54 protein-coding genes and 1 pseudogene (2 of these 55 only partly in view) are annotated in these 57671 nt (G+C 65.1%); 43 read left to right on the top strand and 12 right to left on the bottom strand.

What is annotated here, in order from left to right; genetic code table 11:
• Together ING15_RS05445 and arfB are read left to right on the top strand one after the other, a co-directional pair.
• Positions 1-1496, top strand: partial view of a phosphoenolpyruvate carboxykinase gene (locus ING15_RS05445; RefSeq protein WP_206453764.1) — the 3' portion only. The gene continues 115 nt to the left of window position 1, outside the view; only the last 1496 of its 1611 coding nucleotides appear in the window; the start codon falls outside the window, past its left edge; its stop codon occupies positions 1494-1496.
• A 181-nt stretch (positions 1497-1677) separates the two neighbouring features.
• Positions 1678-2112, top strand: coding sequence for an alternative ribosome rescue aminoacyl-tRNA hydrolase ArfB (arfB, locus tag ING15_RS05440; RefSeq protein ID WP_206453763.1), 435 nt, complete (start codon positions 1678-1680; stop codon positions 2110-2112).
• Between the two features lie 82 nt (positions 2113-2194).
• On the opposite strand, the gene ING15_RS05435 is transcribed toward arfB, so the two are convergent.
• Positions 2195-2689, bottom strand: a complete 495-nt coding sequence (locus ING15_RS05435; protein WP_206453762.1) for an SRPBCC family protein — start codon at positions 2687-2689, stop codon at positions 2195-2197.
• Positions 2686-3090, bottom strand: coding sequence for an ArsR/SmtB family transcription factor (locus ING15_RS05430; protein ID WP_408628673.1), 405 nt, complete (start codon positions 3088-3090; stop codon positions 2686-2688). Before ING15_RS05430 ends, ING15_RS05435 begins: the two co-directional genes overlap by 4 nt.
• A gap of 280 nt (positions 3091-3370) precedes the next feature.
• Between ING15_RS05430 and ING15_RS19700 the strand changes: the two genes are divergently transcribed.
• The 4 genes from ING15_RS19700 (at position 3371) to ING15_RS05415 (ending at position 5148) form a co-directional block, all read left to right on the top strand.
• The gene (locus tag ING15_RS19700) at positions 3371-3499 is read left to right on the top strand and encodes a hypothetical protein (protein ID WP_269812730.1); all 129 of its coding nucleotides are present in this window, start codon (positions 3371-3373) and stop codon (positions 3497-3499) included.
• A gap of 199 nt (positions 3500-3698) precedes the next feature.
• The gene (msrB, locus tag ING15_RS05425; protein ID WP_206453761.1) at positions 3699-4205 is read left to right on the top strand and encodes a peptide-methionine (R)-S-oxide reductase MsrB; all 507 of its coding nucleotides are present in this window, start codon (positions 3699-3701) and stop codon (positions 4203-4205) included.
• Between the two features lie 219 nt (positions 4206-4424).
• A complete protein-coding gene (locus ING15_RS05420; RefSeq protein WP_206453760.1) occupies positions 4425-4859 on the top strand; it encodes an Hsp20 family protein in 435 nt (144 codons plus the stop codon).
• A gap of 34 nt (positions 4860-4893) precedes the next feature.
• Entirely contained in the window at positions 4894-5148 is a 255-nt protein-coding gene (locus tag ING15_RS05415; RefSeq protein WP_206453759.1) for a BQ00720 family protein, read from the top strand.
• A gap of 78 nt (positions 5149-5226) precedes the next feature.
• Here the strand turns inward: ING15_RS05415 and ptsN are convergent, their stop codons facing one another.
• From ptsN to lptC, 6 genes are all read right to left on the bottom strand, one after another.
• On the bottom strand, positions 5227-5691 hold the full coding sequence (gene ptsN / locus ING15_RS05410) for a PTS IIA-like nitrogen regulatory protein PtsN (RefSeq protein ID WP_206453758.1): 465 nt from the start codon (positions 5689-5691) through the stop codon (positions 5227-5229).
• Positions 5692-5750: 59 nt separating this feature from the next.
• Positions 5751-6323, bottom strand: a complete 573-nt coding sequence (hpf, locus tag ING15_RS05405) for a ribosome hibernation-promoting factor, HPF/YfiA family (protein WP_206453757.1) — start codon at positions 6321-6323, stop codon at positions 5751-5753.
• Between the two features lie 255 nt (positions 6324-6578).
• Positions 6579-8132: an RNA polymerase factor sigma-54 gene (rpoN, locus tag ING15_RS05400; protein WP_456298348.1), complete on the bottom strand. Its 1554-nt coding sequence runs from the start codon at positions 8130-8132 to the stop codon at positions 6579-6581.
• Positions 8133-8259: 127 nt separating this feature from the next.
• Positions 8260-9102, bottom strand: coding sequence for an LPS export ABC transporter ATP-binding protein (lptB, locus tag ING15_RS05395; protein WP_332873773.1), 843 nt, complete (start codon positions 9100-9102; stop codon positions 8260-8262).
• A gap of 34 nt (positions 9103-9136) precedes the next feature.
• Entirely contained in the window at positions 9137-9739 is a 603-nt protein-coding gene (locus ING15_RS05390) for an LptA/OstA family protein (RefSeq protein ID WP_206453756.1), read from the bottom strand.
• A gap of 3 nt (positions 9740-9742) precedes the next feature.
• Positions 9743-10420 carry an LPS export ABC transporter periplasmic protein LptC gene (lptC, locus tag ING15_RS05385; RefSeq protein WP_232845577.1) on the bottom strand — a complete coding sequence of 226 codons (678 nt, stop codon included), beginning with the start codon at positions 10418-10420 and terminating at the stop codon, positions 9743-9745.
• 259 nt (positions 10421-10679) lie between these two features.
• On the opposite strand from lptC, the gene sppA reads away from it, so the two are divergent.
• The 3 genes from sppA (at position 10680) to ING15_RS05370 (ending at position 12557) form a co-directional block, all read left to right on the top strand.
• On the top strand, positions 10680-11663 hold the full coding sequence (sppA, locus tag ING15_RS05380) for a signal peptide peptidase SppA (protein WP_206453754.1): 984 nt from the start codon (positions 10680-10682) through the stop codon (positions 11661-11663).
• A gap of 103 nt (positions 11664-11766) precedes the next feature.
• Entirely contained in the window at positions 11767-12048 is a 282-nt protein-coding gene (locus ING15_RS05375) for an integration host factor subunit beta (RefSeq protein ID WP_206453753.1), read from the top strand.
• Positions 12049-12179: 131 nt separating this feature from the next.
• Entirely contained in the window at positions 12180-12557 is a 378-nt protein-coding gene (locus tag ING15_RS05370) for a lipopolysaccharide assembly protein LapA domain-containing protein (protein WP_206453752.1), read from the top strand.
• Between the two features lie 152 nt (positions 12558-12709).
• Here ING15_RS05370 and ING15_RS05365 read toward each other — a convergent pair whose 3' ends face one another.
• Complete coding sequence (locus tag ING15_RS05365; protein ID WP_206453751.1) at positions 12710-13186, bottom strand: SRPBCC family protein; 477 nt, start codon at positions 13184-13186, stop codon at positions 12710-12712.
• Between the two features lie 143 nt (positions 13187-13329).
• Between ING15_RS05365 and ING15_RS05360 the strand changes: the two genes are divergently transcribed.
• The 5 genes from ING15_RS05360 to ING15_RS05340 all read left to right on the top strand — a co-directional run bounded on the left by ING15_RS05360 (position 13330) and on the right by ING15_RS05340 (position 17887).
• The gene (locus ING15_RS05360; protein ID WP_232845576.1) at positions 13330-14424 is read left to right on the top strand and encodes a class I SAM-dependent methyltransferase; all 1095 of its coding nucleotides are present in this window, start codon (positions 13330-13332) and stop codon (positions 14422-14424) included.
• Complete coding sequence (locus tag ING15_RS05355; protein WP_206453750.1) at positions 14417-15295, top strand: TrmH family RNA methyltransferase; 879 nt, start codon at positions 14417-14419, stop codon at positions 15293-15295. Before ING15_RS05360 ends, ING15_RS05355 begins: the two co-directional genes overlap by 8 nt.
• Positions 15295-15795 carry a signal peptidase II gene (gene lspA, locus ING15_RS05350; protein ID WP_206453749.1) on the top strand — a complete coding sequence of 167 codons (501 nt, stop codon included), beginning with the start codon at positions 15295-15297 and terminating at the stop codon, positions 15793-15795. Before ING15_RS05355 ends, lspA begins: the two co-directional genes overlap by 1 nt.
• Positions 15796-15843: 48 nt before the next feature.
• Positions 15844-16836 carry an acrylyl-CoA reductase (NADPH) gene (acuI, locus tag ING15_RS05345; protein WP_206453748.1) on the top strand — a complete coding sequence of 331 codons (993 nt, stop codon included), beginning with the start codon at positions 15844-15846 and terminating at the stop codon, positions 16834-16836.
• 127 nt (positions 16837-16963) lie between these two features.
• Positions 16964-17887, top strand: coding sequence for a GNAT family N-acetyltransferase (locus tag ING15_RS05340; protein WP_206453747.1), 924 nt, complete (start codon positions 16964-16966; stop codon positions 17885-17887).
• A 72-nt stretch (positions 17888-17959) separates the two neighbouring features.
• On the opposite strand, the gene ING15_RS05335 is transcribed toward ING15_RS05340, so the two are convergent.
• Together ING15_RS05335 and ING15_RS05330 are read right to left on the bottom strand one after the other, a co-directional pair.
• Complete coding sequence (locus ING15_RS05335) at positions 17960-18241, bottom strand: DUF1236 domain-containing protein (protein WP_206453746.1); 282 nt, start codon at positions 18239-18241, stop codon at positions 17960-17962.
• Positions 18242-18390: 149 nt separating this feature from the next.
• Positions 18391-20673, bottom strand: coding sequence for an NADP-dependent malic enzyme (locus ING15_RS05330; protein ID WP_206453745.1), 2283 nt, complete (start codon positions 20671-20673; stop codon positions 18391-18393).
• A gap of 147 nt (positions 20674-20820) precedes the next feature.
• Here ING15_RS05330 and mutS point away from each other — a divergent pair, with 147 nt between their 5' ends.
• The 27 genes and pseudogenes from mutS to corA all read left to right on the top strand — a co-directional run bounded on the left by mutS (position 20821) and on the right by corA (position 54063).
• A complete protein-coding gene (gene mutS / locus ING15_RS05325; protein WP_232845575.1) occupies positions 20821-23508 on the top strand; it encodes a DNA mismatch repair protein MutS in 2688 nt (895 codons plus the stop codon).
• Positions 23509-23842: 334 nt separating this feature from the next.
• Entirely contained in the window at positions 23843-26704 is a 2862-nt protein-coding gene (locus ING15_RS05320) for a [protein-PII] uridylyltransferase (protein ID WP_206453850.1), read from the top strand.
• Complete coding sequence (gene murJ / locus ING15_RS05315) at positions 26701-28311, top strand: murein biosynthesis integral membrane protein MurJ (RefSeq protein WP_206453744.1); 1611 nt, start codon at positions 26701-26703, stop codon at positions 28309-28311. The genes ING15_RS05320 and murJ overlap by 4 nt, the downstream gene beginning before the upstream one ends.
• A gap of 109 nt (positions 28312-28420) precedes the next feature.
• The gene (trpS, locus tag ING15_RS05310) at positions 28421-29488 is read left to right on the top strand and encodes a tryptophan--tRNA ligase (protein ID WP_206453743.1); all 1068 of its coding nucleotides are present in this window, start codon (positions 28421-28423) and stop codon (positions 29486-29488) included.
• A 77-nt stretch (positions 29489-29565) separates the two neighbouring features.
• The gene (locus ING15_RS05305; RefSeq protein WP_206453742.1) at positions 29566-29826 is read left to right on the top strand and encodes a hypothetical protein; all 261 of its coding nucleotides are present in this window, start codon (positions 29566-29568) and stop codon (positions 29824-29826) included.
• On the top strand, positions 29823-30116 hold the full coding sequence (locus ING15_RS19925; protein ID WP_206453741.1) for a type II toxin-antitoxin system RelE/ParE family toxin: 294 nt from the start codon (positions 29823-29825) through the stop codon (positions 30114-30116). The genes ING15_RS05305 and ING15_RS19925 overlap by 4 nt, the downstream gene beginning before the upstream one ends.
• 98 nt (positions 30117-30214) lie before the next feature.
• Positions 30215-30706 (top strand): universal stress protein, encoded by a 492-nt coding sequence (locus tag ING15_RS05295; RefSeq protein ID WP_206453740.1) that lies wholly within the window; start codon positions 30215-30217, stop codon positions 30704-30706.
• A gap of 118 nt (positions 30707-30824) precedes the next feature.
• Positions 30825-31397, top strand: a complete 573-nt coding sequence (locus ING15_RS05290; protein WP_206453739.1) for a NifU family protein — start codon at positions 30825-30827, stop codon at positions 31395-31397.
• Between the two features lie 70 nt (positions 31398-31467).
• A complete protein-coding gene (gene tsaB / locus ING15_RS05285; protein WP_206453738.1) occupies positions 31468-32184 on the top strand; it encodes a tRNA (adenosine(37)-N6)-threonylcarbamoyltransferase complex dimerization subunit type 1 TsaB in 717 nt (238 codons plus the stop codon).
• Positions 32185-32283: 99 nt separating this feature from the next.
• Positions 32284-32808, top strand: coding sequence for a GNAT family N-acetyltransferase (locus ING15_RS05280; RefSeq protein WP_206453737.1), 525 nt, complete (start codon positions 32284-32286; stop codon positions 32806-32808).
• A 55-nt stretch (positions 32809-32863) separates the two neighbouring features.
• The gene (locus tag ING15_RS05275) at positions 32864-33736 is read left to right on the top strand and encodes a lysophospholipid acyltransferase family protein (protein ID WP_206453736.1); all 873 of its coding nucleotides are present in this window, start codon (positions 32864-32866) and stop codon (positions 33734-33736) included.
• A 51-nt stretch (positions 33737-33787) separates the two neighbouring features.
• Positions 33788-35209 (top strand): tRNA (N6-isopentenyl adenosine(37)-C2)-methylthiotransferase MiaB, encoded by a 1422-nt coding sequence (gene miaB / locus ING15_RS05270; protein ID WP_206453735.1) that lies wholly within the window; start codon positions 33788-33790, stop codon positions 35207-35209.
• 41 nt (positions 35210-35250) lie between these two features.
• Complete coding sequence (locus tag ING15_RS05265; RefSeq protein ID WP_210348801.1) at positions 35251-36249, top strand: PhoH family protein; 999 nt, start codon at positions 35251-35253, stop codon at positions 36247-36249.
• On the top strand, positions 36249-36803 hold the full coding sequence (gene ybeY, locus ING15_RS05260; protein WP_332873770.1) for an rRNA maturation RNase YbeY: 555 nt from the start codon (positions 36249-36251) through the stop codon (positions 36801-36803). Before ING15_RS05265 ends, ybeY begins: the two co-directional genes overlap by 1 nt.
• A 15-nt stretch (positions 36804-36818) precedes the next feature.
• A complete protein-coding gene (locus ING15_RS05255; RefSeq protein ID WP_408628672.1) occupies positions 36819-37898 on the top strand; it encodes a hemolysin family protein in 1080 nt (359 codons plus the stop codon).
• A 165-nt stretch (positions 37899-38063) separates the two neighbouring features.
• Complete coding sequence (lnt, locus tag ING15_RS05250) at positions 38064-39716, top strand: apolipoprotein N-acyltransferase (protein ID WP_206453847.1); 1653 nt, start codon at positions 38064-38066, stop codon at positions 39714-39716.
• A gap of 155 nt (positions 39717-39871) precedes the next feature.
• Positions 39872-40306, top strand: a complete 435-nt coding sequence (locus ING15_RS05245; RefSeq protein ID WP_206453733.1) for a helix-turn-helix domain-containing protein — start codon at positions 39872-39874, stop codon at positions 40304-40306.
• Positions 40307-40488: 182 nt separating this feature from the next.
• Positions 40489-41754, top strand: coding sequence for a methionine adenosyltransferase (metK, locus tag ING15_RS05240; protein ID WP_206453732.1), 1266 nt, complete (start codon positions 40489-40491; stop codon positions 41752-41754).
• Between the two features lie 7 nt (positions 41755-41761).
• A complete protein-coding gene (trmB, locus tag ING15_RS05235; RefSeq protein ID WP_206453731.1) occupies positions 41762-42463 on the top strand; it encodes a tRNA (guanine(46)-N(7))-methyltransferase TrmB in 702 nt (233 codons plus the stop codon).
• A 219-nt stretch (positions 42464-42682) separates the two neighbouring features.
• Positions 42683-43330 carry a ribosome maturation factor RimP gene (rimP, locus tag ING15_RS05230; RefSeq protein WP_206453730.1) on the top strand — a complete coding sequence of 216 codons (648 nt, stop codon included), beginning with the start codon at positions 42683-42685 and terminating at the stop codon, positions 43328-43330.
• Between the two features lie 125 nt (positions 43331-43455).
• Positions 43456-45078, top strand: coding sequence for a transcription termination factor NusA (gene nusA / locus ING15_RS05225; protein WP_206453729.1), 1623 nt, complete (start codon positions 43456-43458; stop codon positions 45076-45078).
• Between the two features lie 20 nt (positions 45079-45098).
• A pseudogene (locus tag ING15_RS05220) lies at positions 45099-45746 on the top strand (RNA-binding protein); the annotation flags it as partial.
• Positions 45747-45878: 132 nt separating this feature from the next.
• The gene (infB, locus tag ING15_RS05215; protein ID WP_206453727.1) at positions 45879-48926 is read left to right on the top strand and encodes a translation initiation factor IF-2; all 3048 of its coding nucleotides are present in this window, start codon (positions 45879-45881) and stop codon (positions 48924-48926) included.
• 99 nt (positions 48927-49025) lie between these two features.
• Positions 49026-49436: a 30S ribosome-binding factor RbfA gene (rbfA, locus tag ING15_RS05210; RefSeq protein WP_206453726.1), complete on the top strand. Its 411-nt coding sequence runs from the start codon at positions 49026-49028 to the stop codon at positions 49434-49436.
• Complete coding sequence (gene truB / locus ING15_RS05205) at positions 49436-50422, top strand: tRNA pseudouridine(55) synthase TruB (RefSeq protein ID WP_206453725.1); 987 nt, start codon at positions 49436-49438, stop codon at positions 50420-50422. The genes rbfA and truB overlap by 1 nt, the downstream gene beginning before the upstream one ends.
• A 225-nt stretch (positions 50423-50647) precedes the next feature.
• A complete protein-coding gene (locus ING15_RS05200) occupies positions 50648-52843 on the top strand; it encodes a methyl-accepting chemotaxis protein (protein ID WP_206453724.1) in 2196 nt (731 codons plus the stop codon).
• 125 nt (positions 52844-52968) lie between these two features.
• On the top strand, positions 52969-54063 hold the full coding sequence (gene corA, locus ING15_RS05195; RefSeq protein WP_206453723.1) for a magnesium/cobalt transporter CorA: 1095 nt from the start codon (positions 52969-52971) through the stop codon (positions 54061-54063).
• 82 nt (positions 54064-54145) lie between these two features.
• Here the strand turns inward: corA and ING15_RS05190 are convergent, their stop codons facing one another.
• On the bottom strand, positions 54146-54649 hold the full coding sequence (locus ING15_RS05190; protein ID WP_206453722.1) for a YciE/YciF ferroxidase family protein: 504 nt from the start codon (positions 54647-54649) through the stop codon (positions 54146-54148).
• Positions 54650-54955: 306 nt separating this feature from the next.
• On the opposite strand from ING15_RS05190, the gene rpsO reads away from it, so the two are divergent.
• Positions 54956-55333: a 30S ribosomal protein S15 gene (gene rpsO, locus ING15_RS05185; RefSeq protein WP_332873779.1), complete on the top strand. Its 378-nt coding sequence runs from the start codon at positions 54956-54958 to the stop codon at positions 55331-55333.
• 305 nt (positions 55334-55638) lie between these two features.
• Positions 55639-57671, top strand: the 5' portion of a protein-coding gene (gene pnp, locus ING15_RS05180; RefSeq protein WP_206453720.1) for a polyribonucleotide nucleotidyltransferase. The gene runs 91 nt beyond the window's last position; the window shows 2033 of its 2124 coding nt (coding positions 1-2033); the start codon lies at positions 55639-55641; the stop codon falls past the right edge of the window.

Here is a 57671-nt window from a genome sequence, read left to right as displayed (position 1 = left end):
GGCGGGGCGAGGGACAGTTGACGGCGCACGGCGCTTTTGCGGCCGTCACCGGCAAGCACACGGGGCGATCGCCGAAGGACAAATTCCTCGTCCGCGACGACACCACCGGGCCTGTGGTCTGGTGGGACAACAACGCGGCGATGGAACCCGAGGTTTTCGAGCGGCTCTATGACGACTTCAAGGCCGCGGCGAAAGGCCGTGATCTGTTCGTGCAGGATCTGATCGGCGGCGCCGACCCGGCCAATGCGATCCAGGTGCGCGTCGTCACCGAATATGCCTGGCACTCCTTGTTCATCCGCACGCTGTTGATCCGTCCGACTGCGGATCAGCTGAAGGATTTCGTGCCGGAGATGACGATCATCGACCTGCCGTCGTTCAAGGCCGATCCGGAGCGTCACGGCTGCCGTTCCGAGACGGTGATCGCCGTCGACATGACGCGCAAGATCGTTCTTGTCGGTGGCAGTTCCTATGCCGGCGAGATGAAGAAGTCGGTGTTCTCGACGCTCAATTTTCTCCTGCCAGAGCGCGGCGTCATGCCGATGCATTGCTCGGCCAATGTCGGCCCGGACGGCGATGCGGCGGTCTTCTTCGGCTTGTCCGGCACTGGCAAGACGACCCTGTCGGCCGATCCGCACCGCACCCTCCTCGGCGACGACGAGCACGGCTGGGGCGAGGATGGCATTTTCAATTTCGAGGGTGGCTGCTACGCCAAGACGATCCGCCTGTCGGCCGAGGCCGAACCCGAGATCTTCGCCACCACACGCCGCTTCGGCACGGTGCTGGAGAATGTCGTGCTCGATGCCGACCGGGTGCCCGACTTCGACGACGGCTCGCTCACCGAGAACGCCCGCGCCGCCTACCCGCTGCACTTCATCCCCAATGCGAGCGAAACCGGCCGCGACGGCCATCCGAAGAACATCATCATGCTGACCGCCGACGCGTTCGGCGTGATGCCGCCGATCGCCCGGCTGACGCCGGCCGAGGCCATGTACCACTTCCTGTCCGGCTACACCGCGAAGGTCGCCGGCACGGAAAAGGGCGTGACCGAGCCCGAGGCGACCTTCTCGACCTGCTTCGGCGCCCCCTTCATGCCGCGTCACCCCTCGGAATACGGCAATCTCCTGCGCGATCTGATCCGGCGCCACGATGTCGATTGCTGGCTGGTCAACACCGGCTGGACCGGCGGCGCCTACGGCACTGGCCACCGCATGCCGATCAAGGCGACTCGCAAGCTTCTCGCCGCCGCGCTCGACGGCTCGCTGAAGGACGCCGAGTTCCGCACCGATCCGAATTTCGGCTTTCAGGTGCCGGTCGCGGTGGAGGGTGTCGACAGTGCCATCCTCGACCCGCGCTCGACCTGGGCCGATACGGCGGCCTACGACGCCCAGGCGAGAAAGCTGGTCGAAATGTTCCGCAACAACTTCGCCAAGTTCGAGAGCCACGTCGACGCCGACGTGCTTGAGGCCGCGCCGGCCCAGGCGATGGCGGCCGAATAGCCCCGCCACGCAAAGACCGTTCGTTCGAGCAAAGGCTCGCGGCTCCAGCCGCGGGCCTTTTCGTTTGCGGAGGGGCGCGGTGTGGGGTCGGCGCGTTGCGATCGCCGAAGACCCTCTATAGTGCGATCAGGCCGAACCGGAATCGCAAGGGAAGCCGGGCGGCAAGCGAAGGGCGAGGCAAATGGCGGGGGAGAACGATCTCAAGATCAACGATCGGGTGACGATTCCCGACGCCGATCTCGAGGAGCAATTCATCCGCGCCGGCGGCCCGGGCGGCCAGAACGTCAACAAGGTCTCGACGGCGGTTCAGCTCCGGTTCCTCGGGAGTCAGTCCACCGCGCTGCATTCCGATGCGCATCGCCGGCTGTTGCGGTTGGCCGGTCAGCGGGCGACCAAGGATGGGGACGTCCTCATCGAGGCCTCGCGCTTTCGCAGCCAGGACCGCAACCGCGAGGACGCCAGGGAGCGGCTGGCCGAGCTCGTCCGCGAGGCGCTGAAGCCGCCGCCGCCGCCGCGCCGCAAGACCAGGCCGACCAAAGGCTCGATCGAACGCCGGCTGAAAGCCAAGAAGGGCCGTTCGCAGACCAAGCGGATGCGCGGGAGCGTGGATGATTGAGGGGGGGGGGGGCCGGCGGCCAGTGCCACGACATCAGCCATATCGACGGCTTTACGTCTGCCGCGAAAGTCCGGCAATCAAATCATGCCTGCAACTCCGCCAGCAGCTCTGTGAGCAGCGTCATGCCAGCGCCCCAGCCTTTGTCCATACCGCCCATCGCGGCTGCAAAGCAGGCTATTTCAGCCTCGCTCGCCTCATGCGGTACCCAGGTCAGGCGCACCCTGGTCCGCCCGGCATCGTCCTCGAACGTGACCGTCGTCAGCAGCACCTGCGGCCAGTCCGCCATCATGGGAGAGGGAATGACATTCCACTCCGCGTCCGACGAAGAGTGCAACCAAACCAGCCGTTCTGGCGATATGACTTCGGTGTATTCCACACGCTGATAGTTGGAATTATCGCCCCATTTCATTTCGACCAGCCAAAGGCCCCCGGGCTTCAGCTCAAGGCGATGGATAATGGTTTCCACCCTAGGTCCGTACCAGCGGGGCAATAGCTCCGGATCGGTCCACGCCTTCCATACCAGTTCACGCGGCGCATCAAATACGCGCTCCAGTACATACGTCGGCAAATCAGTCATTCTCGGGCCTCTTTCGTCTCGGACTTTTTCAGATCATCGAGCAGGCCATCGAGTTCGCCGAAACTTGAGGACCAGAACTGTTTGAACTCGTCGAGCCAGTTTACCGCCGCCGCCATCGGCTGAGCCTTTAGTCGGGCCGGCCTGCGCTGTTTGTCGACATCCCGCTCGATCAACCCCGCCCGTTCCAGCACCCTCAGATGCTTCGAAACGGCAGGCTGGCTCATTGAGAACGGCGCGGCGATCTCATTTACCGAGGCTTCACCAGCCGCCAGCCGGGCGAGGATCGAGCGCCGGGTGGGGTCGGCGAGCGCGGCAAAGATCGCGTCAAGGTTCACAGCGTCATGCGCATAACCAGATAGTTTCATAACTAGATAGTTATCTTTAAGCTCGATCCTCGTCAACCTCAGCGTGAGTTCATGTGATCAGTCGATCTCGCGAGCTTCTGATTCCGACGGCAAATGTGGCTGCCAGATCGAAGGGACAACAGCGTTGATGGTCCCATCGAACGCTGCTGCTCTGCACTCCCGCCTCGGGCGCCCTTTCCCCGGATGCCCAGCCTCCTTCCCTCCTGACGATTACGTGATCGCCAAAAATGAAGCCGGGCGCGGCCGGCTTCGTATCTCCCGCATCCTCCCAAGTCGGGACGGAACGTGTCACCAACGAAACAGGGAGACTGTCCCCATGATCAAGACTCTGATCCGCACCACCGCCATTGCCTCGCTGATTGCCGTCGGAACCGTCGGCGTCACCTCGGCGAGCTTCGCCCAGGACATGCCGGTGGTCGGCGGCGCGTCGATGGACCCGTGCTGATGCCGAAATAAGGCTCGGTCCTGACCACGGCGGGCTGATGTCGCTCCTGCCGATGTGATCGCCCCCGCGCCCTTCGTGAATGGCGCGGGGGCTTTGGCGCCACTATTGTGACGATGAGCGGCTCCGGCACCGCGGCTACGCGCCCGTGCTGCCGGGAAGGTGACGGTGAATCCCGCCGCGTCGAACCAGGGAGATTATCATGATGAGACGCAATTTTCTGCTGAGCACCGCGGCCATGGCCGTGACGGCGATCGGCGGCGGTCTGTTTTTCGGCTCGCGCGCGAAAAGCCGCGAAGCGGCATTTCCGGTCTCGCTGACCCCGGACGAGTGGCGCGCCAGGCTGACGCCGGAGCAGTTTGCCGTCTTGCGTGAGGAATCGACCGAGCGCCCCTTCACCAGCCCTCTCAACGACAACAAGCAGGCGGGCCTTTATGCCTGCGCCGGCTGCGATACGCCGGCTTACTCGTCGGCGGCGAAATACGACTCCGGAACCGGTTGGCCGAGCTTTTGGGAACCGCTGTCGGCGTTGGCGATTGGTACCAGGACGGACTACGCGCTGATCTATCCGCGAACCGAGGTCCATTGCGCCACCTGCGGCGGACATTTCGGCCATATCTTCGACGATGGTCCCGCTCCGACCGGCAAGCGGCACTGCCTGAACGGTGTAGCGCTGACTTTCAAGCCGGGCGCGATCACGGCCTCCTGACCCGGTGGGCAGGTTCGACGAGACAAGGCAAGGGCGGCCCTGAACGGGTCGCCGTTTTTTGTTTGGCAACGAAATGGTGCCAGCATCGTGAAATCCACGGCATGACGCGATGGATTGAATGGCCGGACAGGCGACGCCATATGGAGAAGTGAAGCCGGAAGTGGTGCCGCTAAAGGGCCATTTCCGGGAAAGTCGCTTCTTGAAGGACTTGGCAGACCGATGAGCCGTATGACGCCGTTTTCCAGCCCGCTTCTGCTTGGCTTCGACAGTGTCGAAAAGACCCTGGAGCGGATCGTCAAGGCTGGCGACGGCTACCCGCCCTATAATATCGAACGTGTCCGCCCTGGCAAGGACGGTGCGATATGCCACGACCTGATCCGGATTACCCTTGCGGTCGCCGGTTTCAGGCCGGAGGAGTTGGAGGTCACGACGGAGGAAAACCAGCTTCTGATCCGCGGTCGCCAGACCGACGATACCGAGCGGGAGTATCTGCATCGCGGCATCGCCGCGCGGCAGTTCCAGAAGTGCTTCCTGCTCGCCGACGGCATGCGGATCATGGGCGCGCAGCTGAAGAACGGCCTCTTGTTCATCGATCTGGCAAAGCCGGAACCAGAACGGATCGTCAAGAAGATCGAGATCGCGGTCGCCGACTGACCGAGTATCGCGTACCCTGAAAGGAGACGGTGCCATGACCGAACACCAGATTTCGACTGTCAGCGAGACCGACCTCGCCGCCATCGGCGAGGGCCACGTCGCGTATCTGCGTCAGATGACGTCGGATGAAATGCGGGCGCGGTTTCCCGCCGCGCAATCGATCCGCCCCGGGCTCAATCTCTGGGCCCTGTTCTCGGCCGACGGAACGCCGCTGGCGGTGTCCGACGACCGCGGCAGCATCCTGGCGAGCGCCAACGAAAACGAGTTGGAGACGGTCAGCATCCACTGACGGGGGCCGACCACGACGACAGATCAGGGCGACCATGCCGGACCGGCGTGGTCGCTTTTTCGTGAGGGGTGGAGAAAATCAGGCGGCGTTCTGTGCCGAGGCGCTGGTCATCAGCGCGTAGAGCGAACTGGCGTCGCGCGCGTCGCGGATATTGGCGACGGTATCATGGTTGCGCAACAGCCGCGCGACCTTGGACAGCGCCTTGAGATGATCGGCCCCGGAGCCTTCCGGCGCCAGCAGCAGGAACACGAGATCGACCGGCTGGTCGTCGAGCGCATCGAAATCAACCGGGCGCGCCAGCCTTGCGAAGACGCCGACGATGTGATCGAGCGCCGGCAGCTTGCCATGCGGGATGGCGATGCCGTTGCCGACGCCCGTCGAGCCGAGCTTTTCGCGCTGCAGGATCGTCTCGAATACCTCGCGCTCCGGCAGTCCCGTCAGCATCGCTGCTTTCTCGGCGAGTTCCTGAAGCACCTGCTTCTTCGAGGTTACCCGCAGGCTAGGCAGGATTGCCGCTGGCTCGATGAGCGTCTCGAAATCCATCGCTGAGGTGCCTCTTGCTGGGGAGCGCGTCAACCTGAGCCTCGAACCTTGCGCGGCGCTCAAGCGTCGCCAGCGTAGGTCGATGGATCCACCCAGCCGTAATTGCCGTCGGGCCGCCGGAAGACGATGTTGAGATCCCCGGACTTGGCATTGCGGAAGACCACGACCGGGCCATCCTGCCGGTCGAGCTCCATCACCGCGCCGGCGACCGAGTGGGTGCCGACCTTCAGCGTTGTTTCGGCGATGATGGCCGGCGAAAAGTCCTCCGGAATTTCATCGTCTTCATCCGGAATCGCCGCCATGACGGAATAGGCCATGTCGCGGCCGTTGACATGCGGGCGGTGATCCTTGAGCCGGCGCTTGTAGCGCCTGAGACGCTTCTCGATCCGCTCGGCGGCGTCGGCAAAGCTGGACTCGGGGTCGTGTGCCTCACCGGCTGCCTGGAAAACCACGCCGGTGTCGAGATGCAAGGTGCAATCGGATGAATAGCGGGCGGCGTTTTTCGAGATCACGACGGTGCCGGAGAAATTGCCGTCGAAATATTTGTCGACGGCTTCGCTCAGCCGTTCCTCGATCCGCGTGCGGAACGCCTCGCCGACGTCCATGTGCTTTCCCGATACACGAAGGCTCATGCTTGAAAGCTCCTGTGAGATGACCATTGCGGCCTCTGGTGCCGGTCGAGTGAAACGCGCCGGACGGGTGTTGGATGCCGTTTGGTCCGCAATTTTCACGGGACGGCGGCGCCGGATCGCACAGACCCGACCGCATTCACGAAGTGGCGCCTTCTAGGGATGAACGCCGAGACTGTCAACGCGGGGATCATGGCCCATCCCCCTTTCCGTAACGCCCGAGCGTTGTTCTGGTCTGCGCCGCGCTGTGGTCCTTCGTCAAGAGGCCAGCCGCCGTGCGTTCATCTCCCGCCGCCGCTGAATCGACGATGGAATGCCGAGCGCCTCGCGATATTTCGCGACGGTCCGCCTTGCCAGATCGACCCCTTCCTTATTCAGAGCCGCGGCGATGTCGTCGTCGGACATCACCTTGCCTTGGCTTTCCGTGTCGATCAGCGCCTTGATTCGGTGCTTCACGGTTTCCGCCGAATGCGCGTCGCCGCCATTTGCGGAGGCGATCGCCACGGTGAAGAAAAAGCGCATCTCGAACGTGCCGCGCGGCGTCGCGAGGAATTTCGACGCGGTGACCCGGCTGATGGTGGATTCATGCATTCCGATCGCTTCGGCGACCGCCATCAGCGTCATCGGCTTCAGGCCTTTGATTCCATGGGTCAGAAATCCGTCCTGGCGACGCACGATTTCGCTCGCGACCTTGACGATCGTCTTGGCCCGATGATCGAGCGAGCGCACCAGCCAGTTGGCCGATTGCTGGCATTCGCCGATGAAGGCGCGATCGTCGTCTGACAGGCAGCCACCACGCACGGTGCGCAGATAGGCATTGTCGACGAGCACGCGCGGCAACGCGTCCGGGTTGAGTTCGACTCGCCAGCCGCCATCCGGCGCTTCAGTGACGATGACGTCGGGAATGAGGGTCTCGAAACCCTCGTGATCGAAGGCGTGTCCAGGCTTAGGGTCGAGGCAACGAATCTCGGCGAGGATATCCATCAGACCGGCCTCGTCCTCGCCGGTGAGGCGTCTGAGCGCGGCGAAGTCGCGCCGGGCAAGCAGGTCGAGATGGGCGAGTACGGCCCGCATGACCGGGTCGAACCGGCCCTGGCGTTGAAGCTGCAGCGTCAGGCATTCGGCGAGATCGCGTGCGAACAGCCCGGGCGGCGTCGCTTCACGCTGCAGGATCGCGAGCGCCGCTTCGACGTCGGTCGCCGCAACGCCCAGATCCGCGGCGAAACTATCCGGGGTGATCCGCAAATAGCCGCACTCGTCGAGAAGCTCGACCATCGCCTCGCCGATCTTGCGCTCCAGGCCGGGCGCAAGCGCGTCGGCGACTTCACCGCGCGCATGAGCATGAAGGGACGGTCGGCTGTCCGCCAGATCCTCGATGCCGAAATCGGACCCGGCCCCGACAGGTCGCGCCTCGCCGCGCCGGCTCGGTCCGGATTGCGCTGGCCTGTCGTCGCCGCCATCCTCGCGGCCGGCAAAGCCGCTCTCGAAGGCCGCGCCATCGCTCGCCGCGCCGGTCAAGCCGCCATCCTCCAGATCCTCGCCCGGATTTTTCTCCGCACCGGCCGCAGCAAGGCCGTCCAGGCCCTCGGGCGCGATCTCGGCCGCGGCCGTATCGGCTTCCGCGATCAACGGATTGCGCTCCATCTCGGTCTCGACGAACGCTTTCAGTTCGAAATGGCTGTATTGGAGCAGGCGAATCGATTGCAGCAGCTGGGGCGTCATCACCAGCGACTGCGTCTGCCGCATGTGCAGTTTGGCGGTTAGAGCCATGAGACGCCGAACACTCACCTTGGTCTGGATTGCCGCCGCCACGGGAATTCCCGGCACCGACGGCGTCGCGTTTTCGCGACAGTGACAGGATGGATGATAACCCCTGCCGCCTCATCAAAGCGAGTCGTCGCGTTCTTTGTCAATCGTGGCGCGGCGGCGGTATTGCAGTTCAGAAGCTGAATGCGTCGCCCAGATAGAAGCGGCGCACTTCGGCGTTGTCGACGATCTCCTGGGGTCGGCCATGGGTGAGAACGGCGCCGGCGTGCATGATATAGGCGCGGTCGATCAGCCCCAGCGTCTCGCGGACGTTATGATCGGTGATGAGCACGCCGATACCGCGCTTGGTCAGGTGCCGAACCAGGCCCTGAATGTCCGCGACGGCGATGGGATCGACACCGGCGAAGGGCTCGTCGAGCAGCATGAAGGTCGGCTTGGAGGCAAGCGCACGCGCGATCTCGCAGCGCCGGCGCTCGCCGCCGGAGAGCGAGGTCGAGGCCTGTTTGCGCAGGTGATCGATGTGGAATTCCTCGAGCAGCGCAGTGAGCTCGCGCTCGCGGACCGCGCGATCGGGCTCGACCACTTCCAGAACGGCGCGAATATTGTCCTCGACCGACAGGCCGCGGAAGATCGAGGCCTCCTGCGGAAGGTAGCCGATCCCCAGCCGTGAGCGCCGGTACATCGGGACGCCGGTGATGTCGTGACCGTCGAGCACGATACGGCCGGCGTCGACGGGCACGAGCCCCGTGATCATATAGAAGCACGTCGTCTTGCCGGCGCCGTTCGGGCCGAGCAGGCCAACGGCTTCGCCGCGGCGCACGCCGAGCCGCACATCGTCGACGACGCGCCGGCCACGGTAGGTCTTGGTCAGCCCCGTGGCATAAAGCGTCCCGGCCGCGTCGTCGGGACGCTCCTGACCAACGCCCTCTGGACCGGAGACGGCGTCGCCCTCGGCGGGCGAGCGGCGTCGAATCTGCGCCGACGTTCCGGATTCGGCGATCGTTTGAAACTTCACGCGTTCGACCTCAATGGCTCTACCAACCGCTGCACTACTGGTCCGGCGTCAGCATCATTCGCACTCGACCGCCACTGCCACCACTGTCGCCATTGCCGCAGTCGGTGCTTTCCAAGCGTGCAAGACCGGTCTGCATGTGGATGGTCAGGCGGCACCCTTCGGCGACGTTCTGACCCTGGGAAAGAACGACGTTTCCGGTCATCACCACCACTTCGCTTTTCATATCGAAGGACGCATTCTCGGCGGTCGCGACCTGGTCGGCGGATTTCACATAGACCTTCTCGCTCGCCTCCAGTCGCTCGATCTGGCTGGAACCGCCCGGAAGCGCGCTGGTGCCCGATTTTGTGCCGGCCGCGCCCTCCTGCGCCTTGCGATAGGAAACCACAAGCTTGCCGGTCCTCAGTTCCGTCTCGCCCTGCGACACCTGGACATTGCCGGTGAAGGTGGCGACCGCCTTGTTGTCGTCGACGTCGAGCTGGTTCGACTCGATCGAGATCGGTTGGTCGCCGTTAAGCTGGAGGCCGGTGAAGCTGTCACCAAGCCCCTGCTGCTGCGCCGACGCGGGCGCGGCGAGGATAAAGCTCGCGAAGAGGGCGGCACAGAAAGGAACCGCCCGGCCGATGATTGACGATCGCATATTTTACTCGTTTCTCGAGGCTTGTTCTTGAATATCGGAGGACTGGCTTGGGTTGAGAACCATTTTGACGCGTCCGCCGAAGGAGAGGACCTTGCCTCCCTCCAACACCGTAAGCGTATCCGAGCGAACGGTCTGGGCCGGGGTCTCGATCGCGACCGGCCCCTCGCCGTCCAGGGTTCCTTTGGCAAGATCGATATCGGCCGCCGCCAGATTGATTGAGATGCCACTCGTCGTCTTAACGGTAATTCCGCCGCGAAGACGCAATTTCTGAGTGGCTTGATCATAGTTGCCCGATTCCGCCGTGATGTCGGCAGTGGTGTCGTCATCGACGGAGATGGTGGCCTTCACCTTTTCCAGATCGACACCGCCGCCGTTCAGCGACTGGATGGCGCGCTCGGCGACCAAATCGTAGGGCCGGTTGCTGCTGTCGAGCCCCGACATGCGTGGCGCCTCCATCACCACCCGGCCGTCGGCGATCGACGTGTTGGCGACGGAAACATTGTCCGGCAGGCTGCGGGACAGCCACGTCACCGCAACTCCGAAGGCGACGATCAGCGCGGCGACTGCCGGCAGGCCGATCTTCAGCACCCGCACGAGGCGCGAGTGCCGCCGCGCCCGTGCGAACTCCCGCTCGGTCCGCGTGCTCGCACCTTGTCCGGTCGGCCTCACTGGCGAGGCCATCAGCCTGGCTCTGCGCCTTCCGGTTGCGTTCGTCTCCACCGTCAATCGGGTCCTCTCCGTTCTGGTTCGGTCCATCGATGCCGACGATGCGCCTTTTCCCAGACCTGCGGCGATCCGACAGCAATACGGGCTTTTTGCGTCAAAGCCAAAAACATGCCGCAAATTCTTAACCTGAGGGCATGAACGTTTCGTGTGGCTTCACAGGACGCGCGGTTCCGGCTAACGCTCCGGGGTACCCTGCAACACCTGGGAGCCGTCCATGTCCGGAACCGCCGAGGACCTGATCGATCGCCGTCGGCTGCGCCGCAAACTGAGCTTCTGGCGTGTGGCGGCAGTCGTCGTCGTGGCGCTCGCTGTCCTGGGCGCTGCCCTTTTCTCCGGCTTCGGCGGCCGACCCGCGTTTTCGGCGCGCGATCAGATCGCCCGTGTCGCGATCGAGGGCCTCATCACCGAAGACCAGGATCTTCTCGACCTTCTCGAAAAGGTCAAGGACGAAGCCGCGGTGAAGGCCGTGGTGCTGCGGATCGATTCGCCGGGCGGGACGACCGTCGGCGGCGAGGCACTCTACGAAGCGGTGCGCGCTATCGCCGCGGTCAAACCGGTGGCCGCGGAGGTCGGAACGCTCGCCGCCTCCGCCGGCTACATGATCGCCTCCGGCGCCGATCACATCGTCGCCCGGCGAACCTCCATCGTCGGCTCCATCGGGGTGATCTTCCAATATGTCGACGCGTCCAAGCTGCTCGACACCATTGGCGTCGACGTCAACGCGATCAAATCCTCCCCGCTCAAGGCCGAGCCCTCGCCCTTCGCGCCCGCGCCGGAGGAGGCGAAGGCGATGATCCGGCGCCTGATCATGGACACCTACGAATGGTTCGTCGCGCTGGTCGCCGAACGGCGCGACATGAGTCTGGCCGAGGCGCGCGCCCTCGCCGACGGCTCGATCTTCACCGGCAGCCAGGGGCTCGAACGCAAGCTGGTCGATGCGCTGGGTGGCGAAGCCGAGGTGCGGCGCTGGCTGGAGGATGATCGCGGTGTGACGAAGGGGCTCAAAATCATCGACCGTGAGCCCGAGGACGAAGGCTATGCGTCGCTTTTCGCCGCCGCCAGGGCGATGCTCTTCGGCGCCTTCGGCCTCGATCCTCGCGCGACATCGATCGAAACCGCCCTGTTGCGCAAGGTCGGCCACCTTGACGGCATGGTGTCGCTCTGGCAGCCTTTGGAAGGGCGCGCGCCGCTACGGTGAAGTCGTGGAAATATTTGAGGTTTCTCATTGCCAATCGGGTGGCGGTGAGAGTTCGACGGTCGCAAGCCGCCGAGCGAGCCGTACACCAAGAGGGGAATATCGCTTGATCAAGTCGGAACTCGTGCAGGCGATCGCCAGCCGCAACCCGCATCTCTATCAGCGCGACGTCGAGACGATCGTCAAGGCGATCTTCGACGAGATCACCGAGGCGCTGTGCGAATCGAATCGTGTGGAATTGCGTGGTTTCGGCGCGTTTTCGGTGAAGAATCGCCCGCCCCGTTCGGGCCGCAATCCTCGCACCGGCGAGGCGGTCGAGGTCGAGGAGAAGTGGGTTCCGTTTTTCAAGGCAGGCAAGGAACTGCGCGAGCGCCTCAACGACAGTTGAGGCGGGTATTGACCGCGACGCCCGCTCGTATGATTGACGCATCGGGTACGGTGCCCATTTTCACAGGATGACAGGTCCGCGGGTTCCGGCGCAGGGGTGCCGCAGCCGACAGAGGTCCGAGGCGTAGGCGCATGATTTCGAAAATACTCTCTTTGATCGTTCTGGTTCCCCTGGCCATCGTGCTGGTCGTCTTCAGCGTGGCCAACCGTGAGTCGATCCCGGTTTCGCTCGATCCGATCGGCTCAATGCCGCAACTCGCCTTCGAGGCGCCGCTGTTCATTCTCTTGATGGGGTCGGTGATCATTGGCGTCGTGCTCGGCGGGATCGGCACCTGGCTGACCCAGTCGCATTACCGGCGCAAGTCCTGGAAGCGCAAATACGAAGTGGAAAAGCTGCGGCGCGAAACCGAGGAGAACAAGGCGAAACTTCGCCAGCTCCAGGAAGAACGTGACCGCGCCTCCTACGGGCAGGGCACTTCGACGGCACTGACCACCTCGCGGGCCGCATAGGCCGGTTCGCTGCACGCTCCGGGCGGCGTCGCAACCCGCGGAAGAATCGCGGCCGTGGCTGGCGTGATACGATCAAAGGCCCGCCATGTAGCGGGCCTTGGCCTTTTCGTTACTGACATTCCGCGCCCCATCGCGAAGGCGCTGCCTGCGTCTCAGGCGGATTCCGTCGTGCCCTCGGCCCCGGCCGAGCCGCCCGACACTTTCTCGGCGAAGCAGTCGAAGAATTGTCCGGCAAGCTTCTTGGCCGTCGAATCGATGAGCCGCCCGCCCAACTGGGCGATCTTGCCGCCGACCTGAGCCTTGACGTCATAGGTGAGGATGGTGTCCGCGCCGTCCTCGGCCAGGTGTACGTCGGCGCCCCCCTTGGCGAAGCCGGCAATGCCGCCCTTGCCCTCGCCGACAATCGAATAGCTTTCCGGCGCGTTGATATTCTCAAGCCGGACTTCGCCAGCGAACTTTGCCTTGACCGGGCCAATCTTGGTGACGACTGTCGCCGCCATCTCGTTCTCGCCGGTCATCTCCAGGCTCTGGCAGCCTGGGATACAGGCGCGCAGGACGTCCGGGTCATTGAGCGCGGCCCAGACCTTTTCACGCGGTGCCGGTAGTCGATATTCGCCTTTCAGATCCATGCTGATCCTCCCTGTTCGGCGGGCGCGAATTCTGGCCCCCGCAATGTGTCGCCCGCGACTTGCTGCACGTTTTTAGCCGCTTTGCCAAGTTGCCAAGGAACCGGTAAGGAGCGCCCTGAACCACAGTAGCAGGGAGTTTCGCCTTGGCGCGAACGCGGCGGCCGAACCACAAGACGGCCACGAAACCGGCTCGGACGGTGTCCCGCAAGCATGAGGCGGACCGGCCGGAGCGCGCGCGCCCGGCCGGAGGCGGACAGCTCGGGGCCGGTCGACCGGCCGAGCCGTCGACGCGGTTGATGCTACCGGAGCGAGTGGGCGCCCGCCCGGGCGAGCAGGGACCGCTGATCCTCACCGTGGAGCCGACGCAGGATTACGCGCTGATCGATTCAGGCGGTGGCGAGAAGCTGGAGCGCTATGGCCCGCTGCTGGTTCGCCGGCCGGAAAACCAGGCGATCTGGCAGCCGCGTCTGAAGCCGGATGATTGGCAGCGGGCCGATGCGGTCTTTACCGGCGACATCGACGAGGAAGGCAGCGGCCGCTGGCGCTTTCCCCATGCGCCGCTCGGCGAGACCTGGCCGCTCGTCCATGACGGGCTGTCCTATCAGGGGCGGTTCACCTCCTTCCGCCATGTCGGCGTGTTTCCCGAACAGGCGGCGCACTGGTCCTACGCCGAGGCCGCGATCCGCGCCGCGAGCCAACGGGGAAACAACCCGGTGCGGGTGCTCAATCTTTTTGGCTACACCGGCATTGCTTCGCTCATCGCCGCCCGTGCCGGCGCCGAGGTCACCCATGTTGATGCCTCCAAGAAAGCGGTTGGCTGGGCGCGGGAGAACCAGGAGATGGCGGGGCTCGGCGCGCGTCCGATCCGCTGGATCTGCGAAGATGCGATCCGCTATGTGGAGCGTGAGGTCAAACGCGGTAGCCGCTATGACGCGATCCTGCTCGATCCGCCGAAATTCGGCCGGGGTCCGAAGGGCGAAGTCTGGCAGCTTTTCGACGATCTGCCCTATCTTTTGGGTCTTGTCCGTGAACTCCTGTCGGATCGTCCGCTGTTCGTGATCCTCACCGCCTATTCGATCCGCGCTTCGTTCTACGCCCTGTCGGCGCTCATGGGCGAGAGCTTTCGCGGGCTCGGCGGCAAGTTGCAATCGGGCGAACTCGTCATTCGCGAGGCCGGCGACGAGCCGCGGCTTTTGTCGACGTCCCTCTTCTCGCGCTGGAGCGCCGACCATGTCTGATCGTTCTCTGCCGGCCTCGGGCGCCGACCGCCGGCCTGGATTCGCGCCGACGCGCGCGCCCGGCCGGGTCAAGGAGGTGTCCAGCATCTCCAACCCGATCATCAAGGATATTCGTGCGCTGGCGCAAAAGCGGCACCGTGACGAGACCGGTCTGTTCCTCGCCGAAGGGCTGAAGCTGGTGATCGACGCGCTCGACGCCGGCTGGGAAATCCAGACCCTGATCGTCGCCAAGGCCGAGATCGGCCAGGAATTGCTGGCGAAGACGGCTGCGCGGACCGTGTCGCTCGGCGCCGACCTCGTCGAGGCAAGCGCCAAGGTGCTGGAAGCGATCACCCGCCGCGACAACCCCCAGAACGCCGTCGGCGTCTTCCGCCGCCAGCTGACGCCGCTCGCCAAGCTCGATCTGAGCGGCACCAACGTTGTGGTGGCGCTGGACCGGGTCCGCGATCCGGGCAATCTCGGCACCGTGCTGCGCACCGCCGACGCAGCCGGAGCCTCCGGCGTCGTGCTGATCGGCGACACGGTCGACCCGTTCTCGCTCGAAACCGTCCGCGCGACGATGGGCTCGATCTTCTCGGTTCCGCTGGCGCGGGCGAGCGAAGCCGAATTCCTCGAATGGCGCAAGCGCTTCAAGGGCCTGGTCGCGGGAACCCACATGGAGGGGGCGATCGACTATCGCAAACCCGATTACGGTGCCGGGGCGACGGTACTGTTGATGGGCAACGAGCAGGCCGGCCTGACCGACCGGCTCACGGAGGCTTGCGACGTCCTGGTGCGGATTCCGCAGGCGGGGCGCGCCGACAGTTTGAATCTCGCCGTCGCCACCGGCGTGATGCTGTTCGAAGTGCGCCGGGGAGTGCTCAGCCTGTGATGCGGGTTTTCATCGGTTTCAACGTCATTCTCGTCGCAGTCGCGGTCATCGCCGATCAGGCGATCAAGGCGCTCGTCGTCGCCACGATGGAACTGGGCGAGGCGATCGAGGTGCTGCCCTTCCTCGCGCTCTATCATGCCCGCAACACCGGCATCGCCTTTTCGATGTTCGCGGGGTTCGGCGATGTCGGGCTGTCGCTTCTGTCCGGGCTCGTGCTGGCAGTCGTCCTTTATCTCTGGCTGAAGACGCCGGCCGATCGGCGGCTCCTCCATGTCGGTCTGGCGATCATCGTCGGCGGCGCGATCGGCAACCTCATCGATCGGGTCCGGCTCGGCTATGTCGTCGATTATATCTACTTCCACACGCCGGTCTGGGATTTCGCCGTTTTCAACCTGGCCGACGCCTTCATCACCGTGGGTGCGGTCTTGATCCTCATCGAGGAGTTCATCCTGGCGCCCCGGCGCGGGAGGCTCGCCAAGCTCGGCGAACCCCACGATTGACTTCGCCGGTTCCCGCCCTCAGTCGAATAGCGGAAAGGGAGTGATGCAATGAGCGAGACGTTTCGGGCGATCCTGGTATCGCGTGACGAGCAGAAGAAGCAGTCGGTGGACGTCGTGGAGATGGCGCCGGACGATCTGATGGACGGCGACGTCGATGTCGCGGTCGAGGCGACGACGGTCAATTACAAGGACGGTCTCGCCATCACCGGCAAGGCGCCGGTCGTGCGTCGCTGGCCGCTGATTCCGGGGATCGACCTGGCCGGGACCGTGATCCGCTCTACCCACGCCGACTGGAAGGAGGGCGACAAGGTTGTGCTCAATGGCTGGGGCGTCGGCGAGACCCATTACGGCGCCTATGCCGGCCGCGCCCGACTGAACGGCGACTGGCTGGTGCCGCTGCCCGAGCGCTTTTCGCCGAAGGATGCGATGGCGATCGGCACCGCCGGCTACACGGCGATGCTGTGCGTGCTGGCGCTGGAGAAGGCCGGAATGGGGCCGGATCGTGGGCCGGTGGTCGTCACCGGTGCGTCCGGCGGGGTCGGTTCGGTCGCGACGGCGATCCTGTCGAAGCTCGGCTGGCATGTCATCGCCTCCACCGGCCGGCCGGACGAAGCCGGCTGGCTGACCGATCTCGGCGCCGCCGAGATCATCGATCGCGCCGAACTCTCCGAGCCCGGCAAGCCTCTGGCCAAGGAGCGCTGGGCGGCGGGCATCGACGCGGTCGGCAGCCACACTTTGGCGAACGTCCTTGCGGCGACCTCCTATGGTGGCGCCGTCGCATGTTGCGGCCTCGCCCAGGGCATGGACCTTCCAGCTTCGGTCGCCCCCTTCATTCTGCGCGGTGTGTCGCTGCTCGGTGTCGATTCGGTGATGGCACCGAAACTGCGGCGGCTGGAAGCCTGGCGACGGCTGTCGCAGGATCTCGAACCGGAAAAGCTGCGGGCGATCGCGACGGAAATTACCTTCGACGGTATCCTCGATGCCGCCAAGGACATCGTCGAGGGCAAGATTCGCGGCCGCGTCGTCGTCGACATGACTTGAACCAACCCTTGTCCGGAGCGTTGTTCCTCGCCGCCACTTGGGCGATAGTGGCGTGGGGACGGTCACAAATTCTTCGCCGCGGATCGCTATGGCACGGCGGCGCGGAGTTGACCGGACGGAGAACGCGATGATCGGACAGGGCACGAGGCAGGCGCAACGGATCGATGCCGGCGAGGCGGCGGGTTCGGGCGTCGCCGGTTCGGCAAGGGTTCCGGCGAGGCTACGCCACCTGACCCGGCGCTTCGATTCCATGTCGCCGGTCCTCGGGCGGATCGGCCCGCTTGAGGTTCGCCTGGCGCGCCGACCATCCGAGGTCAGGGCGTCGCAGAAGCTGCGCTATCAAGTCTTCTACGAGGAAATGAACGCCCAGCCCTCGAAGCTGCAGAAGATGACCAGGCGGGACCGGGACGGCTTCGACCGTTATTGCGACCACCTGCTGGTTCTCGATCACAGCCATGGCGGCCCGATCGACAACCGCATCGTCGGGACCTACCGGCTGTTGCGCGGCGAGATGGCGGCACTGGCCGGCGGCTTCTATACCGCCCAGGAATTCGACATCGCACCAATGCTCGCCCGTCATGAGGGTACACGGTTTCTGGAGCTCGGACGCTCCTGCGTCCTCAAGGGCTATCGCGGCAAGCGCACCGTCGAACTGCTCTGGCAGGGGATCTGGAGCTACGTGCTCGGCCACGACATCGACGTGTTGTTCGGCTGCGCCTCGTTGGCGGGGACCGACCCTGACGCGCTGGCTGTACCGCTCGCCTTCTTGCGGCAGAACGCGCCGGCGCCGGCGGAATGGCGGGTTCGCGCGCATCCCGAGCGGGGAATCTTTCCGCCGGATCCTCCTCAGGAGGTCGAGGCGCGCAAGGCGCTCGCGGCGCTGCCGCCGCTGCTCAAAGGCTATTTGCGGCTTGGCGGCTATATCGGCGAAGGCGCCGTCGTGGATCACCAGTTCGGCACCACCGACGTCCTCGTCGTGCTGCCGCGGGCCAATATCAATCCGCGCTATATCGGCCATTACGGCGCGGACGCCGGCCGCTTCGCCGCCTGAGCGGACGAGCACGATGGGAAATGGCTGCCGTGGCTCGCGGTCGGCCTCCCGACCTCTGTCCCGTCGGCCTTGCTACTGGCCGATCCGCACGATGCTTCGGGTCTTCAAATCGACCAGAACCGGTTCGCCATTGTAGTAGAAATAGACAAGGTTGGAATTGCCCGGAACCTGTTGCAGCGCCACCGTATCTGGAACGGAATCGCCGAGTTGCGGCACCGTCGGCAATTGTGCGTTGTCGGTCGGGTGTTCGGCTGCGTACCGCAGGACGATGACGTTCTCATCGGCGCCCTGGGCGGACGCCGCCGTGGTCAACGCGAATGTCGATAGTGCGACGATCAGGGCGGTTCTCAGCATTGGACACTTTCTCACACGATTGGCCGCCTCGTCCGGGAGGCATGCCGTTATCCTTGACACAGCACCCATGAACGGAAGCTGATGACACTCAAATGGCTCTTGGCGGCTTCGGCGACAATATCCTCGCCGCAACCGCATCGGTTCACCTTTCAATCGATGGCCTCATAGGCGGCAATCGCGGCCATGTTGACGAGGTCGGAATCCTTGGCTCCGAGCGCGACGATCTGCACCGGCTTTTCCAGCCCGACCAGCAACGGACCGACGACCGTCGAGCCGCCCAGTTCCTGGAGCATCTTGGTGGCGATCGAGGCGGAATGGAAAGCCGGCATCACCAGGACGTTGGCGGGGCCGGAAAGCCGGCAGAACGGGTACTGCTCCATGATCTCGGCGTTGAGCGCCACGTCGGCGTTCATCTCGCCGTCATACTCGAAATCGACCTTCAGCCCGTCGAGGATGCGAACCGCCTCCTGCACCTTCTGCGCCCGTTCGCCTGGCGGATTGCCGAAGGTGGAGTAGGCCAGCATCGCGACGCGCGGCTCGTAGCCGAGCTTGCGGGCCATCGCCGCCGCCTCGATGGCGATGTCGGCGAGTTCCTGGGCGTTCGGCATGTCATGCACGGCGGTGTCGGCGACCAGCACCGTCCGTCCACGGCATAGCACGACGGAGACGCCGATCATCGTATGGCCGGGCTTGACGTCGAGCACACGCCCGACGTCTTGCAAGACGGTCTGATAGTTGCGCGTCACGCCCGAGACCATGGCATCCGCGTCCCCCGTCGCCACCATGGCGCTGGCGAAGAGGTTGCGGTCGTTGCGCATCATCCGAACGCAGTCCCGGTGTAGATAGCCTTTTCGCTGGAGGCGCGAGTAGAGCAGTTCGGTATAGTCGTCGACCCGGCCGGAAAGCCGCGCATTGACCAGTTCAAGGCCCGGCTTGTCGAGATCGATGCCGGCCTCGCGCGCGGTTTCACGCATCTCGGCGTCGCGGCCGAGCAGGATGGCAGTGCCGAGATTCTGGTTCACATAGGCGAGCGCGGCCCGCATCACCTGCGGCTCCTCGCCCTCGGCGAAGACCATCCGCTTCGGGGCACGCCGCACGCCGTCATAGATGCGCTGCAGCGTCGAGGCGATCGGGTCGCGCCGGGAGCGCAATTCCCTGTCATAGGCGTCGAAATCGGCGATCGCCCGTCGTGCGACGCTGGTGTCCATCGCCGCTTTGGCCACAGCGCGCGGGATCGCCGAGATCAGGCGGGGGTCGAAGGGGACCGGGATGATGTAGTTCGGGCCGAATTGCGGCCGCTGCCCGCGATACGCCGCGACCACGTCGTCGGGCACGTCCTCGCGGGCGAGGGCGGCAAGCGCTTCGGCGGCGGCGACCTTCATCGCCTCGTTGATCGTCGTCGCGCGCACGTCCAGCGCGCCGCGGAAGATGTAGGGAAAGCCGAGGACGTTGTTGACCTGATTGGGATAGTCCGAGCGCCCGGTCGCCATGATCGCGTCGGTGCGGATTTCCGCGACTTCCTCCGGCGTGATCTCCGGATCGGGATTGGCCATGGCGAAGATAATCGGATTCTTCGCCATCGACGCGATCATCTCGGGCGTGAACGCGCCCTTGGCCGACAGGCCGAAGACGACATCGGCGCCGTCCATGGCATCCGCCAGGGTGCGCCGGTCGGTGTCGACCGCGTGGGCGGACTTCCACTGGTTCATGCCGGCCTCGCGGCCGCGATGGATGACGCCGCGTGTGTCGCAGACGATGATGTTCTCCGCCGAAAAGCCCATCGCCTTCATCAGGTCGATACAGGCGATCGAGGCGGCGCCCGCGCCGTTGACGACCAGCTTGGTGGAGGCGAGATCGCGGCCGGTCAGATGCAGCGCGTTGATCAGGCCCGCGATGGCGATGATCGCCGTGCCGTGCTGGTCGTCGTGAAACACGGGAATGTCCATCGCCTCGCGCAACCGCTCCTCGATGACGAAGCAGTCGGGCGCCTTGATGTCCTCCAGATTGATGCCGCCGAAGGATGGACCGAGCAGCCGCACGCAATTGACGAATTCGTCGATATTCTCGGTGTCGATCTCCAGGTCGATGGAATCGACGTCGGCGAAGCGCTTGAACAGCACCGCCTTGCCCTCCATCACCGGTTTGGAGGCAAGCGCCCCGAGATTGCCGAGCCCGAGGATAGCCGTGCCGTTCGAGATGACGGCGACCATGTTGCCGCGCGCGGTGTAGTCGAACGCCTTGTCCGGATCTTCCGCGATGGCGCGCACCGGCACGGCGACGCCGGGCGAATAGGCGAGCGACAGGTCGCGCTGGGTCGCCATCGGTTTGGTGGCGTTGACCTCCAGCTTTCCAGGCCGCCCCGAGGAATGGAAACTTAGTGCCTCGGCGTCGGAGACGGACGGCCTTCGTTGACCCGTTGTACGCTGATCCATGCTTTCCCCCTCTTATTGTTTTCGTTTCCCCTTCCATCGCGCTAGCCGCAAAGCTAAGCGGAGGGGAGCTTATATGGTTGGCCGCGTTCGTCCGCATACCGCACGACCGGGCGCCCCCAGTTTGAATGAAAGAGACCCATCCGCGCAATGACGGTCGACAAGGATGCCGCCCCGACGCCGATGATGGCGCAATATATCGAGATCAAGGCGGCCAATCCGGACTGCCTGCTGTTCTATCGCATGGGCGATTTCTACGAGCTGTTCTTCGATGACGCGGCCGAGGCCTCGCGGACGCTCGGCATCGCCTTGACCAAGCGGGGCAAGCATCTCGGCGAGGACATCCCGATGGCCGGCGTGCCGGTGGTCTCGGCCGACGATTATCTGCAAAAGCTGATCGCCTTCGGCCATCGGGTCGCGGTCTGCGAGCAGATCGAGGACCCCGCCGAAGCGCGCAAGCGCGGCGCCAAATCGGTGGTGAAGCGCGACGTGGTCCGCCTGGTGACGCCGGGGACGATCACCGAGGAGGTGCTGCTGGAGCCGGGGCGTCCGAATTATCTGATGGCGCTGGCGCGATTGGGAGGCTCCGGCCGCAATGCGGCCTTCGCCCTGGCCTGGACGGATCTGTCGACCGGCACCTTCCGCCTCGCGGAAACCGACCTGGACCGCCTGGCCACCGATATCGCGGCGGTCGAACCGAGCGAGATCGTCGTCACCGAGTCGGTGTTCCATGACGAGGCGCTGCAGCCCTTGCTGCGCCGATATGGCCGTGCCGCGCGGCCCGAGCCGCAGGCGCTGTTCGACGGCGCCACGGCCGAGGAGCGGGTCTGCCGCTTCTACGGTGTGGCGACGCTGTCCGGTTTCGGCGGTTTTTCGCGGGCGGAACTTGCTGCCGCAGCCGCCCTGATCGCCTATCTCGGCAAGACCCAGATGGCGGCGCGCCCGGCCCTGCAGCGGCCCGAGCGGGTGGTCGCCGGCTCGCTGATGCAGATCGATCCGGCGACCCGTGCCTCTTTGGAATTGACCCGGACGATGTCGGGCAAGCGGCAGGGCAGCCTTTTGTCGACCATCGACCGGACCGTGACCGGCGCGGGCGCCCGGCTTTTGGCGGGCCGGCTCGCGGCCCCGCTGACCGATCCGGCGGCGATCCGGGCCCGGCAGGCGTCGGTCGGCGCTTTCGTCGCGGATATGCCGAACCGCCAGCGCTTGCGCGCGGCTCTCACCGGTCTGCCGGACACCGAGCGCGCGCTGTCGCGGCTTTCGCTCGGCCGTGGCGGTCCGCGCGACCTCGCGGCGATCCGCGACGGGTTGGAGGCCGGCTTTGCCATCGCCGCGGCGGCCGATGCCGAGATGCCGGACGAGCTGCGCCACGCCGTCGACTCGCTCGCGGCGCTGCCGCGCTCGTTGCACGCGGCGCTGTCGGAGACGCTCGCCGACCAGGTGCCGCTCATCAAACGCGATGGCGGCTTCGTCCGCGACGGCGCGATACCGGCGCTCGACGAGGCGCGTGCGCTGCGCGAGAATTCGCGACGGGTGATCGCCGAATTGCAGGGCCGCTACGCCGCCGAGACCGGGGTGCGCAATCTGCGCATCAAGCACAATAACGTGCTCGGTTATTTCGTCGAGGTCGGCGAGGCACAGGCCAAGGCACTGGACGGCGAGACGCGTTTCATCCATCGCCAGACCATGGCCTCGGCGATGCGGTTTTCCACCACCGAACTCGGCGAGCTGGAAATCCGGATCGCCGGCGCTGCGGCCGAAGCGCTCAAGATCGAGTTGGAGGCCTTCGAGCGCCTGGTCGCAGCCGTCGGCGAGGCGGTGGAGGCGCTGCGGCGCGGCGCAGAGGCGTTGGCGGTGCTTGATGTCTCGGCCGCCTTGGCCGAACTCGCTGTCGCCGAGGAATGGACGCCGCCACAGGTCGACGATAGCCTTGCCTTCACCGTGGAGGGTGGCCGCCATCCGGTGGTCGAGGCGGCGCTGAAGGCGGGCTCGGGCGATCCGTTCGTCTCCAATGACTGCGACCTCTCGCCACCAGGGGCGGGCCAGGAAGGGGCGGGGTCGATCTGGCTGCTCACCGGCCCGAACATGGGCGGCAAATCCACCTTTCTGCGTCAGAACGCCTTGATCGCCGTCCTCGCCCAGATGGGCTCCTACGTGCCGGCCGCGCGGGCCCATGTGGGCGTCGTTGATCGGCTGTTCAGCCGGGTCGGCGCCTCGGACGATCTTGCCGAGGGCCGCTCGACCTTCATGGTCGAGATGGTTGAAACCGCCGCGATCCTTAACCAGGCCGGCGAACGGGCGCTGGTCATTCTCGACGAGATCGGCCGGGGTACGGCGACCTATGACGGATTGTCGATCGCCTTTGCCGCGGTCGAGCACCTGCACGAGGTCAATCGCTGTCGAGCGCTGTTCGCCACGCATTTTCACGAGATGACGGCGCTCGCCGCACGGCTTTCCCGGATGCGCAACGCGACCATGCGGGTGAAGGAGTGGGAGGGCGAGGTGATCTTCCTGCATGAGGTCACCGCCGGCGTGGCCGATCGGTCCTACGGCATCCAGGTCGCCAAGCTCGCCGGGCTTCCTCCCATGGCGGTGGAGCGCGCCCGGCAGGTACTTGCCGAACTCGAACGTGGCGAGCAGGGCGAGCAGCGGACCGCCTTCGTCGACGACCTGCCGCTATTCTCGGCGGTCGCGCGGCGCGCCGAACCGTATCCTCACGAGCCCGAGCCAGACCACGCGCTTCGCGATGCGCTCGCGGGGCTCGATCCGGACAGCCTGTCGCCGCGCGAGGCGCTCGAAGCGCTTTACCGACTGACGGCGCTCGCCCGCCCATCGTGAGAATACGCGCCGCACTCGCCTGCTTGGCGGACCGGTGCGCCTTGGGTGCGAAGGCGGAGACGGCCGGCGGTGAGTGCGCCTTTGGCTACCTATCCGAGCGTCCCGCTGCTCCGGTCGACGCGCCTGCGGTCGCCGTGCCGGGCTCCGACTTTGGGCGTCTTCAGGCGAACCAGTACGAGCGCAGCCAGGTTCCCCGTATTGCGGGTGGCCCTTTCTTGGTTCGAGAGCGATGTCGGGGCGGCACGCATGCCTGGGCGAGTTTTCTCGCAAGCGGCGGGCGAATGGGTTATAGCCTCGCCGCCGAAGCGAATAAGCAGCAGGACCGCATATGACTATGCTCGAGGCCAGCCCCGCCCCGTCGAGCCCCCTGCCGTTCGTCGAAACCGGCGAACAGGTCCGCCTCGACGGCATTCTCGACATCGCGGTGCTGCGATCGGGGCTTGCGTCGATCGCCGAAAGGGACTCCTCCGGGGGCGCTTCGACGGCTGCGCGGGGAGAGGTTCTTGCGCTCCTGAAGGACACCATACGCCACGGTCGGACGATGATCGAGGCGATGCTGTTCGAGGATGGCGGCGGCCTCTTGTGCGCCCAGCGGCTGGCCTCGCTTCAGGACGCGGTGATCCGGGAAATCCACGACTTCGCGCTGCGCCATGTCTTTCCCTCGGCGAACCTGTCTTCGGGCGAGCGCATGGCGATCCTGGCGGTTGGTGGCTACGGCCGCGGCACGCTCGCGCCCGGTTCCGACGTCGATCTGTTGTTTCTCCTGCCCTACAAGCAGACCGCGCTCGGCGAGCAGGTGGCGGAATATCTGCTCTATCTGCTGTGGGATCTCGGCTTCAAGGTCGGCCACGCCACCCGCACGGTTGACGAATGCATCCGCCTCGCCCGGTCCGACTTCACTATCCGAACCTCGATTCTGGAACGTTGGTTGATCGCCGGCGCCGAGGAGCTTCTGGTCGAACTCGGCCGGCGCTTCGAGGCCGAAATCGTCGAAGGGACCAGCGAGGAGTTCATCGCCGCCAAACTCGGTGAGCGCTCCGTCCGTCACGCCAAGACCGGCGACACCCGCTATCTGGTCGAGCCGAACGTCAAGGAAGGCAAGGGCGGTCTGCGCGATCTCAACACCTTGTTCTGGATCGCCAAATATCACTACCGGGTAAACACGACCGAGGCGCTGGTCGAGGCCGGGGTATTCTCGCGACGCGAGGCGCGGCTCTTCCAGAAGGCTGAAGATTTTCTCTGGGCGGTGCGCTGCCACATGCACTTCGTCACCGGCAAGCCGGAGGAACGGCTTTCCTTCGACCTGCAGCCGGAGATCGCGGCACGCCTCGGCTACAACGCCCATCCGGGGTTGAAGGATGTCGAGCGCTTCATGAAGCACTACTTCCTGATCGCCAAGGACGTCGGCGATCTGACGCGCATCTTCTGCGCGGCGCTGGAGGAGCAGCACGCCAAGACCGCGCCCGGCTTGCGGGGCTTCGTGCGCACCTTGCGCAACCGGGCCAGGAAGATCCCCGGCACGCTCGCCTTCCATATCGACAACAACCGCATCAACGTCACCGGGCCGAATGTCTTCCGCGACGACCCGGTGAACCTGATCCGGATCTTCCGCCTCGCCGCGCTGCACAAGTTGGAGTACCACCCGGACGCGCTGAAGCTGATCCGCCGGTCGATCCGGCTCGTCAACGCCGATCTGAGGGAGGATCGGGATGCCAACAGCCTGTTCCTCGACGTTCTCACCGACCCGGTCGACCCGGAGCTGCATCTGCGCCGCATGAACGAAGCTGGCGTTCTCGGCCGATTCATCCCCGACTTCGGCAAGATCGTCGCGATGATGCAGTTTAACATGTACCACCACTATACGGTGGACGAGCATCTCCTGCGCTCGATCGCCACACTGTCGCGGATGGAGCGCGGGGAACTCGCCGACGAAGTGCCGATGTCCACGGGGTTCATGCGGACGCCGAAGGACCGCACCCCGCTTTACGTGGCACTGCTTCTCCACGATGTCGCCAAGGGACGGCCGGAAGATCACTCGGTCGCCGGCGCCAGGATCGCCCGCCAATTATGCCCGCGCCTCGGCCTCGACGAGCGCGAGACGGATCTCGTCGCCTGGCTGATCGAGGACCATCTGGTGATGTCGATGACGGCGCAGCAGCGCGATCTCAACGACCGCAAGACGATCCTCGATTTCGCCGAACGGGTGCGCACGCTCGACCGGTTGAAGCTGTTGACGGTGTTGACGGTCTGCGACATCCGCGCGGTTGGCCCCGGCGTCTGGAACGGCTGGAAGGGTCAGCTCTTGCGGACGCTCTACATGGAGACCGAACCGACGCTGACCGGTGGCTTCACCCAGTCGTCGCGGGGCGAGCGGATCGCGCTCGCTCGCGCGGTTCTGGCCGAGCGGCTGGCGGCCTGGCCTGCCCTCGAGCGACAGGTCTATCTCGATCTGCACTATCCCAATTACTTTCTGACCGCGCCGCTCGAGGACCAGGTCCGCCACGCGGAGTTCATTCGAACTGCCCAGGCCGATCAGCCCCTTGCCACCAGCGTGCGGACCGACAAGTTCCACGAGGTGACCGAGATCATGGTGCTGGCGCCGGATCATCCACGGCTGTTGTCGCTGCTGGCGGGCGCCTGCGCCGGGGCCGGGGCGAACATCGCCGACGCGCAGATCTTCACCATGTCCGACGGGCGGGCGCTGGACGTCATGGTGCTCAACCGGGAATTCGCGTCAGACGAGGATGAGATCCGTCGCGCCCGGCGAATCTGCGACAACATCGCCAAGCTGTTGCAGGGAAGCGAGATGCCAGCGAACCTCATCGCCCATCGCAAGCCCTTGCGGAAGACGACGCTATTCCCGGTTAAGCCGCGGGTCAGCATCGACAACGATCTGTCGAACCAGTTCAGCGTGATAGAGGTCGAGGGGCTGGACCGTCCGGGCCTTCTGTCGGACGTCACCGGCGCGATTTCCGACCTCAATCTGGACATTCGCTCGGCTCATATTTCGACCTATGGCGAAAAGGTCGTCGACGTCTTCTACGTCACGGATCTGATCGGCACCAAGATCACCAGCGAGACGCGGATCGAGCGCATCGAGGCGCGCCTGACGCGGGTTCTGGAAAGCGCCGAGGGCGAAATGTCCTCATCCGTCGTCATGTCATCCCCTCGCGCTTTCGGCATACCCCATCGATGAGCCTCCTTTCCAAGTTTGCTACGGTCGGCGGCGCGACGCTCATCTCCCGCATTTTCGGCTTTGGTCGCGAGATGATGATGGCCTCCGCGCTCGGCGTCGGCCCGGTGGCGGATGCGTTCAATCTCGCCTTCCGCTTCCCCAATCTGTTCCGCCGGCTGTTCGCCGAGGGCGCCTTCAACGCCGCCTTCATCCCGCTGTTTGCGCGATCGCTGGAAGAGGAAGGCGAGGACGGCGCGCGGCGTTTTGCCACCGAGGTCTTTTCGACGCTGTTCACCGTGCTCCTCGCGCTGACCGTTCTGGCGATGATCTTCATGCCGTTTCTGGTCCAGACCATCATCGCGCCGGGCCTGGCGGTCTGCGTCGATGATCCGGCGGCCGGCGGCAACGTCATCTCCTGTGCCGCGCGCTACGACATCACCGTCACCTTCTCGCGCATCATGTTTCCCTATCTCGCCTGCATGTCGCTGATGGCGATGGTGTCCGGCATCCTCAACGCCTTTCGCCGCTTCTTTGCGGCGGCGGTGGCGCCGACGCTTCTGAATTTCATCCTGATCGGCGTTCTCGGCTGGGCGCTGTGGGACGGCGCCGACAAGACGACGATCGGCTTCTTGATGAGCTGGGGAGTCCTGATCGCCGGCTTCGCCCAGCTCGCCATGGTGGTCGTCGCCATGCGCATGGCCGGTTTCAGCGTCGCGCTGCGTTGGCCGCGTTGGACCAAGCGGCTGAAGCGGCTTCTGGTCCTTGCCGGTCCGGCCGCGTTGATCGGCGGCATCACCCAGATCAACCTCTTCGTCGGCCAGGCGATCGCCTCCTTCAAGCCGGGCGCCGTCTCGACCCTGCAATACGCCGACCGGCCCTATCAATTGCCGCTCGGCATGGTCGGCATCGCCATTGGCGTCGTGCTCCTGCCGGAGCTGGCGCGGGCGCTCAAGGGCGGCCGGTTGCGGGAAGCCCAGCACACCCAGAACCGCAGCCTGGAATTCGCGCTGTTCCTGACGCTGCCGGCCGCCGTCGCCCTGTTCATCATCCCCGAGCCGATCATCCGGGTGCTGTATGAGCGCGGCGCCTTCGATCCGACGGCGACCCCGGCGGTAGCGGCGGTGTTGGGGCTTTATGCTCTCGGTCTGCCGGCCTTTGTCATGGCCAAGGTATTCACGCCCGGCTATTTCGCCCGCGAGGACACGCGGACGCCGATGATCGCGACGCTGATCTCGGCCGGCGCCAACATCGTCCTGTCGCTCGTCCTGTTCTGGCTGATCGCGGAACGCGGCATTGCTCTGGCCACCACCATCGCTGGCTGGCTGAATGCCGGTCTCTTATTCGCGGGGCTCTATCGAAAGGGACTGTGGGAGATCGATCGCGAATTGGTGAAGCGTTCGGCTCTGGTGGTTCTGTCATCGCTGTTGATGGGCGCCGTTCTCGTCCTGGAGATGGTCGAGCTCGGCGACTGGCTGCGACCGGAATCGTCCGTCACCACGCAGATCACCGCGATTCTGATTCTGGTGTCGTCGGCCATGGCGATCTATTTCGCGCTGGCGCTGGCGACCGGCGCGGCGGATCGCAAGCTGTTTCTGGCGGTGCTGAAGCGAAAGAAGCCGCAGCCCTGAGCGGCGCCGACGGCGTTGCTCGAACCTGTCCGCGCTTGATCGCGGCCGGCCGCTCGGCCATAACGCCTCCGATTTCCGACACCGCCGCGATCCTTTGGAGCCGCCGACCATGAGCGACATCACCCCCCGCGTCTTCTCCGGCGTGCAGCCGACCGGCAATCTGCATCTCGGTAATTATCTCGGTGCGATCCGGAAATTCGTCGCCCTGCAGGAGAGCCACGACTGCCTCTATTGCGTCGTCGACCTGCACGCGATCACTGCGCAGCTCGTCCAGGACGATCTGCCGGGCCAGATCCGTTCGATCACGGCGGCCTTCCTGGCGGCGGGAATCGACCCGAACAAGCACATCGTCTTCAATCAGAGCCGGGTGTCCGGCCATGCGGAACTCGCCTGGATATTCAACTGCGTCGCCCGCGTCGGCTGGATGAACCGGATGACCCAGTTCAAGGAAAAGGCCGGCAAGGACCGCGAGAACGCCTCGCTCGGCCTCCTGGCCTATCCGAGCCTGATGGCGGCTGACATCCTGTTGTATCGCGCGACCCATGTGCCGGTCGGCGACGACCAGAAGCAGCATCTGGAACTGACCCGCGACATCGCCGCGAAGTTCAATTTCGACTTTGCCGAACGCATCGAAGCCACCGGCCTCACCGTGGCGATCACCGGGGGCGAGGACCCCACCGAGGGCTATTTCCCGATCACCGAGCCGCTGATCGAGGGACCGGCGACCCGGATCATGAGCCTCAAGGACGGGGCCAAGAAGATGTCGAAGTCGGACCCGTCCGACCTGTCGCGCATCAATCTCACCGACGACGCCGACGCCATCGCCAGGAAGATCCGCAAGGCCAAGACCGATCCCGACGCGCTGCCCTCCGAGGTGGACGGCCTGAAGGAGCGGCCCGAGGCCGACAATCTGGTCGGCATCTTCGCCGCGCTCGCCGAGCGGCCGAAGGCCGATGTGCTGACCGAATATGGCGGTCGGCAATTTTCCGAGTTCAAGCCGGCGCTGGCCGATCTCGCCGTCGAGATCCTTGCGCCGATCAGCGCCGAGATGCGACGCTATCTCGCCGATCCGTCGCATATCGACGCTGTTCTGAAGGATGGCGGCGAGCGCGCCGGCGCCATCGCGGATGCGACGATGAAGGATGTCAAGGATATCGTCGGCTTTCTGCGCGATTGATCCGCGGGCTGACGATCTCTCGCGCTTCCAATCCCGCCGGCCTATAGTGAAGGGAACGGGAATTGCGGGAGCCGGTCATGGCCAACGAAAAGCTGACAGTGACGCTCGAGGGCAAGGCCGCCAGCAAGCTTGCCGCGCTCGCCGCGGAATCCGGGCATAGCCCGGCCGTCTACGCGGCTTTGATGATCGAGGATTACTTCGAACGCGAGATGGCCGAGATCGGCGCCTTGAAAGCGGCCGTGAAGAGCGCCGACGCGGGCAACCTTGTGCCGCATGAGGAGGTGGTCGCGCGAGGCCGGGCTATCATCGAAGCCTCGAAGCGGAAAAAGGCGAGTTGAGGAGGGTTTCCTGGTCGCCGGAGGCCCGGAGCGACTACGACGCTATCATTGAGTATTCCGCGAATGTCGATCCGGCTTATGCCGAGCTAATGGAGCAGCGCTTATTGGCGGCTGTCACGCTCCTTTGCGATCGGCCGATTGGCCGGCGGAGTCGCCTGCCGAACGCGTCTCAGAAGCTGGTTCTGAAAACCACCTATCTCATCGTCTATCGTGCGACCGATACGACACTGACCGTTCTAAGGGTCCTCCATCAAAGCCGCGACTGGCCGCCGAGACCGGACGCGAACTGACATTTTCTCCCGGTGATCCGGCGTCGCTCCGATACGCTCGACGCGCCGGCCACCAACCCCGTCTTGCCGTCCGGCCCCGGCGCTGCCATCTTGCCGCCATGGTATCAAAACGCATCGGTCGGGACGCCGGCGGCAAACGCAAGTTCCTCGCCATCATCGACGAAACCCCCGAATGCGGGCGCGCGGCGGCCTATGCCGCGCATCGCGCCAAGGCGAGTGGCGGCGGAGCCGTGCTGCTCTACGTCATCGAGCCCGGCGACTTCCAGCACTGGCTCGGCGTCGAGAAGATCATGCGCGCCGAGGCGACCGAGGAAGCCGAGACGCGGCTGGCCAAGGTCGCCGACGAACTGCGCGAGCAGGTCGGAATCGAACCTGAGACAGTGGTGCGGGAAGGAACCATGGTTGACCAGATTCATGCGCTGATCGAGGCCGACCGTGAGATCGCGATCCTCGTCTTGGCCGCTGGGGAAGCGTCCGAGGGGCCGGGCCCGCTGGTGTCGTCCGTCGCGGGCAAGGGCGCGGCGTTTCCGATTCCGGTGACGATTGTGCCGGCGACCCTGACGGACGAGGATATCGCCAGCCTCTGTTGAGGACCGAACCGGCACCTTATGTTGGGGGGGCTCAGGTTGCGGCGCGCGAGGCGCTGCTGTAAGTTTAGAACAATTCCAAAGATACCCGCGGCATTGCGGCCGCGAAAAGGGGTGTGACATGTTCATCCAGACCGAAGTGACACCGAATCCCGCGACGCTGAAGTTCCTGCCGGGCCGCGTCGTCGTCGAGAACGGCACCGTCGAGTTCCGCTCGAAGGAGGATGCCGGGCGTTCGCCGCTGGCGACCCGATTGATGGCGATTTCCGGCGTGACCAGCGTCTTCTTCGGCTATGATTTCGTCACCGTCACCAAGGACGGGCCCGACTGGCAGCACCTGAAGCCGGCGATTCTCGCCGGGCTGATGGAGCACTTCATGTCGAACGAGCCGGTCATGGCGGACGCCGGCGGCGGCGAAGGGATGCCGGACGGGGAAGAGTTCTTCGAGGAAAGCGATTCGAACACCGTCGCGACCATCAAGGAACTGCTGGAAACGCGGGTTCGCCCGGCGGTGGCCCAGGACGGCGGCGACATCACCTTTCGCGGCTATCGTGACGGCACGGTGTATCTCAACATGCGCGGCGCCTGTGCCGGCTGTCCGTCCTCGACCGCGACGCTGAAGCACGGCATCCAGAACCTGTTGCGTCATTTCGTGCCCGAGGTCGAAGCGGTGGAGGCGGTCGAGGCCGCCTGATGCCGCGGAATCGACAGTCGCCTCCCCGTCGCCGGCCCGTTTCCGACGCCGAAAGCGCCCGCCCGCGCCGATGACATCTGTGCTGTTGGCCATCGACACCGCTTTCGAGCGCTGTTCGGCGGGGCTTCTCGATCTTCGCTCCGGCGCGGTCGTCGGGCGTGCCGAACCCGAGATCGGCAAGGGTCACGCGGAACGGCTGATGGGGGTCGTCGACGCGGTCCTGGAAAGCGCGTCCGCTGGCTATGCCGATATTGCCAGGATCGCTGTGACGGTCGGACCCGGATCGTTCACCGGGCTGAGGGTCGGCGTGTCGGCGGCGCGCGGTCTTTCGCTGGCGCTCGGCGTTCCTGCTATCGGCGTGACGACGCTGGAAGCACTGGCGGCGCCCCATGTCGGTGGCGGCAAGCCGATCCTGTGCGTCCTCGACGCCAAGCGCGGCGAGGTCTATGCGGCGCTCTTTAGCGCCGACGGGGCGCTGCTCGAAGCTCCGCTGGCGTTGCCGCCGCGGGCGCTCCAAGCCTTCACTGCCGGTCTTGTGGGTGACCAGGCGATCGGGCTTGTCGGAACCGGCGCGGCGATCGCCGCGGCGGTTCTCCAACCGCGATCCAGCGAAGTCCTGACGAAAGAGGCACGCGTTGATATCGCCGTGCTGGCACGGCTTGCCGCAGGGCGCGATGCAGGCGAGCCGCCGCGCCCGCTCTATCTGCGCGGCGCCGACGCCAAACCCGCTTCCGCGACGGCGGGTGTCGCCTTTGGGAGCGAAAGCACTGCTCAACTCTTGCTGTGATAGGCTGTGTCGAGTGAAGCTTGCGGATTGGCCGGTCTCATCCGGCTGACAGGCGTCGCTGATGGAGCGGAAACAGCGGACAGAGAGGAAAGCGGGCCGATGTACTGGTTTTTGCCCTGGACCTGGACGGTCTCGTTTGTCGACAACTGGCTGAGCGGCCAGGAAATCGCCGCCGCGCCGCTCGTCGATACCGACATCGACGCGGCGGCCGGTCTTCACAGCGAGGCCTTCGATCATCCCTGGTCCGGCGACGAACTCGCCTCCCTCCTCAGCCAGAAGGGCAGTATCGGCATCGTCGCACGGCATGTCGGTCACCCCTTCGCGCCGCCGCAGGGCTTCGTTCTCGCCCGCAACATTGATGGCGAGGCGGAGATCCTGACGATCGCCGTGGCCAAGCGCGCGCGCAACCACGGCGTCGGCCGTCTCTTGATGGACCAGCTGCTGCAGCAGCTTTACGCCGAGGGGGCGTCGTCGCTGTTCCTCGAGGTCGACGAGGAGAACGCTCCGGCATTGAAGCTCTACCGCCGGCTGCGCTTCGAGGAGGTTGGTCGCCGGCCGGCCTATTACCGTCAGCCGGACGGCCGCACGACCAGCGCGTTGATGCTCAAGCGGACGCTGAGATAGCGGCCGGAAGCGCCATGGCGTACAGGATGATGACCGCGCCGCCGGGCGGTGAGCGATGATCGGGCGGCTGCGCGTCGGCTTCGTCGCCGCGACCCTCACCGCGCTCACCCTGGTGTTATGGCCACTCCAGAGTCTGGCGATTGCGCGCGGTTGGACCTTGGCACGTCGGCTTCCCGTGATCTGGCATCGGATCGCCTGCGCCATCGCCGGCATCGAGGTCGAGACCGTCGGGCAGCCGAGCCAGGCCCATCCCCTGCTTTTGGTGGCCAACCACCAGTCCTGGGCCGACATCATGGTGCTTGGCAAGATCATGCCGCTGTCCTTCATCGCCAAGGCGGAGGTTCGGGACTGGCCGGCCTTCGGCCTGCTTGCCCGACTCCAGCGGACCATCTTCGTGGAGCGGGACGCGCGTCGGCGCACCGGAGTCCAGGCGAACGCCATCGCCGAGCGGCTGACGGCCGGCGATGTCATGGTCCTGTTCGCCGAGGGAACGACCTCGGACGGCAACGAGGTGCTGCCGTTCAAGACCGCGCTGTTCGGCGCTGCGCAGGCGGCGCTTCACTCCTACAAGGCCCATGCGGTGACCGTGCAGCCGGTGGCGATCGCCTATACGCACGCCAACGGCGTGCCGCTCGGCCGTTATTTCCGGCCGCTGGCGGCTTGGCCGGGCGCCGTCGAACTGGGTCCGCACCTTCTGGATTTCCTTCAGGAAGGTGCGATCCGGGTCGAGGTCTCGTTCGGCACGCCAATCCCCTTCGGCGAATCGTCCGATCGCAAGGTGGTGGCGCGCACCGCCGAGGCCAGCGTCCGCAAAATGCTCGCGGCGAGCCTTCGTGGTCACAGAGCGGAGGCAAAAGACCGCTCCGGCCCGCGCGAAAATGATCGAGCGCTTGCGCCGCGTCATGATGCTGTCGATATATGGGTCTAATTCATCCCTGTCGGCGCCAAGCTGGCAGGCTCGGTCCGACCAGAAGGGCGCATGACTGAAACGATCGAAAGACGCGAGCCGGCGACGGCCGGGGACAATACCCGCAAAGTCTTCATCAAGACCTATGGCTGTCAGATGAACGTCTACGATTCCCAGCGCATGGGCGACGCGCTGGCGAAGGACGGCTATCGGCCGACGGAGACGATGGAGGACGCCGATCTCGTTCTCCTGAACACCTGTCATATCCGCGAAAAGGCGGCGGAGAAGATCTATTCCGAGCTCGGCCGGATTCGTCTCCTGAAGGCTGACAAGGCTTTGCGGGGCGAGGAACTGCGCGTCGGCGTCACCGGTTGCGTCGCGCAGGCCGAAGGCCGCGAGATCATCGAGCGGGCCTCGGTCGTCGACCTGGTCATTGGCCCGCAGACCTATCATCGCCTGCCCGAGGCGCTCGCCCGCGTGGCGAAGGGCGACAAAGTGGTCGACACCGATTACGCGGTCGAGGACAAATTCGCGCATCTGCCGCGCGCCGAGGCGCCGCAAATCCGCGCCCGCGGGGTGACGGCCTTTTTGACGGTGCAGGAGGGCTGCGACAAGTTCTGCACTTTCTGCGTCGTGCCCTATACGCGCGGCGCCGAAGTCTCCCGCTCGTTCGGCCAGATCATTGACGAGGCGCGTCGGCTGGCCGATGCCGGTGTGCGCGAGGTGACGCTGCTCGGCCAGAACGTCAACGCATGGTCCGGCGAGGACGCCGCCGGCCGGCCGCTTGCTCTTGGCGGGCTGTTGCGCGCGCTCGCTGAAATTCCCGGGATCGGGCGACTTCGCTACACGACCTCGCATCCGCGCGACATGGACGACGATCTGATCGCTGCCCATCGCGATCTGCCTGCGTTGATGCCCTATCTGCATTTGCCGGTTCAGTCCGGCTCGGACCGCATCCTGAAGGCGATGAATCGTCGTCACACAGCGGCAGACTACCTGGCGCTGCTCGATCGAATCCGAGCCGCCCGGCCGGACATCGCCCTGTCCGGCGACTTCATTGTCGGTTTTCCTGGCGAGAGCGACACGGATTTCGAGGCGACGATGCGCCTCGTCGAAACGGTCGGCTACGCCTCGGCGTTCTCGTTCAAATATTCCCCGCGTCCCGGCACGCCCGGCGCCGACATGGACGATCATGTCGACGAGGCGGTGAAATCGGAGCGCCTGCAGCGGCTGCAGGCGCTGTTGCGCGAGCAGCAGACGGCCTTCGCCGAAAGCCTCGTCGGCCGCGACGTCGAGATCCTGGTCGAAAAGCCAGGCCGCTATGCTCATCAGCGGGTCGGGCGCTCGCCCTTCCTGCAGCCGGTGGTCGCCGCCGCCGATGTCGGTGAGATCGGCGATCTGGTGACGGTGCGCATTGCGGCAACACTGCCCAATTCCCTGCTTGCCAAGGGCGCCGACGCCGTTCGGGCAGGCGATGCGAGGAACGTCGCGTGAGGGCCGAACGCGGAACCGCGCCCGCCTCCGGCGCATCGGATATGGCGCATATCGTATTGACCTACGAGGACAACCGATTGGCGAGCTCGCTGTTTGGCCAGTTCGACGAGAATCTGGCCCTGATTGAGCAGAAGCTCGGTATCGACGCGCGGGCCCGCGGCAACAAGATCGAGATTCGCGGCGATCAGCTTGCCAGCGAGCAGGCCCGCCGCTCGCTGGATTATCTCTACGAGCGTCTTCAGGGCGGCCACGAGATTGGCAGGAACGACGTCGAGGGCGCGATCCGCATGGCGATCGCCCAGGACGACCAGCTCTACTTGCCGACCCTCGAGAAGAAAGGGCGCATGTCGCTGGCGCAGATTTCGACGCGCCGCCGCACGATCCACGCCCGGACCCCGACCCAGGATGCCTATATGCGTGCGCTGGAGCGGGCCGAATTGGTATTTGGCGTCGGCCCGGCCGGCACCGGCAAGACCTATCTCGCCGTCGCTCACGCCGCGCAGCTTCTCGAACGAGGCCAGGTCGAGCGGATCATCCTGTCGCGGCCGGCTGTCGAGGCCGGCGAGCGGCTCGGCTTCCTGCCGGGCGACATGAAAGAGAAGGTCGATCCGTATCTGCGCCCGCTTTACGATGCGCTCTACGACATGATTCCGGCCGAGAAGGTGGAGCGCGCTCTGGCGGCGGGCGCGATCGAGATCGCGCCGCTGGCCTTCATGCGCGGCCGTACGCTGTCCCATGCCGCGGTGATTCTCGACGAGGCGCAGAACACCACCACGATGCAGATGAAGATGTTTCTGACCCGTCTTGGCGAGAATGCCCGTATGGTGGTGACGGGTGACCCTTCCCAGGTGGATCTGCCGCCTGGCCAGAAATCCGGCCTGATCGAAGCGCTGCGGATCCTCCAAAACGTGCCGAGCGCGGTCACGGTGCGCTTCGAGGCGAAAGATGTCGTGCGCCATCCGCTGGTCCAGGCGATCGTCGAGGCTTACGAGGAGGATGCGGTGCGCCATCGTGCGTCGGCTAGCCCGCTGGACAGATAGTGCGATCCGGCAAATCAGAATCCATTCCGTATGAAGGGCTCACCGTCGCCCTTTCGATTGAGGCGACGGAGTGGGAAGCGGCGGGGCTCGGCGATGTCGCGGCGATGGCGCACAGCGTTTTTGCCGCCGCGGCCGGTCGAATTGGCCTGCCGGAGGATCTGCAAAGCGAGATCGCCGTGACGCTCGCCGACGACGAGACCGTGCGCGCCGCCAATGCCGAATGGCGCGGCAAGGATCGCGCGACCAACATCCTGTCGTTTCCGATGGCCGATCTTGCGCCCGGCGTCCGTCCGGGACCGCTGTGCGGCGATCTGCTGCTGGCCTTTCAGACCGTGCAGCGGGAGGCCCGAATCGAAGGCAAGAGCCTGGGCGATCATGTCCGCCACCTTCTGGTGCATGGCTTTCTGCATCTCATGGGCTTCGATCACATCGACGAAGCGGAAGCCGAGGCGATGGAAACGCTGGAGATCGCGATCCTCGCTGATCTCGGCGTTGCGGACCCCTATCGCGAAAGCCTCGAAAAACCCCCGAAGCCGGTTATGATAACCGACTGAACGATGAGCGAGACGATGAGCATTCAGACGCACGCGACGGGTCCGAACGACCACGACGCGGTAGGGGCCGCCGAGGATGGCGGCGAGCGAGGCGCGGGCGACGATCGAAGTCGGCGCAGCGGAAAACCCAAGAACGAGCGGGGATTCATCGGCAGTCTTGTCCACAGGCTGCGACCGCGCATGCCCAATCTGATGCGCGAGGATCTGACCCAGGCGCTGCTCGAACCAGGGCACGGCGAAGGCGCCTTCTCTCCCGAAGAACGCGCCATGCTGAACAACATCCTGCGGCTGCGGGAGGTCCGGGTCGAGGACGTCATGGTTCCGCGGGCCGACATCCAGGCGGTCGAAATCACGACCACGCTCGGCGAATTGATGAAGCAGTTCGAGGCCAGCGGCCACTCGCGCATGCCGGTCTATGGCGAGAGCCTCGACGATCCCCGCGGGATGATCCACATCCGCGACGTCGTCGGCCACATCACCCGTGTTGCCCGTCCCGCCAAATCCAACGGCGGCGATGGCCCGCCGGCCAGAAAAGCCCGGTCGGGGCTCGATCTGCGACAGATCAACCTCGCCCGGCGGGTGGCCGATCTCGGCATTATCCGCACGGTGCTCTTCGTTCCGCCCTCGATGCTCGCCTCGGACCTGATGGCGCGGATGCAGGCGATGCGCACGCAGATGGCGCTGGTCATCGACGAATATGGCGGCACTGACGGGCTGGTCTCGCTGGAGGACATCATCGAGATGGTCGTCGGCAATATTGAGGACGAGCATGACGACGAAGCCGCAATGATCACCGAAAGTGGCGACGGCATCTATTATGCCGACGCCAAGGCCGATCTCGACGAGGTCAGGAAGCTGGTCGGCGAGGATTTCGATATCAGTGAATACGAGGACGAGGCCGACACGATCGGCGGCCTCTTGTTTTCCGAACTCGGGCGCATCCCGGCCAGGGGCGAGGTCGTTCAGGCGGTTCCGGGCTTTGAATTCCAAGTGCTGGACGCCGATCCGCGGCGCGTGCGCCGGGTGCGGATCGTCCGCTTCCAGCAGGGGGAAAAGCGGCGGCGCATCGTCGAAGGGCTGGCCGATGCGCCTTAAGGAGGCCATGGTTTCGTCGTCTGAGGGACAAGAAATGGGTGCGCGAAGGCGGTATTTCGCCGGCGGGCCGAACTGACAGGCGGGATCTGGATCCGCTCGTAGCATCTGGGGGCCAATTTGACCGTTATCGCTCGACCTGATGGGCGCGAGCACGATGCAAACCTTCTGGAGCGGCTGGCCGGTTGGGTCCTCCTCCTGGAAGGCTGGCGCCGCGTCGTCCTGAGCATAGGGGCCGGCGCCCTATGTACATTCGCACTTCCGCCATACAACTTTCCTGCGGTTGGCTTTATCGGCTTCCCGTTGCTCGTATGGCTGCTCGACGGTGTGGTCATCGATCCGGGCCGCTCGCTGATCCGTCGCATGGCGCCGGCCTTTGTCACCGGTTGGCTGTTCGGCTTCGGATACTTTGTCGCCGGCTTGTGGTGGCTGGGGGCGGCCATGCTGGTCGATGCGGCCGCCTTTGCCGCCTTCATCCCGCTCGCGGTTCTGGGGCTACCGGCCATCCTGGCGATCTATTATGGTCTGGCGGCCGCGCTCGCCCGACTTGTCTGGAGCGACAGCGCCCTGCGCATTTTCGCCCTGGCGGGTGCCTTCGCGCTGTTTGAATATCTGCGGGCGATTCTCTTCACCGGGTTTCCCTGGAACGAGGTCGGCGTGATGGCGGCGCCGGCGCCGCTGCTGATGCAGACGTCCAGCCTGGTCGGCGTCCACGGCCTGACGCTGCTCGCCGTCATCGTATTTTCCAGCCCGGCCGTCCTCATCGATCGACGCGGGCGCGGTCCCGTGCTGGTCGTTGCCGCAGCGCTTCTGACCTTCCATCTGGGGTTCGGTCTCTGGCGGCTTCAGACGCATCCGACCGAATTCGTCGAGAACGTGCGGCTCCGGGTCGTTCAGCCGAACATCGAGCAATCGCAGAAGTGGGAAGTGAACCAGGCCGAGACGATCTTCGATCGGCATATCAGTCTGACCGAAGCACGGGACGATAGCGCCGCGACCCAGGGAGCGGCACCAGCGCAATCATCCGACGGCGCGGCAGCCCGGACCAGCGAGGCGCCGCCGCAGACTCTGGTCATCTGGCCGGAATCCTCGTTTCCGTTTCTCCTGACCGAGCGGCCCGATGCGATCGCCCGCATCGCCGACACGCTGCAACCGAACGAAACGCTGATCGCTGGCGCGGCCCGCATCGAAGGGCCGGACATTGCGACATCGCGGGTCTACAATTCGGTCTATGTGATCGACGACGAGGGCGAGATCGTTGCCGCGCGCGACAAGACCCACCTCGTACCCTTCGGTGAATATCTCCCGTTCCAGGAATTTCTGGAAGGCTTCGGCCTGTCGCAACTGGCCGAGATGCCGGGCGGTTTTTCCGCCGGAGCCGCGCGAGTCAAGGTTCCGCTCGATGGCGCGCCGTCGTTTCTTCCGCTGATCTGCTACGAGATCATCTTTCCGGGTGAGATCGACGTGGGGACTCCCGAAACGCGGCCCGGCTTCCTCGTCAACGATACCAATGATGCCTGGTACGGTGCGACGCCGGGACCCTATCAGCATTTGCGTCTGGCAGAACTCACTTCGGTTGCGGTCGGCCTGCCGCTCGTGCGAAGCGCGAACACGGGAATCTCCGTCGTCAACGATTCCTACGGCCGGCAAATCGGCGGCCTGGCGCTCGGGTCGACAGGCACGATCGAGGTCGGATTGCCGCGCGCCGGCGCCGCGACGCTTTTCGCTCGCTTTGGAAGCCTGCCATTTTGGCTTGGATTTATAGTAACATGGGTGGCCGCAGTGGTATCCCGATTAAGGATGCGCGCGAGGATTGATTGACTCCGCCGACATGCACCGCATACCCCCCTCTGCAAGCAATGAATTGTGACAATTGCCTAGTTGGCCAAATCATCGATTTTTGGAGTGACTGGGAGGGGGGGCCAGGCCGCACAGATGAGTGCCTGGTAATGCGCAGAGACGAAAAGGCCGATCCGATGATCGAGAATAAGAAGAAGCCGAATCCGGTCGATACGCATGTCGGCTCGCGCGTACGATTGCGCCGCACCATGCTCGGGATGAGCCAGGAGAAACTGGGCGAAAGCCTCGGCATCACTTTTCAGCAGATTCAGAAATACGAGAAGGGCTCCAATCGGATCGGGGCAAGCCGGCTGCAGCGCATATCCGAGGTCCTGAACGTTCCGGTCGCGTTCTTCTTCGAGGATGTTCCCGGCAGTTCGCCCGGTAAGAATGGGCTACAGGAACCGGCCGGAGCCGATTATGTGGTTGACTTTCTGTCTTCGTCCGAGGGGCTCCAGTTGAACCGCGCCTTCGTCAAGATCACGGATCCCAAGGTCAGGCGCCGCATCATTGAACTCGTGCGAACCCTGGGCGATGCCTGCGAGCCGGACGACAAGCTGCGGAGCGCGTAAATCGCTGCCGGCGGATACGTCGCACTTGACCTTCCAACCTCGTTGCCCCACACCGCACCGCGCAATATATGCGTCGGGCGCCCGATCTCCCGTCACGCAGCTTTTCGTCCGGTCGAACCGCCGCGCTATTGACCGGCTGCGGAGTTGAGGTGGGCGTTTCCCGGAATCGAAGAGGGGTAAAGATGGCGCGTTCGGAATTTGTCTTCACCAGCGAAAGCGTCTCGGAAGGCCATCCAGACAAGGTTTGCGACCGGATTTCCGACGAGATCGTCGATCTCGTCTATCGTGAAGCCACGAAGACTGGGGTCGATCCCTGGTCGGTCCGCATCGCCTGCGAGACGCTCGCCACGACCAACCGCGTCGTCATCGCCGGTGAAGTGCGGCTACCGCCAAGTCTGATGAAGACCGACAAGCATGGCCAGAACGTCATCAATCCGTCCCGCTTCAAGTCCGCCGCGCGTCGCGCCATCCGCGACATCGGCTATGCCCAGGACGGCTTTCACTGGAAGACGGCGAAAATCGACGTCCTGCTCCATTCGCAGTCGGCCGACATCGCGCAAGGCGTCGACAAGGCCTCGGACGTCAAGCACATCGAGGGGGCGAACGCCCAGAACGAGGGCGCCGGCGATCAGGGCATCATGTTCGGCTATGCCTGCCGCGAGACGCCCGAGCTGATGCCGGCGCCGATCTACTATGCCCATAAGATCCTCGAGCTTTTGGCAACGGCGCGGAAAAAGGGCGAGGGCGACGCCGCGCTGCTGGGTCCCGACGCCAAGAGCCAGATCACCGTCCGCTATGTCGACGGCAAGCCGACCGAGGTCACCTCGATCGTCCTGTCCACACAGCACGTCGACGAAAACTGGGATTCGGCCAAGGTTCGCGCCGTGGTCGAGCCCTTTATCCGCGAAGCGCTCGGGGATTTTCCGATCGCGGATGACTGCGTCTGGTACATCAATCCGACGGGGAAATTCGTCATCGGCGGGCCCGACGGCGACGCCGGCCTCACTGGCCGCAAGATCATCGTCGATACCTATGGCGGCGCGGCGCCGCACGGCGGCGGCGCCTTCTCCGGCAAGGACACCACCAAGGTGGATCGTTCCGCCGCCTACGCGGCGCGCTATCTCGCCAAGAACGTGGTCGCCGCCAAGCTCGCCGATCGCTGCACGATCCAGATCGCCTATGCAATCGGCATCGCCCAGCCGCTGTCGATCTATGTCGATCTGCACGGCACCGGCAAGAAGGTGACGGAGGAGCAGGTCGAGGCTGCGATCCGCGAGGTCATGGACCTGTCCCCGACCGGAATTCGCCGTCATCTCGACCTCAACAAGCCAATCTACGCCAAGACCTCGGCATATGGCCACTTCGGCCGCAAGCCCGGTCGCGACGGATCGTTTTCCTGGGAGAAGACCGATCTGGTGCCGAAACTGAAGGCAGCTCTCGCCAGCTGAAGCCGTAATGCCGGCGAGCAATCATCCGGAACGATCACGCGAGGCGTTCTTTGGCCGCCTGAAAGGGCCGAAGCTGCGGGCGCGTCAGGCGGAGCTCATCGAGACGATCCTGCCGCGCCTGCGGCTGGATCTCTCCGAACCGGCGCCGACCGACCTTCGCGTGCTGTTCGCCGAGCCCGTCGAGGTGGTCCGTCTGGAGATCGGCTTCGGCGGCGGCGAGCATCTTCTGCACGAAAGCGGGCGTTTTCCTCACGCCGGCTTCATCGGTGTCGAACCCTTCGTCAACGGCATGGCCAAGCTGCTCGGCCGGCTCGAGGAGTCGCCCCGCCCGAATCTGCGCCTGTATGACGACGACGCGACGCGGCTGCTCGACTGGCTGCCCGGGGCGAGTCTCGCCGGAATCGACCTTTTCTATCCGGATCCCTGGCCGAAGAAGAAGCATTTCAAGCGCCGTTTCGTCAGCGCCCGCAACCTCGATCGCATGGCGCGTGTCCTGAAGCCCGGAGCGCTGTTCCGTTTCGCCTCCGACATTGAGACCTATGTCGACTGGACGCTGCATCACTGCCGCGACCATCCGGATTTCGCCTGGACGGCGCGCCGTGCCGCTGACTGGCATACCCCCTTCGAAGCCTGGCCGGGAACACGTTACGAAGCCAAGGCGATCCGCGAAGGCCGCCGCCCCGCCTACCTGACCTTCCGGCGGCGGTGACGCGACGGCGGTAGCGCGCTGCGGACTTTCCGGCCATCGCCGCGAGAAACGCTTGATGCGTAAGTCCGAAGAGCGTATAGAGCGGACAAATTCTCTGCGATGCGATCGTGAGAGTGGGTCCTGCCGGTCCCGCTCTTTTTTGTTACCGGGGGTCCGGTTCCATGATCGGACGAGCTTCGGGCACGCGGCGCGGATCGGCGGAGACACAAGCAACTGGGCATGATCCGGCAGGATCGAAACGCCCCGCAGCCTTACCGGAGCACCGTGACGACCGCAGCTGATCGCCTCGTGAAGGAACAGGGACTGGAAGCCCGCATCGCCGCTATTATCGAGCCGGCGATCGAGCAGATCGGTTATCGTCTGGTCCGTGTCCGGATCTCTGGCCTCAACGGGATGACCGTCCAGATCATGGCGGAGCGCCCCGACGGCACGATGACCGTCGAGGGCTGCGAGACTGTTTCGCGAGCGATCTCGCCGGTGCTCGACGTCGACGATCCGGTCGACAAGGCCTATCATCTGGAAGTGTCCTCGCCGGGCATCGATCGACCGCTCGTGCGCAAGAGCGACTTCGAGACCTGGGCCGGTTTTCTCATGAAGCTGGAGACGAACCGGCTGATCAACAAGCGCAAGCGCTACCGCGGCCGGGTCGTCAAGGTGAGCGACGAGGCGATCATCATCGAGCGCGACAAACCCGCCGAGGGCGAGGAGAGCGCCGTGGATATCCCCTTCGATGCCATCGGCGAGGCTCGGCTGATCTTGACCGACGATTTGGTCGAAGCGTCGCTGAAGGCCGACAAGGCCGCGCGCAAGGCGCGCGGGGACAAGGCGGACGACGATGAGGCTGGCGCGGCCGACAGCGGCCACTGAGGTCTCGACGCCCGGCGGGGTTACTCCGCCGGGCGAAGGATTGGACGGCGGCGGCGATCCGCCAGGAATTTGATGAGGTCGGGCGCGGTGGATGCGGCGAGCGATCGAAGGTCAGGAGAAAGAGTATGGCAGTCAGTGCGAACAGGCTGGAGCTTCTGCAGATCGCGGACGCCGTCGCGCGCGAAAAGTCGATCGATCGCGAGATCGTCATCGGGGCGATGGCCGACGCCATTCAGAAGGCGGCGCGCAGCCGCTACGGGCAGGAAACCAACATTCGCGTCGACATCAACACCAAGACTGGCGAGATGAAGCTGCAGCGGCTCCTGGAAGTGGTCGACGAGGTCGAGGATCCGAACACGCAGATCTATCTCGACCTGGCCCGCGACAAGAATCCCGATGCCGAACCGGGCGACTTCATCGCCGAACAGCTTCCGCCGATGGATTTCGGCCGCATCGCGGCCCAGTCCGCCAAGCAGGTGATCGTGCAGAAAGTGCGCGATGCCGAGCGCGATCGCCAGTTCGAGGAATACAAGGACCGCGTCGGCGAGATCGTCAACGGCACCGTCAAGCGCGTCGAATATGGCAATGTGATCGTCGATCTCGGCCGCGGCGAGGGCATCATCCGCCGCGACGAGCAGATCCCGCGCGAGCTGTTCCGCTACGGTGATCGGGTCCGCGCCTTCGTCTACGACGTCCGCCGCGAGCAGCGGGGTCCGCAGATTTTCCTCTCGCGCACCCATCCGCAGTTCATGGCCAAGCTCTTCACCATGGAAGTGCCAGAGATCTACGACGGCATCATCACCATCAAGGCGGTGGCGCGCGATCCGGGCTCGCGGGCGAAGATCGCGGTGATATCGAGCGACTCCGCGGTCGACCCGGTCGGCGCTTGTGTCGGCATGCGCGGCAGCCGCGTCCAGGCGGTGGTCGGCGAATTGCAGGGCGAAAAGATCGACATCATCCCCTGGTCCCCGGACGCGGCCTCGTTCCTGGTCAATGCGCTGCAGCCGGCGGAAGTCGCCAAGGTGGTGCTGGACGAGGACGCCGAGCGCATTGAAGTCGTTGTCCCTGATGACCAATTGTCACTGGCGATCGGACGGCGCGGACAGAACGTGCGTCTCGCCTCGCAATTGACCGGCTGGGATATCGACATTCTGACCGAGCAGGAGGAATCGGAGCGCCGTCAGAAGGAATTCGTCGAACGCTCCGAAATCTTCATGAACGCGCTCAATGTCGACGAGATGGTCGGCCAGGTTCTCGCCTCGGAAGGCTTTGCGACCGTCGAGGAGGTCGCCTATGTCGATGAGGACGAGGTCGCCGCGATCGAGGGCTTTGATCAGGAGACCGCCTCCGAGATTCAGGCGCGGGCGCGCGAATATCTGGAGCGGCGCGAGGCCGAATTCGATGCCAAGCGAACCGAACTGGGCGTCTCCGACGAGTTGAAGGAGATCAACGGCCTGACGACGCCGATGCTGGTTGCCCTCGGTGAGGAGGGCATCAAGTCGATGGAGGACTTCGCCGGCTGCGCGGCCGACGACCTGATCGGGTGGACCGAGCGCAAGGATGGGGAAGCCACGAAGTATCCGGGTGCCTTGTCGGCCTTCGACATTTCGCGCGCCGATGCAGACCACATGGTCATCCAGGCGCGGCTGAAGGCCGGTTGGATCACCGAGGCGGATCTGGCGGAGCCGGAGGCGGATGTGGAGGACGACGCGGAGGCCGAAACGGTTGACGAAGGCACCGCCGCCTGAATCGTAGAAGGCAGGTTGCCATGGCTTGCAATTCGGACGAAGAGGATGGCGACGAGCCGGAGGTCGGGGTGAACGAGCGTATGTGCATCGTTTCGCGCAAGACGATGGCGCCGGAAGAAGTCATCCGCTTCGTCCGCGGGCCTGACGGATCGGTGGTTCCCGATCTTCGCAGGCGGCTCCCGGGGCGCGGCGCTCATGTCGCGCTCAGCCGTGCGGCGGTCGACCAGGCGATGCGTCGTAAACTGTTCGCCCGGGCGCTTCGGGCCGAGGTGACCGGACCAGGCGATCTTGGCGCTCTCGTCGACCAGCTTCTGGTGAAGTCGGCGCTGGGCGGGCTAGGCTTAGCGCGAAAGGCCGGCCAACTGGTGACCGGAGCCGCGAAGGTCGATGCAGCGATCCGCTCGGGCGTGGCGCTGCTGCTGGTTCAGGCGCGCGAGGCGGCGCCGGATGGAATTCGCAAGATGGATGCCGCGCGGCACGTCGCGGCGGCATCCGGCCACGGAACGGCGATACCCGCTTTCCGCCTTCTGGGCGCGGACGAATTGGGTTTGGCGTTGGGTGGGGGGAATGTGATACATGCAGCCATCCTTGCCGGTGACGCGGGCTCGGCTGCGGCGAAGCGTATGCGAGCGCTGGCCAATTATCGGGGCGAAGGCCCTGGTTCGGTTCCTGGCGACGCCCGAAAAGGGCGTGAGGGAACCGCGACTGAGACTGGGAACGAGATCGGAGCGCCTACAGAGCGACGCTCCAGGCAAGATGAAGGGCGCGGGATCGATCCGGCGCAGGAAGCGGAAGCGTAAATGAGCGATACCAAGTCCGGCGACGATAAGACGCTGAGCGTGAGCACGAAGAAGACCCTGACCTTGAAGCGCGGCGTCGAGCAGTCGACGGTTCGGCAGAGCTTCTCGCATGGGCGCACGAACCAGGTCGTTGTCGAGACCAAGAAGCGACGCATTACCAAGCCTGACGAGCGCGAGGCGGCTGTGACGCCGGCCGCCGCGCCGAAGCCTCAGGCACCGCAGCCGGCCGTGCCGGCGACCGCCGCGAGTCCGGTAGGTCCCGCCGCAAAGACCGCCGCGCCATTGCCGCCGCGGGCTGGCGGCAAGCCACCGCAAATCCAGTTGGGACCGAAGCCGGGCGAGACGCCTGCGGTAAAGGCGCCGGAGTCCGAACCGGCAGCCTCGGAACCGGCAGCCCCCGAGGCGTCCGCGCCTGCGGAGGCCAAGGCCAAAGCGGAGGCCATCGCTCCCGAGGCCGAGGCGCCAGCGGTGGAAGCTTCGCCAAAGGCGACGCCCACCGCCACCCCATCCACGCCTGCCGTGTCAGCGTCGAAGCCGGCACCGGCCGCGCCGCGGGCCGCCGCCCCCGCCGGTGCCCCGCGCCCCGGCGGCCAAGCCACCGGCCGCTCCGCCGTGCCCTCGCGTCAGGGGCCCGGTCGTAACGGTGGCCGCGACGGCCGCCAGCCGGCACCCGCTGCACGTCAGCCTCGCGGCGCGGTGCTCAGCGATCTGTCGTCGCGCGAAATGGATGCCCGTCGTCGGGCGCTCGAACTCGCCAAGCAACGCGAGGCCGAAGACCGGCGCGTGTTTCAGGAAGAGGAAGCGCGGCGGATCGCCGACGACGAGCGACGCCAGCGCGAGCGTGACGAATCCGAACGCCGTCAGGCCGAAGAGACGGCGCGCCTTGAAGCCGAGGCCGAAGCCCGGCGCAAGGCGGAAGCCAGTGCCGAGCGCAGGGGCGGCGGCCAGGCGAACCAGCCGGCGGCACCGGCACCGACGCCTGCCGACGCGGAAGCTGCGGAAGCTGCGGCTGCGCGCAGCGGACGGGCTGAGCTCCGCCGCCGTCCGGGCGGCGACGACGACGCCAAGGGCGCCCGCCCGGGCGCACGACGCTCGGTCAAGGGTGCGGTGGGCGCGGAAGCGCCGAAGCCCGCGCGTCCGGAACGCGATGCCGGCCGGCGTCGCGGCAAGCTGACGCTCGACAAGGCGTTGACGGCGGAAGACGGCGCGCGTGGCCGTTCGCTGTCCTCGATCCGTCGGCGGCAGGAAAAGTTCAAACGCTCGCAGCAGAACCAGCCGCGAGAAAAGATTGCCCGCGAAGTGATTATTCCAGAGACCATCAGCATCCAGGAACTCGCCAACCGCATGTCGGAGCGTTCCGTCGACGTCATCAAGTTCCTCATGCAGCAGGGACAGATGATGAAGCCGGGCGATATCATCGAGCCGGATGTGGCCGAACTGATCGCGTCCGAGTTCGGGCACACGGTTCGCCGCGTTGCCGAATCCGACGTCGAGGAAGGCATCTTCGGGGTTGAGGACGACCCGGCGAAGATGGTGTCGCGACCGCCGGTCGTCACCATCATGGGCCATGTCGATCACGGCAAGACCTCGCTGCTCGACGCCATCCGCAAGACCAGCGTCGTGTCGGGCGAAGCCGGCGGCATCACCCAGCATATCGGCGCTTATCAGGTCGAACAGAACGGCCAGAAAATCACGTTCATCGACACGCCCGGCCACGCCGCCTTCTCGGCGATGCGGGCGCGCGGCGCCGCCGCCACCGACATTGCGATCCTGGTCGTCGCGGCGGACGACAGCGTGATGCCGCAGACGATCGAGTCGATTAATCACGCCAAGGCGGCGAACGTGCCGGTCATCGTGGCGATCAACAAGATCGACAAGCCGGGCGCCGATGCGAGCAAGGTGCGCAACGCGCTGCTGCAGCACGAAGTATTCGTCGAATCCATGGGCGGCGAGGTTCTCGACGTCGAGGTCTCGGCGCTGAAGGGCACCAATCTCGACAAGTTGCTCGACGCGATCCTGCTCCAGGCCGAAATTCTCGAATTGAAGGCCGATCCGACCCGCACCGCCGAGGGCACGGTTATCGAGGCGCAGCTCGACAAGGGGCGCGGTCCGGTGGCGACGGTTCTCGTCGAGACTGGTACGTTGAAAATCGGCGACATCGTTGTGGCCGGCGACGAATGGGGTCGGGTGCGCGCACTGGTCAACGACAAGGGGGAACAGCTGAAAGAGGCGCCCCCATCGATGCCGGTCGAGGTGCTCGGCATGCAGGGCACGCCTTTGGCCGGCGACCGTTTCGCGGCCGTCGAAAACGAAGGCAAGGCGCGCGAGATCGCCGAATACCGCCAGCGCGTGTCGCGCGAGAAGCAGGTGGCCAAGAACGCCGGCCAGCGCGGCTCGCTCGAACAGATGATGTCGCAGCTGCAGGATACGGGGCTCAAGGAGTTCCCGCTCTTGATCAAGGGCGACGTCCAGGGCTCGGTCGAGGCGATCATTGGCGCCCTCGACAAGCTCGGAACCGACGAAGTGCAGGCGCGGATCATTCATTCCGGCGCTGGCGCGATCACCGAGTCGGACGTGTCACTTGCGGCCGCCTCGAACGCCGCGATCATCGGCTTCAACGTCCGCGCCAACAAGCAGGCACGCGAAGCATCCGAGCGCGAAGGCACCGAGATCCGTTACTACAACATCATCTACGATCTCGTGGATGACGTGAAACAGGCGATGTCGGGCCTGCTCTCGCCGGAACGACGCGAGACCTTCCTCGGCAATGCCGAGATTCTGGAGGTGTTCAACATCACCAAGGTCGGCAAGGTCGCGGGTTGCCGCGTCACCGAGGGCAAGGTCGAGCGGGGCGCGGGCGTGCGGCTCATCCGCGACGACGTCGTCATTCACGAGGGCACGCTCAAGACGCTCAAGCGCTTCAAGGACGAGGTTCAGGAGGTTAATGCCGGGCAGGAGTGCGGTATGGCCTTCCAGAACTACGAGGACATCCGACAGGGCGACGTCATCGAGTGCTTCCGCGTCGAGCACGTGGCGCGATCGCTGTAGCGTCGCGCCGAGCGGCCGAGGCCGCTCCGACAGACCTTCCTTGTAATGACGAAAAGCCCGGCGGCGACGCCGGGCTTTCATTGAATGTGAGCGTTATTCATGGCCAGATCCTCGAAATCCGGACCCTCGCAGCGCGCGCTTTCCGTCGGCGAGAAGGTTCGTCACGCCCTGACCGAGGTGCTGCAGCGCGGCGAGATCCGCGATCCGCTGCTGGAAAATGCCGTCATATCCGTCTCGGAAGTCCGCATGGCGTCGGACCTCAAGCTCGCGACGGCCTATGTCACGGTGCTCGGCCAGACCAACACCGAACCTTATGTCGCCGCGCTCAATCAGCATGTCCGGTTCATTCGCGGCCGCCTGACGCCGGCGCTCAAGCAGATGAAATACATGCCGGAGGTGCGGTTTCGCGCCGACACCTCCTTCGACAATTTCGCGCGCATCGACGCGCTACTGAAATCGCCCGAGGTCGTCCGCGATCTCGACGGGGAAGACGACGAGGATCTTGGTTGATGGCGCGCCGGGGCAAGAAGCCGAAGGGTCGGCCAATCAATGGCTGGGTCATTCTCGACAAGCCGAAGGGCATGGGCTCGACCGAAGCGGTGTCGAAGCTGAAATGGCTGTATTTCGCGCAGAAGGCGGGTCATGCCGGTACGCTCGATCCGCTCGCCTCGGGCATGTTGCCGATCGCGTTCGGCGACGCGACCAAGACCGTGCCCTTCGTCATGGACGGGCGCAAGGTGTATCGCTTCACCGTGCGCTGGGGCGCGGAGACGACGACTGACGATACCGAGGGTCCGGTGGTCCACTCCTCCGAGACGCGTCCCTCCGAGGCCGAGATCGAAGCGCGTCTGGCCGACTATACCGGTGAAATCGAACAGGTGCCGCCGAGCTTCTCGGCGATCAAGATCGGCGGCGAGCGGGCCTACGACCTCGCCCGCGAAGGCGAGGTGGTGGAGATCGCAGCGCGGACCGTGATCGTGCACCGGCTGGAAACCCTCGACTGCCCCGACGCCGACACGGCCGTCTTCGAGGCGGAATGCGGCAAGGGCACCTATGTGCGCGCGATCGCCCGCGATCTCGGCCGCGACCTTGGCTGTTACGGCCATGTGATCGATTTGCGCCGCGTCTCCGTCGGCGCGTTCGGCGAGGACGATCTGGTGCCGCTGGAAGAGCTGGAAGCCGCTGCCGAGGAAGGCCGCGAGGAGCTGGATGCCGAAGCCCTCGAGGCCGGCGCCAAGGCGCGGGTCGTCGATTTCGAGCCGCTCGACGAATACCTCGTGGCGCCGGAGGCGGCACTCGCCGAACTTTACGAAGTGGCGCTGAGCGACGAACAGGCGGGCCGCGTCCTGTCCGGCAATGCCGTCCTCTTGCGAGGCCGGGACGCACCGGCCTTCTGCGACGATGCCTATGCAACCGGCCATGGCCGGCTCGTCGCGCTCGGCGCGATCGAGGAGGGGGCGTTCAAGCCGAAGCGGGTCTTCGGCGGCAAGGGCTGAGGCAGGCAAGCGGACTCGGCACGCAGCCGGATCCATAGCCTCGCGCAAGTCGGCCGGTGCAACATCCACCTGCTTTGGCAGATCAGGTTACCGCATTGTTGCGCAGTGCAACAGAAAATTTACGCGCGACCTTTACTGGTTAAGGGAGCCCGCACAAGCGGACGTACCGGGTCGCATCGTTCCCCGACTGCTTCCGCTGCGGATTTCGGCCGGTGGAAGGACGCCATGTCGCTCAGAAACATCAAATTCTCGACCCGAATCGTCGTCGCGGTGTTTTTGCCGCTGTTGGCCCTGTCGGTCTACGAGGCGCTTCAGGTCAGTACGCTCTGGCATGAATCCAAGGCGGCCCAGCAGACCGAGATGTTCGCCCGCGAGATGCGGACCATCTACGATCTCGTCGACGTCCTTCAGGTCGAGCGCGGCAATTCGGCCGGTTTCATCGGCTCCAAGGGCGCCCAGATGGCCGATTCCCTGGCCAGGGCGCGGGGCGCCACGGATCAGCGCCTCGCCGATCTACAATCGGTCGGCGAGACCCTCAGTCCGGTCGGCAATTCCGATATCACACAGTCCTTGGCGAAGGCCGGCGAAGCGTTGCGGCAGCTCGAAGCCGTTCGCGGCACGATCGACAGCTTCGCGATCTCCACCGGCGACGCCCTCGACTATTACACCGCCGCGATCGCGGATCTGAGCCGGATGGGCGGCGGCATCGTCAAGGCGACCGAAAACCGCGACACCGCGATGAATTTGGCCGCCTACGTCAACATCATGGGCGCGAAGGAACTGGCGGGCGTGGAGCGCGGCATGGGCGCCGGCGGAATCGCGGCCGGCACGTTCACGCTCCCGGTGTTCGAGGCCTTTGCAGCCAAGAAAGGCGCCCAGGAAGCGCTGATATCGCGCTTTTTCGACCTCGCTTCGGACGATGTCGCGGCGACAAGTCGCGCCTTGTACGGCGATGGAGCCGGCGCCGATGTGGAAGCGATGCGCCTGGTGATCCTGGACGGAGGAAACTACGGAAAACTGTCCTCCCTGAACGCGGCGACATGGTTCACGGCAACGACCGAATGGCTTGGAACCCTCGGCGCGATGGGAGCGGTGGTCTCCGACCGGATCATCGCCGACGCGGCGGCCGCGAGCAGCGCGGCACAAACGCGGCTGACGATTGTTGCCGCCATTGCGCTTGGGCTGTTCGCGGCGATTGCCCTGTCGATCGCCCTGGTCGTCCGCAGCATCGTTCGGCCGATCTCGGGCCTGTCGGTCCTGTTGCGCCGGATGGCCGATGGCGATTTCGACAGCGCCGTGCCGTTCGCCGGCCAGCGCAATGAGGTCGGCGCCATGGCGGGCTCGGTGGTCGCTCTTCGCGAGGCACTGAGGGAAAAAAGCGCTCAGGAGGCCGAAGTGGAAGCCGGCCGTCATGCAAGCGATAGCGCTCGGCAAGCCGCCGACGCCAAACGGGCGACCGCCGAAAGTGACAGACTTGCTGTCGTCGTTGGCGAGCTCGGTGCCGGCCTGCGGGAACTGGCCTCCGGCAATCTCCGCCACCGGATCGACACCGCTTTCTCCGGCGAATTCGAGCAGTTGCGCATGGATTTCAACGAGGCGGTGGCGCAGCTGGATACGACGCTCGCGGCAGTGGAGACAAGCGCCGGAGCCGTGCATGTGGGGGCCGACGAGATCCGTCGTGCCGCCGAAAACATGGCCGGCCGCACCGAGCAGCAGGCGGCCTCCGTCGAGGAAACGTCGGCCGCGTTCCAGGAAATCAACACGGCCGTCCAGGGCCTGTCGGCGAGGGCAACAGAGGCGGGCGAACTGACTTCGCGCACCAGGGGTCAGGCCGAACGGTCCGGCGAAGTGGTGCGCAACGCCGTCACCGCCATGGGGCGTATCGAGACGTCGTCGCGGGAGATCGGCAACATCATCGGCGTCATCGACGAGATCGCCTTCCAGACCAATCTCCTCGCCCTCAACGCGGGTGTCGAGGCGGCCCGTGTCGGCGAGGCCGGCAAGGGCTTTGCCGTCGTCGCCCAGGAAGTTCGCGAACTGGCCCAGCGTTCGACCGAAGCGGCCAGGCAGATCAAGGAGCTGGTCGCGACCTCGCATGATGAGGTCGGCAACGGCGTCGCCCTCGTCGGCGAGACCGGTAAGGCGCTGGAGGTGATCGTCGCCGAAATCCGCGAGATCGACGCGCATGTCGCCTCGATCGTGACCACGGCCCGCGAGCAATCGGTCGGGCTGCAGGAGATCAACACCGCGCTGCATTCGATCGATCAGGGAACGCAGCATAACGCGGCCGTGGCCGAACAATCGACGGCCGCAAGTCATGGGCTGGCGACCGAGGCGTCGTCGCTCAACGACCTCCTGTCGGGGTTCAAATTGGCGGTGGGGCAATCACCTTCGTCCGAAAGGGCGCGACGGGCGGCTTAAGGACCGCCACCCCTCCAACTTCGTCCCGCTGACGCTTCCGATCCACCGCATGCGCCTTATGTCGTCCTGCTGAGTCATGGCCCCTCGTTCTGACGGGCTGGGGAATCAACGGAAAGCATGCGATCATGGTGAACGCTCCCGGTCGCCGGCAAAAGAAACGCCGGAAAAAGGTCGCCAGGCGCGCTGCGGCGATCGGAGCCGCACCGGGCGTCCTGGTCGCCGATCCGGAGGCGGAAACCTCGCTCTTCAGTATCATCGGGATCGACGGCGGGACGAGCCGTCACGTCCGGGACCTGTCGCTTGACGACGCACTGGCGCAACGCGGCGACTGGCCGGTGTTCTGGCTGGATTGCTCGGGGCTCGCCGATATCGAGGCAATTCGGCGCATCGGCGCGGAGTTCGGTCTTCATCCCCTGGCCTTGGAAGACGTCGTCACCACCGATCAGCGGCCGAAATGCGAGATCCAGGCCGACCATGCCTTCTTCGTCATGCGCATGCTGGACCGCGACGGCGATGGCGAGCAATTATCGGTCTTCTTCGGCGACGGCTTCGTTCTCACCTTCCAGGAACGTCCGGGCGACAGTTTCGCACCGGTCCGCGCGCGCATCGCCAAGGGCGCACCGCGTCTGCATGCGGGGCGGGCGGACTATCTTGCCTATGCCCTCATCGACGCGGTGGTCGATGCCTATTTCCCGGTGGTGGAATCGCAGGTCGCCCGGATCGAAGGTCTCGAGGACGACATCCTCGCCACCGTGGACGAGGATCAGGTGCCGGAACTTCATGCGGTCAGGCGGGAAATGCTGGGATTGAAGCGTTGGCTGAGGCCGACGCGCGATGCTCTCGGCACGCTCCTGCGTCTGGATCGGCCCTGGCTGCATGCCGAGACCAAGGCCTATTTCGGGGATGTCCAGGACCATGTCGATCAACTGATCGACATGAACGATACCTATCGCGACACGGCGTCGGGACTGATCGACCTGCACATGACGCTGTCGGCGGCCAAGACCAACGAGGTCATCAACCTGTTGACGATCATCTCGACCATTTTCATTCCGCTCGGGTTTCTCGCCGGAGTTTGGGGGATGAACTTCAATCCCGAGACATCCCGATGGAACATGCCGCTCACCCAGCACCCTTACGGCTACCCCATCGCGCTCGGGGTCATGGTGGCGATCGCCATGTGCCTGCTGATCTACTTCCGCCGCCGGCGCTGGCTGTAGCAGACACCGGTGCGCGGAGGCGAGCGGTCGCCTCCGCGCGAAGATTGCTGGACGGCGTTCTCGCCCGGGCGTCTGTGCCTCCTCAGGCGGCCTTCCGGTTAACCGCGGTCTCGGCCGTGCGAGACAACTTCTCGTCCGTCGCACGCTCTTCCTCGAGCGTCTCGTGCAAAAGCCGCGCGCAGTCGTCGTGGCCCAGTTGCCGGGCCCAGCTGGCCAGTGTTCCGTAGCGACTGATCTCGTAGTGCTCCACCGCCTGGGCGGCCGACAGCATGGCGGCATCGAGCACCTGCGGGTCGGCGACCTCGCTGATGACGCTTTCGGCCTCCGAAATGATCCCATCGATGGCCTCGCAGGTCACGCCCTTCGGCTCATGGCCGTGCATGCGGAACACCTGCTCCAGCCGATCGATCTGGCCTTCGGTCTCCCTCAGATGCGTCTGGAAACCTTGCTTCAGTTGCGGATCGGACGCCTTGTCGATCATCTTCGGCAGCGCCTTGGTGATCTGCTTCTCGGCGTAATAGATGTCCTGCAACGTGTGAACGAAGAGATCGTCCATCGACTTGATGTCGTGGGTGAAGAGTCCCATTGCCGTTCTCCCTGTTGTGATTGTAGGTATCGGGCGTGCTGCCTCGATATGGCACGCTTGCCTTCCAAACGGACTCCAGCGGGCGGTGTTCCGCATCAAGTCGCGTCCCGGCTAGTGATTTGCGGGGACTCCGGCTGGCGGCCTCCCCGGCCGTGGCCGTCTCGTTTCAGGCTAGTATTCCTCGCGGATTTGGCCTATATGCGCCGCAGCGCCGACCGGCTTGTTCCGTCCGCGCCAGGGCATCGGACCGGAAAACGGAATCCGATTTTTGGATCGATCCGATGCTTGATCAAAGTGTTAGAGCGTATTTGTGGGTCCGGATGGACGCATGGCGCTCGAGTGAATGGCCCTCGCTGGACGACATCCCGGCCATGGGCGACCCAACCCTCAAGATTTTCCAGGAAAGGGATTTCGATGTCGATTACGCTTGAGCGCAAGGCCGAGCTCATGAAGGAATACGCGACCAAGGAAGGCGACACCGGTTCACCGGAAGTCCAGGTTGCGATCCTGACCGAGCGGATCGTGAACCTCACCGAGCATTTCAAGGACCACAAGAAGGACAACCACTCGCGTCGTGGCCTTCTGAAGATGGTCTCCCAGCGCCGCCGCCTCCTCGACTATGTGAAGTCGAAGGAAGAGCAGCGCTATCAGAATCTGATCGGCCGTCTCGGACTGCGCCGCTAGGACAGATACCCGGCGGGCCAAAGGAGGCAACTCCTTCGGCCCGCCGGTCGCACTTCGGCCCGCCGCGGACTGGCGGACCCCAACAGCCCCGGCCTCCCGCGGACCAGTTCGCAGGCCGACCCACCGAGCGGTCATGGGGCAGGATTGCCGGATGCTTCCGGAACGGCCGCCGCCGGGCAACGACCTGGCGTCTTCACCGCCTCGAAGCCTCTCGTCGTCTTGCCCATGACGCGTTTCGGTCACGAAACACGCTCCGCCTCCGGCATCCTGAAGGTGCCTCGGAGCGAGGATGAAAAGGCAAGAACATGTTCAACACCCACAAGGTGGAAATCGACTGGGCGGGCCGTCCGCTTACCCTGGAAACCGGCAAGATCGCCCGTCAGGCCGACGGCGCCGTCCTCGCCACCTACGGTGAAACCACCGTGCTGGCGACGGTCGTCTCGGCCAAGCAGCCCAAGCCCGGCCTCGACTTCTTTCCGCTGACCGTCAACTACCAGGAAAAGACCTTCGCGGCCGGCAAGATTCCTGGCGGCTTCTTCAAGCGCGAGGGTCGTCCCTCGGAAAAGGAGACGCTGGTTTCCCGCCTGATCGACCGTCCGATCAGGCCGCTCTTCGCCGACGGTTACAAGAACGAGACCCAGGTCGTCCTCACCGTCCTCCAGCATGATCTGGAGAACGATCCCGACGTCGTCGCGATGGTCGCGGCCTCGGCGGCGCTGACGCTCTCCGGCGTGCCCTTCATGGGCCCGATCGGCGGCGCCCGCGTTGGCTATATCGCCGGCGAGTACAAGCTGAACCCGCATGTCGACGAGATGATCGAGTCCAAGCTCGACCTCCTCGTCGCCGGTACCGACTCCGCCGTGCTGATGGTGGAATCGGAAGCCCATGAACTGTCCGAGGACATCATGCTCGGTGCCGTGATGTTCGGTCATCGCGGCATGCAGCCGGTGATCGACGCCATTATCAAGCTGGCCGAGCACGCCGCCAAGGAGCCGCGCGAGCACATCGCCTCCGATCATTCCGCGCTCGAGGGCGAAATGCTGCAGCTCGCCGAAGGCGAACTGCGCGAGGCCTACAAGATCACCGACAAGCAGGCCCGCTACGTGGCCGTCGACGCCGTCAAGGCGAAGGTCACCGCGCATTTCCTCCCCGAGGGGGCGGAAGAGACCAAATATTCCAAGGAAGAGGTCGGCGCGGTCTTCAAGTCGCTGCAGGCCAAGATCGTCCGCTGGAACATCCTCGACACCGGTAGCCGCATCGACGGGCGTGACCTGAAGACGGTCCGCACCATCGTCGCCGAGGCCGGTATCCTGCCGCGCACCCACGGCTCGGCGCTGTTCACCCGTGGCGAGACCCAGGCGCTGGTCATCGCCACGCTGGGCACCGGTGAGGACGAGCAGTTCGTCGATGCTCTGACCGGGACCTACAAGGAACGCTTCCTGCTCCACTACAATTTCCCGCCCTACTCCGTCGGCGAGACCGGCCGCATGGGCTCTCCGGGACGCCGCGAGATCGGCCACGGCAAGCTAGCCTGGCGGGCGATGCGCCCGATCCTGCCGGCGCCCGAGCAGTTCCCCTACACGATCCGCGCGGTCTCCGAGGTCACCGAGTCCAACGGCTCGTCCTCGATGGCGACCGTGTGCGGCACTTCGCTCGCCCTGATGGATGCCGGCGTTCCGCTGAAGGCGCCGGTCGCCGGCATCGCCATGGGACTGATCAAGGAGGACGAGCGCTTCGCCGTTCTCTCCGACATCCTCGGCGACGAGGACCATCTCGGCGACATGGATTTCAAGGTCGCCGGCACGGGTGAGGGCATCACTTCGCTGCAGATGGACATCAAGATTCAGGGCATCACCGAGGAGATCATGCAGGTCGCCCTCGATCAGGCCAAGAGCGGTCGTCTGCATATCCTCGACGAAATGGCCAAGGCGCTGTCGGAAAGCCGGGCCGAGCTCGGCGAGTTCGCGCCGCGCATCGAGGTCATGCAGGTTCCGACCGACAAGATCCGCGACGTCATCGGCGCCGGCGGCAAGATCATCCGCGAGATCGTCGAAAAGACCGGCGCCAAGATCAACATCGAGGACGACGGCACCGTGAAGATCGCCTCTTCCTCGGCTAAGGAGATCGAGGCCGCCAGAAAGTGGATTCACTCGATCGTGGCCGAGCCCGAGGTCGGTGAGATCTACGAAGGCACGGTGGTGAAGACGGTCGAATTCGGCGCCTTCGTCAACTTCTTCGGCTCCAAGGATGGCCTCGTTCACATCTCGCAGCTGGCCGCCGAGCGGGTCGGCAAGACCACCGACGTCGTCAAGGAAGGCGACAAGGTCTGGGTCAAGCT

The organism is Aurantimonas marina (genome assembly GCF_017183135.1).
GTDB lineage: Bacteria > Pseudomonadota > Alphaproteobacteria > Rhizobiales > Rhizobiaceae > Aurantimonas > Aurantimonas marina.
Note: the sequence above shows the minus strand (reverse complement) of the source record. Positions and strands in the feature narration are given on the sequence as shown.

Excerpts from the sequence above, each read along its gene's own strand:
- ING15_RS05295 (WP_206453740.1), top strand. The coding sequence starts at position 30,215 with ATGGTATCAAAACGCATCGGTCGGGACGCCGGCGGCAAACGCAAGTTC.
- ING15_RS05370 (WP_206453752.1), top strand. The coding sequence starts at position 12,180 with ATGATTTCGAAAATACTCTCTTTGATCGTTCTGGTTCCCCTGGCCATC.
- trpS (WP_206453743.1), top strand. The coding sequence starts at position 28,421 with ATGAGCGACATCACCCCCCGCGTCTTCTCCGGCGTGCAGCCGACCGGC.
- ING15_RS19700 (WP_269812730.1), top strand. The coding sequence starts at position 3,371 with ATGATCAAGACTCTGATCCGCACCACCGCCATTGCCTCGCTGATTGCC.
- ING15_RS05255 (WP_408628672.1), top strand. The coding sequence starts at position 36,819 with ATGAGCATTCAGACGCACGCGACGGGTCCGAACGACCACGACGCGGTA.
- miaB (WP_206453735.1), top strand. The coding sequence starts at position 33,788 with ATGACTGAAACGATCGAAAGACGCGAGCCGGCGACGGCCGGGGACAAT.
- truB (WP_206453725.1), top strand. The coding sequence starts at position 49,436 with ATGGCGCGCCGGGGCAAGAAGCCGAAGGGTCGGCCAATCAATGGCTGG.
- rimP (WP_206453730.1), top strand. The coding sequence starts at position 42,683 with ATGATCCGGCAGGATCGAAACGCCCCGCAGCCTTACCGGAGCACCGTG.
- ING15_RS05330 (WP_206453745.1), bottom strand. The coding sequence starts at position 20,673 with ATGGATCAGCGTACAACGGGTCAACGAAGGCCGTCCGTCTCCGACGCC.
- acuI (WP_206453748.1), top strand. The coding sequence starts at position 15,844 with ATGAGCGAGACGTTTCGGGCGATCCTGGTATCGCGTGACGAGCAGAAG.
- ING15_RS05435 (WP_206453762.1), bottom strand. The coding sequence starts at position 2,689 with ATGACTGATTTGCCGACGTATGTACTGGAGCGCGTATTTGATGCGCCG.
- ING15_RS05190 (WP_206453722.1), bottom strand. The coding sequence starts at position 54,649 with ATGGGACTCTTCACCCACGACATCAAGTCGATGGACGATCTCTTCGTT.
- sppA (WP_206453754.1), top strand. The coding sequence starts at position 10,680 with ATGTCCGGAACCGCCGAGGACCTGATCGATCGCCGTCGGCTGCGCCGC.
- ING15_RS05365 (WP_206453751.1), bottom strand. The coding sequence starts at position 13,186 with ATGGATCTGAAAGGCGAATATCGACTACCGGCACCGCGTGAAAAGGTC.
- infB (WP_206453727.1), top strand. The coding sequence starts at position 45,879 with ATGAGCGATACCAAGTCCGGCGACGATAAGACGCTGAGCGTGAGCACG.
- ING15_RS05265 (WP_210348801.1), top strand. The coding sequence starts at position 35,251 with ATGGCGCATATCGTATTGACCTACGAGGACAACCGATTGGCGAGCTCG.
- ING15_RS05275 (WP_206453736.1), top strand. The coding sequence starts at position 32,864 with ATGATCGGGCGGCTGCGCGTCGGCTTCGTCGCCGCGACCCTCACCGCG.
- lspA (WP_206453749.1), top strand. The coding sequence starts at position 15,295 with ATGCGGGTTTTCATCGGTTTCAACGTCATTCTCGTCGCAGTCGCGGTC.
- ING15_RS05335 (WP_206453746.1), bottom strand. The coding sequence starts at position 18,241 with ATGCTGAGAACCGCCCTGATCGTCGCACTATCGACATTCGCGTTGACC.
- ING15_RS05320 (WP_206453850.1), top strand. The coding sequence starts at position 23,843 with ATGCTCGAGGCCAGCCCCGCCCCGTCGAGCCCCCTGCCGTTCGTCGAA.
- corA (WP_206453723.1), top strand. The coding sequence starts at position 52,969 with ATGGTGAACGCTCCCGGTCGCCGGCAAAAGAAACGCCGGAAAAAGGTC.
- mutS (WP_232845575.1), top strand. The coding sequence starts at position 20,821 with ATGACGGTCGACAAGGATGCCGCCCCGACGCCGATGATGGCGCAATAT.
- msrB (WP_206453761.1), top strand. The coding sequence starts at position 3,699 with ATGATGAGACGCAATTTTCTGCTGAGCACCGCGGCCATGGCCGTGACG.
- ING15_RS05305 (WP_206453742.1), top strand. The coding sequence starts at position 29,566 with ATGGCCAACGAAAAGCTGACAGTGACGCTCGAGGGCAAGGCCGCCAGC.
- nusA (WP_206453729.1), top strand. The coding sequence starts at position 43,456 with ATGGCAGTCAGTGCGAACAGGCTGGAGCTTCTGCAGATCGCGGACGCC.
- metK (WP_206453732.1), top strand. The coding sequence starts at position 40,489 with ATGGCGCGTTCGGAATTTGTCTTCACCAGCGAAAGCGTCTCGGAAGGC.
- trmB (WP_206453731.1), top strand. The coding sequence starts at position 41,762 with ATGCCGGCGAGCAATCATCCGGAACGATCACGCGAGGCGTTCTTTGGC.
- ING15_RS05280 (WP_206453737.1), top strand. The coding sequence starts at position 32,284 with ATGTACTGGTTTTTGCCCTGGACCTGGACGGTCTCGTTTGTCGACAAC.
- ING15_RS05420 (WP_206453760.1), top strand. The coding sequence starts at position 4,425 with ATGAGCCGTATGACGCCGTTTTCCAGCCCGCTTCTGCTTGGCTTCGAC.
- ING15_RS05290 (WP_206453739.1), top strand. The coding sequence starts at position 30,825 with ATGTTCATCCAGACCGAAGTGACACCGAATCCCGCGACGCTGAAGTTC.
- ING15_RS05415 (WP_206453759.1), top strand. The coding sequence starts at position 4,894 with ATGACCGAACACCAGATTTCGACTGTCAGCGAGACCGACCTCGCCGCC.
- ING15_RS05340 (WP_206453747.1), top strand. The coding sequence starts at position 16,964 with ATGATCGGACAGGGCACGAGGCAGGCGCAACGGATCGATGCCGGCGAG.
- murJ (WP_206453744.1), top strand. The coding sequence starts at position 26,701 with ATGAGCCTCCTTTCCAAGTTTGCTACGGTCGGCGGCGCGACGCTCATC.
- hpf (WP_206453757.1), bottom strand. The coding sequence starts at position 6,323 with ATGAGCCTTCGTGTATCGGGAAAGCACATGGACGTCGGCGAGGCGTTC.
- lptC (WP_232845577.1), bottom strand. The coding sequence starts at position 10,420 with ATGGCCTCGCCAGTGAGGCCGACCGGACAAGGTGCGAGCACGCGGACC.
- ING15_RS05200 (WP_206453724.1), top strand. The coding sequence starts at position 50,648 with ATGTCGCTCAGAAACATCAAATTCTCGACCCGAATCGTCGTCGCGGTG.
- ING15_RS05245 (WP_206453733.1), top strand. The coding sequence starts at position 39,872 with ATGATCGAGAATAAGAAGAAGCCGAATCCGGTCGATACGCATGTCGGC.
- ING15_RS05390 (WP_206453756.1), bottom strand. The coding sequence starts at position 9,739 with ATGCGATCGTCAATCATCGGCCGGGCGGTTCCTTTCTGTGCCGCCCTC.
- rbfA (WP_206453726.1), top strand. The coding sequence starts at position 49,026 with ATGGCCAGATCCTCGAAATCCGGACCCTCGCAGCGCGCGCTTTCCGTC.
- ptsN (WP_206453758.1), bottom strand. The coding sequence starts at position 5,691 with ATGGATTTCGAGACGCTCATCGAGCCAGCGGCAATCCTGCCTAGCCTG.
- ING15_RS05355 (WP_206453750.1), top strand. The coding sequence starts at position 14,417 with ATGTCTGATCGTTCTCTGCCGGCCTCGGGCGCCGACCGCCGGCCTGGA.
- arfB (WP_206453763.1), top strand. The coding sequence starts at position 1,678 with ATGGCGGGGGAGAACGATCTCAAGATCAACGATCGGGTGACGATTCCC.
- tsaB (WP_206453738.1), top strand. The coding sequence starts at position 31,468 with ATGACATCTGTGCTGTTGGCCATCGACACCGCTTTCGAGCGCTGTTCG.